General features: G+C 42.1%; 65 protein-coding genes (1 of these 65 only partly in view). 26 read left to right on the forward strand and 39 right to left on the reverse strand.

Translation table 11 applies throughout. From position 1 onward, the window contains the following. Positions 1 to 252: 252 nt before the first annotated feature. Complete coding sequence (locus RSX31_RS18290) at positions 253 to 1119, reverse strand: nucleotidyltransferase-like protein (protein ID WP_148968127.1); 867 nt, start codon at positions 1117 to 1119, stop codon at positions 253 to 255. Between the two features lie 154 nt (positions 1120 to 1273). Between RSX31_RS18290 and RSX31_RS18295 the strand changes: the two genes are divergently transcribed. Next, positions 1274 to 1621, forward strand: coding sequence for a YgzB family protein (locus RSX31_RS18295; protein ID WP_148968126.1), 348 nt, complete (start codon positions 1274 to 1276; stop codon positions 1619 to 1621). An 82-nt stretch (positions 1622 to 1703) separates the two neighbouring features. Here RSX31_RS18295 and perR read toward each other — a convergent pair whose 3' ends face one another. The 8 genes from perR to RSX31_RS18335 form a co-directional block, all read right to left on the reverse strand. Next, complete coding sequence (perR, locus tag RSX31_RS18300; protein WP_397540941.1) at positions 1704 to 2144, reverse strand: peroxide-responsive transcriptional repressor PerR; 441 nt, start codon at positions 2142 to 2144, stop codon at positions 1704 to 1706. 93 nt (positions 2145 to 2237) lie between these two features. Next, on the reverse strand, positions 2238 to 2786 hold the full coding sequence (locus tag RSX31_RS18305; RefSeq protein WP_148968125.1) for a cob(I)yrinic acid a,c-diamide adenosyltransferase: 549 nt from the start codon (positions 2784 to 2786) through the stop codon (positions 2238 to 2240). Position 2787: 1 nt separating this feature from the next. After that, positions 2788 to 3738 (reverse strand): D-2-hydroxyacid dehydrogenase, encoded by a 951-nt coding sequence (locus tag RSX31_RS18310; RefSeq protein WP_148994318.1) that lies wholly within the window; start codon positions 3736 to 3738, stop codon positions 2788 to 2790. Between the two features lie 225 nt (positions 3739 to 3963). Further along, positions 3964 to 4428: a thioredoxin-dependent thiol peroxidase gene (gene bcp / locus RSX31_RS18315; RefSeq protein ID WP_315635609.1), complete on the reverse strand. Its 465-nt coding sequence runs from the start codon at positions 4426 to 4428 to the stop codon at positions 3964 to 3966. Between the two features lie 71 nt (positions 4429 to 4499). Continuing rightward, entirely contained in the window at positions 4500 to 4904 is a 405-nt protein-coding gene (locus RSX31_RS18320) for an ion channel (RefSeq protein ID WP_113970032.1), read from the reverse strand. Positions 4905 to 4965: 61 nt separating this feature from the next. Further along, positions 4966 to 5751: an ABC transporter permease gene (locus RSX31_RS18325; protein ID WP_148994320.1), complete on the reverse strand. Its 786-nt coding sequence runs from the start codon at positions 5749 to 5751 to the stop codon at positions 4966 to 4968. Positions 5752 to 5754: 3 nt separating this feature from the next. Further along, positions 5755 to 6546 carry an ABC transporter permease gene (locus RSX31_RS18330; RefSeq protein WP_315635610.1) on the reverse strand — a complete coding sequence of 264 codons (792 nt, stop codon included), beginning with the start codon at positions 6544 to 6546 and terminating at the stop codon, positions 5755 to 5757. A gap of 51 nt (positions 6547 to 6597) precedes the next feature. Beyond that, entirely contained in the window at positions 6598 to 7608 is a 1011-nt protein-coding gene (locus RSX31_RS18335) for an ABC transporter ATP-binding protein (protein ID WP_148994322.1), read from the reverse strand. A 199-nt stretch (positions 7609 to 7807) separates the two neighbouring features. Between RSX31_RS18335 and RSX31_RS18340 the strand changes: the two genes are divergently transcribed. Together RSX31_RS18340 and RSX31_RS18345 are read left to right on the forward strand one after the other, a co-directional pair. Continuing rightward, positions 7808 to 9094, forward strand: a complete 1287-nt coding sequence (locus RSX31_RS18340) for a glutamate-1-semialdehyde 2,1-aminomutase (RefSeq protein WP_148968118.1) — start codon at positions 7808 to 7810, stop codon at positions 9092 to 9094. A 271-nt stretch (positions 9095 to 9365) separates the two neighbouring features. Then, positions 9366 to 10448, forward strand: a complete 1083-nt coding sequence (locus RSX31_RS18345) for an FUSC family protein (protein ID WP_148968117.1) — start codon at positions 9366 to 9368, stop codon at positions 10446 to 10448. 48 nt (positions 10449 to 10496) lie between these two features. Here RSX31_RS18345 and nikC read toward each other — a convergent pair whose 3' ends face one another. From nikC to fabL, 10 genes are all read right to left on the reverse strand, one after another. Then, the gene (gene nikC / locus RSX31_RS18350) at positions 10497 to 11393 is read right to left on the reverse strand and encodes a nickel transporter permease (RefSeq protein ID WP_044339707.1); all 897 of its coding nucleotides are present in this window, start codon (positions 11391 to 11393) and stop codon (positions 10497 to 10499) included. Between the two features lie 28 nt (positions 11394 to 11421). Further along, complete coding sequence (locus RSX31_RS18355) at positions 11422 to 12426, reverse strand: ABC transporter permease (RefSeq protein WP_148968116.1); 1005 nt, start codon at positions 12424 to 12426, stop codon at positions 11422 to 11424. 284 nt (positions 12427 to 12710) lie between these two features. Then, positions 12711 to 14300, reverse strand: a complete 1590-nt coding sequence (locus tag RSX31_RS18360; RefSeq protein ID WP_315635824.1) for an ABC transporter substrate-binding protein — start codon at positions 14298 to 14300, stop codon at positions 12711 to 12713. Positions 14301 to 14374: 74 nt separating this feature from the next. Continuing rightward, positions 14375 to 15340: an ABC transporter ATP-binding protein gene (locus RSX31_RS18365; RefSeq protein ID WP_148968115.1), complete on the reverse strand. Its 966-nt coding sequence runs from the start codon at positions 15338 to 15340 to the stop codon at positions 14375 to 14377. Next, positions 15315 to 16331 carry an ABC transporter ATP-binding protein gene (locus RSX31_RS18370; RefSeq protein ID WP_148994324.1) on the reverse strand — a complete coding sequence of 339 codons (1017 nt, stop codon included), beginning with the start codon at positions 16329 to 16331 and terminating at the stop codon, positions 15315 to 15317. The genes RSX31_RS18365 and RSX31_RS18370 overlap by 26 nt, the downstream gene beginning before the upstream one ends. A gap of 316 nt (positions 16332 to 16647) precedes the next feature. Next, positions 16648 to 18396: an ABC transporter ATP-binding protein gene (locus RSX31_RS18375; RefSeq protein WP_148994325.1), complete on the reverse strand. Its 1749-nt coding sequence runs from the start codon at positions 18394 to 18396 to the stop codon at positions 16648 to 16650. Between the two features lie 164 nt (positions 18397 to 18560). Then, positions 18561 to 19091, reverse strand: coding sequence for a nucleoside tri-diphosphate phosphatase (gene ntdP / locus RSX31_RS18380; RefSeq protein ID WP_113970149.1), 531 nt, complete (start codon positions 19089 to 19091; stop codon positions 18561 to 18563). A 167-nt stretch (positions 19092 to 19258) separates the two neighbouring features. Then, on the reverse strand, positions 19259 to 19519 hold the full coding sequence (locus tag RSX31_RS18385; RefSeq protein WP_148968224.1) for a YgaB family protein: 261 nt from the start codon (positions 19517 to 19519) through the stop codon (positions 19259 to 19261). A gap of 265 nt (positions 19520 to 19784) precedes the next feature. Further along, entirely contained in the window at positions 19785 to 19994 is a 210-nt protein-coding gene (locus RSX31_RS18390) for a gamma-type small acid-soluble spore protein (protein ID WP_113970044.1), read from the reverse strand. Between the two features lie 76 nt (positions 19995 to 20070). Then, positions 20071 to 20814 carry an enoyl-[acyl-carrier-protein] reductase FabL gene (gene fabL / locus RSX31_RS18395; RefSeq protein ID WP_148994326.1) on the reverse strand — a complete coding sequence of 248 codons (744 nt, stop codon included), beginning with the start codon at positions 20812 to 20814 and terminating at the stop codon, positions 20071 to 20073. A gap of 103 nt (positions 20815 to 20917) precedes the next feature. Here fabL and RSX31_RS18400 point away from each other — a divergent pair, with 103 nt between their 5' ends. Beyond that, positions 20918 to 21142 (forward strand): hypothetical protein, encoded by a 225-nt coding sequence (locus tag RSX31_RS18400; protein ID WP_148968111.1) that lies wholly within the window; start codon positions 20918 to 20920, stop codon positions 21140 to 21142. A 42-nt stretch (positions 21143 to 21184) separates the two neighbouring features. Here RSX31_RS18400 and mutY read toward each other — a convergent pair whose 3' ends face one another. Further along, the gene (mutY, locus tag RSX31_RS18405) at positions 21185 to 22291 is read right to left on the reverse strand and encodes an A/G-specific adenine glycosylase (protein ID WP_315635611.1); all 1107 of its coding nucleotides are present in this window, start codon (positions 22289 to 22291) and stop codon (positions 21185 to 21187) included. A 55-nt stretch (positions 22292 to 22346) separates the two neighbouring features. Beyond that, positions 22347 to 22649: a hypothetical protein gene (locus RSX31_RS18410; protein WP_148968109.1), complete on the reverse strand. Its 303-nt coding sequence runs from the start codon at positions 22647 to 22649 to the stop codon at positions 22347 to 22349. Positions 22650 to 22739: 90 nt separating this feature from the next. On the opposite strand from RSX31_RS18410, the gene RSX31_RS18415 reads away from it, so the two are divergent. Further along, the gene (locus tag RSX31_RS18415; RefSeq protein WP_148994328.1) at positions 22740 to 23726 is read left to right on the forward strand and encodes a metal-dependent hydrolase; all 987 of its coding nucleotides are present in this window, start codon (positions 22740 to 22742) and stop codon (positions 23724 to 23726) included. Between the two features lie 43 nt (positions 23727 to 23769). Here the strand turns inward: RSX31_RS18415 and RSX31_RS18420 are convergent, their stop codons facing one another. After that, positions 23770 to 24045 carry a YfhJ family protein gene (locus RSX31_RS18420; protein ID WP_148994329.1) on the reverse strand — a complete coding sequence of 92 codons (276 nt, stop codon included), beginning with the start codon at positions 24043 to 24045 and terminating at the stop codon, positions 23770 to 23772. Positions 24046 to 24195: 150 nt separating this feature from the next. On the opposite strand from RSX31_RS18420, the gene RSX31_RS18425 reads away from it, so the two are divergent. After that, complete coding sequence (locus RSX31_RS18425) at positions 24196 to 24360, forward strand: small, acid-soluble spore protein K (RefSeq protein ID WP_148994330.1); 165 nt, start codon at positions 24196 to 24198, stop codon at positions 24358 to 24360. Between the two features lie 31 nt (positions 24361 to 24391). After that, positions 24392 to 24550: a YpzG family protein gene (locus tag RSX31_RS18430; RefSeq protein WP_082051311.1), complete on the forward strand. Its 159-nt coding sequence runs from the start codon at positions 24392 to 24394 to the stop codon at positions 24548 to 24550. A gap of 38 nt (positions 24551 to 24588) precedes the next feature. Here RSX31_RS18430 and RSX31_RS18435 read toward each other — a convergent pair whose 3' ends face one another. After that, positions 24589 to 24915 (reverse strand): YfhH family protein, encoded by a 327-nt coding sequence (locus RSX31_RS18435; RefSeq protein WP_148968106.1) that lies wholly within the window; start codon positions 24913 to 24915, stop codon positions 24589 to 24591. Positions 24916 to 25061: 146 nt separating this feature from the next. Here RSX31_RS18435 and RSX31_RS18440 point away from each other — a divergent pair, with 146 nt between their 5' ends. Then, positions 25062 to 25733 (forward strand): SDR family NAD(P)-dependent oxidoreductase, encoded by a 672-nt coding sequence (locus tag RSX31_RS18440; RefSeq protein ID WP_148994331.1) that lies wholly within the window; start codon positions 25062 to 25064, stop codon positions 25731 to 25733. A 43-nt stretch (positions 25734 to 25776) separates the two neighbouring features. Here the strand turns inward: RSX31_RS18440 and RSX31_RS18445 are convergent, their stop codons facing one another. Beyond that, positions 25777 to 26190 carry a hypothetical protein gene (locus RSX31_RS18445; RefSeq protein ID WP_148994332.1) on the reverse strand — a complete coding sequence of 138 codons (414 nt, stop codon included), beginning with the start codon at positions 26188 to 26190 and terminating at the stop codon, positions 25777 to 25779. Between the two features lie 54 nt (positions 26191 to 26244). Continuing rightward, positions 26245 to 27051, reverse strand: coding sequence for a recombination regulator RecX (gene recX / locus RSX31_RS18450; RefSeq protein WP_148994333.1), 807 nt, complete (start codon positions 27049 to 27051; stop codon positions 26245 to 26247). Positions 27052 to 27141: 90 nt separating this feature from the next. Between recX and RSX31_RS18455 the strand changes: the two genes are divergently transcribed. From RSX31_RS18455 to RSX31_RS18465, 3 genes are all read left to right on the forward strand, one after another. Further along, positions 27142 to 28047 (forward strand): TIGR01777 family oxidoreductase, encoded by a 906-nt coding sequence (locus tag RSX31_RS18455; RefSeq protein ID WP_315635612.1) that lies wholly within the window; start codon positions 27142 to 27144, stop codon positions 28045 to 28047. 71 nt (positions 28048 to 28118) lie between these two features. Further along, positions 28119 to 28244 carry a YfhE family protein gene (locus RSX31_RS18460; protein ID WP_315635613.1) on the forward strand — a complete coding sequence of 42 codons (126 nt, stop codon included), beginning with the start codon at positions 28119 to 28121 and terminating at the stop codon, positions 28242 to 28244. A gap of 105 nt (positions 28245 to 28349) precedes the next feature. After that, positions 28350 to 28535 (forward strand): YfhD family protein, encoded by a 186-nt coding sequence (locus RSX31_RS18465; protein ID WP_044339722.1) that lies wholly within the window; start codon positions 28350 to 28352, stop codon positions 28533 to 28535. Between the two features lie 95 nt (positions 28536 to 28630). On the opposite strand, the gene RSX31_RS18470 is transcribed toward RSX31_RS18465, so the two are convergent. Continuing rightward, positions 28631 to 29131 (reverse strand): DoxX family protein, encoded by a 501-nt coding sequence (locus RSX31_RS18470; RefSeq protein WP_315635614.1) that lies wholly within the window; start codon positions 29129 to 29131, stop codon positions 28631 to 28633. Between the two features lie 511 nt (positions 29132 to 29642). On the opposite strand from RSX31_RS18470, the gene RSX31_RS18475 reads away from it, so the two are divergent. Then, the gene (locus RSX31_RS18475; RefSeq protein WP_315635615.1) at positions 29643 to 31265 is read left to right on the forward strand and encodes an ABC1 kinase family protein; all 1623 of its coding nucleotides are present in this window, start codon (positions 29643 to 29645) and stop codon (positions 31263 to 31265) included. Positions 31266 to 31330: 65 nt separating this feature from the next. Further along, positions 31331 to 31513, forward strand: a complete 183-nt coding sequence (locus tag RSX31_RS18480) for a hypothetical protein (protein ID WP_148968099.1) — start codon at positions 31331 to 31333, stop codon at positions 31511 to 31513. A gap of 153 nt (positions 31514 to 31666) precedes the next feature. On the opposite strand, the gene RSX31_RS18485 is transcribed toward RSX31_RS18480, so the two are convergent. Then, a complete protein-coding gene (locus RSX31_RS18485; protein WP_148968098.1) occupies positions 31667 to 31990 on the reverse strand; it encodes an MGMT family protein in 324 nt (107 codons plus the stop codon). After that, a complete protein-coding gene (locus tag RSX31_RS18490; RefSeq protein ID WP_315635616.1) occupies positions 31987 to 33756 on the reverse strand; it encodes an ABC transporter ATP-binding protein in 1770 nt (589 codons plus the stop codon). Before RSX31_RS18490 ends, RSX31_RS18485 begins: the two co-directional genes overlap by 4 nt. 151 nt (positions 33757 to 33907) lie before the next feature. Between RSX31_RS18490 and RSX31_RS18495 the strand changes: the two genes are divergently transcribed. Both RSX31_RS18495 and RSX31_RS18500 read left to right on the forward strand, forming a co-directional pair. Beyond that, a complete protein-coding gene (locus RSX31_RS18495; protein WP_315635617.1) occupies positions 33908 to 34651 on the forward strand; it encodes a Cof-type HAD-IIB family hydrolase in 744 nt (247 codons plus the stop codon). Between the two features lie 115 nt (positions 34652 to 34766). Further along, entirely contained in the window at positions 34767 to 35279 is a 513-nt protein-coding gene (locus RSX31_RS18500; protein WP_148968096.1) for a CBO0543 family protein, read from the forward strand. Between the two features lie 141 nt (positions 35280 to 35420). On the opposite strand, the gene RSX31_RS18505 is transcribed toward RSX31_RS18500, so the two are convergent. Both RSX31_RS18505 and RSX31_RS18510 read right to left on the reverse strand, forming a co-directional pair. Further along, on the reverse strand, positions 35421 to 37550 hold the full coding sequence (locus RSX31_RS18505) for an ATP-dependent Clp protease ATP-binding subunit (RefSeq protein ID WP_315635618.1): 2130 nt from the start codon (positions 37548 to 37550) through the stop codon (positions 35421 to 35423). Between the two features lie 351 nt (positions 37551 to 37901). Continuing rightward, on the reverse strand, positions 37902 to 39953 hold the full coding sequence (locus RSX31_RS18510) for a catalase (RefSeq protein WP_148994339.1): 2052 nt from the start codon (positions 39951 to 39953) through the stop codon (positions 37902 to 37904). Positions 39954 to 40172: 219 nt separating this feature from the next. On the opposite strand from RSX31_RS18510, the gene RSX31_RS18515 reads away from it, so the two are divergent. The 4 genes from RSX31_RS18515 (at position 40173) to RSX31_RS18530 (ending at position 44400) form a co-directional block, all read left to right on the forward strand. Next, complete coding sequence (locus tag RSX31_RS18515; RefSeq protein ID WP_148994340.1) at positions 40173 to 40808, forward strand: DUF4004 family protein; 636 nt, start codon at positions 40173 to 40175, stop codon at positions 40806 to 40808. 25 nt (positions 40809 to 40833) lie between these two features. After that, positions 40834 to 41625 carry a polymer-forming cytoskeletal protein gene (locus RSX31_RS18520; protein WP_315635619.1) on the forward strand — a complete coding sequence of 264 codons (792 nt, stop codon included), beginning with the start codon at positions 40834 to 40836 and terminating at the stop codon, positions 41623 to 41625. Positions 41626 to 41793: 168 nt separating this feature from the next. Next, positions 41794 to 43092 (forward strand): alkaline phosphatase family protein, encoded by a 1299-nt coding sequence (locus RSX31_RS18525; protein ID WP_315635825.1) that lies wholly within the window; start codon positions 41794 to 41796, stop codon positions 43090 to 43092. A gap of 33 nt (positions 43093 to 43125) precedes the next feature. Further along, positions 43126 to 44400, forward strand: a complete 1275-nt coding sequence (locus tag RSX31_RS18530) for an MFS transporter (protein WP_148994343.1) — start codon at positions 43126 to 43128, stop codon at positions 44398 to 44400. Between the two features lie 41 nt (positions 44401 to 44441). Here RSX31_RS18530 and RSX31_RS18535 read toward each other — a convergent pair whose 3' ends face one another. The 4 genes from RSX31_RS18535 to RSX31_RS18550 all read right to left on the reverse strand — a co-directional run bounded on the left by RSX31_RS18535 (position 44442) and on the right by RSX31_RS18550 (position 47065). Next, a complete protein-coding gene (locus RSX31_RS18535; protein WP_148994344.1) occupies positions 44442 to 45077 on the reverse strand; it encodes an FMN-dependent NADH-azoreductase in 636 nt (211 codons plus the stop codon). Between the two features lie 140 nt (positions 45078 to 45217). Then, positions 45218 to 45361: a hypothetical protein gene (locus RSX31_RS18540; protein WP_282137053.1), complete on the reverse strand. Its 144-nt coding sequence runs from the start codon at positions 45359 to 45361 to the stop codon at positions 45218 to 45220. A 114-nt stretch (positions 45362 to 45475) separates the two neighbouring features. After that, positions 45476 to 46015 (reverse strand): DUF3189 family protein, encoded by a 540-nt coding sequence (locus RSX31_RS18545; protein WP_315635620.1) that lies wholly within the window; start codon positions 46013 to 46015, stop codon positions 45476 to 45478. 111 nt (positions 46016 to 46126) lie between these two features. Then, the gene (locus RSX31_RS18550; RefSeq protein ID WP_148968087.1) at positions 46127 to 47065 is read right to left on the reverse strand and encodes a DMT family transporter; all 939 of its coding nucleotides are present in this window, start codon (positions 47063 to 47065) and stop codon (positions 46127 to 46129) included. A gap of 163 nt (positions 47066 to 47228) precedes the next feature. Here RSX31_RS18550 and RSX31_RS18555 point away from each other — a divergent pair, with 163 nt between their 5' ends. Next, positions 47229 to 47567 carry an ASCH domain-containing protein gene (locus RSX31_RS18555; protein WP_148968086.1) on the forward strand — a complete coding sequence of 113 codons (339 nt, stop codon included), beginning with the start codon at positions 47229 to 47231 and terminating at the stop codon, positions 47565 to 47567. 10 nt (positions 47568 to 47577) lie between these two features. Beyond that, positions 47578 to 48024, forward strand: a complete 447-nt coding sequence (locus RSX31_RS18560) for a hypothetical protein (protein WP_148994347.1) — start codon at positions 47578 to 47580, stop codon at positions 48022 to 48024. A gap of 99 nt (positions 48025 to 48123) precedes the next feature. Here the strand turns inward: RSX31_RS18560 and RSX31_RS18565 are convergent, their stop codons facing one another. Beyond that, positions 48124 to 48522 (reverse strand): YbaN family protein, encoded by a 399-nt coding sequence (locus RSX31_RS18565; protein WP_315635621.1) that lies wholly within the window; start codon positions 48520 to 48522, stop codon positions 48124 to 48126. Between the two features lie 117 nt (positions 48523 to 48639). Continuing rightward, on the reverse strand, positions 48640 to 49053 hold the full coding sequence (locus RSX31_RS18570) for a potassium channel family protein (RefSeq protein ID WP_148968084.1): 414 nt from the start codon (positions 49051 to 49053) through the stop codon (positions 48640 to 48642). 156 nt (positions 49054 to 49209) lie between these two features. On the opposite strand from RSX31_RS18570, the gene RSX31_RS18575 reads away from it, so the two are divergent. Both RSX31_RS18575 and RSX31_RS18580 read left to right on the forward strand, forming a co-directional pair. Next, positions 49210 to 50793, forward strand: a complete 1584-nt coding sequence (locus tag RSX31_RS18575; protein WP_315635622.1) for a sensor histidine kinase — start codon at positions 49210 to 49212, stop codon at positions 50791 to 50793. Between the two features lie 12 nt (positions 50794 to 50805). After that, positions 50806 to 51498 (forward strand): response regulator, encoded by a 693-nt coding sequence (locus RSX31_RS18580; RefSeq protein WP_315635623.1) that lies wholly within the window; start codon positions 50806 to 50808, stop codon positions 51496 to 51498. 44 nt (positions 51499 to 51542) lie between these two features. Here the strand turns inward: RSX31_RS18580 and RSX31_RS18585 are convergent, their stop codons facing one another. The 3 genes from RSX31_RS18585 to RSX31_RS18595 are packed head-to-tail and all read right to left on the reverse strand — an operon-like array spanning position 51543 to position 54590. Beyond that, positions 51543 to 53057 carry a tripartite tricarboxylate transporter permease gene (locus RSX31_RS18585; protein ID WP_148968081.1) on the reverse strand — a complete coding sequence of 505 codons (1515 nt, stop codon included), beginning with the start codon at positions 53055 to 53057 and terminating at the stop codon, positions 51543 to 51545. Positions 53058 to 53069: 12 nt separating this feature from the next. Next, a complete protein-coding gene (locus RSX31_RS18590; protein WP_148994350.1) occupies positions 53070 to 53528 on the reverse strand; it encodes a tripartite tricarboxylate transporter TctB family protein in 459 nt (152 codons plus the stop codon). Positions 53529 to 53582: 54 nt separating this feature from the next. After that, the gene (locus RSX31_RS18595; RefSeq protein WP_148995122.1) at positions 53583 to 54590 is read right to left on the reverse strand and encodes a tripartite tricarboxylate transporter substrate binding protein; all 1008 of its coding nucleotides are present in this window, start codon (positions 54588 to 54590) and stop codon (positions 53583 to 53585) included. 232 nt (positions 54591 to 54822) lie between these two features. Here RSX31_RS18595 and RSX31_RS18600 point away from each other — a divergent pair, with 232 nt between their 5' ends. The 3 genes from RSX31_RS18600 to RSX31_RS18610 all read left to right on the forward strand — a co-directional run. Further along, complete coding sequence (locus RSX31_RS18600) at positions 54823 to 55131, forward strand: hypothetical protein (protein WP_148994351.1); 309 nt, start codon at positions 54823 to 54825, stop codon at positions 55129 to 55131. Between the two features lie 206 nt (positions 55132 to 55337). After that, positions 55338 to 56063 (forward strand): TerC family protein, encoded by a 726-nt coding sequence (locus RSX31_RS18605; RefSeq protein ID WP_148968078.1) that lies wholly within the window; start codon positions 55338 to 55340, stop codon positions 56061 to 56063. A 99-nt stretch (positions 56064 to 56162) separates the two neighbouring features. Beyond that, positions 56163 to 56841: the 5' portion of a DUF421 domain-containing protein gene (locus RSX31_RS18610; RefSeq protein WP_148994352.1), read on the forward strand. Its footprint extends 26 nt past the window's final position; only the first 679 of its 705 coding nucleotides appear in the window; the start codon lies at positions 56163 to 56165; its stop codon lies beyond the right edge, outside the window.

Consider the following 56841-nt stretch of genomic DNA (forward strand, 5'->3'; position numbering starts at 1 on the left):
AATAGCTCTTTAAAAATAAATCTAGAATTAACGTTGACGTATTGTCTTGTTTTGTTCAGTTTTCAAGGTTCAATGTGCAATCGCTTCGTTTAAGCGACTTTTTTATCTTACCAAGTTATGGAGTTAATGTCAACAACTTTTTAAGACTTTTAAGTCGCCACTGACCGCTCGTTGTCGTCGTTCAGCAGCGACATTTACTAATATAACAAGGTTTCATATTGAAGTCAACGAATAATTAATATTTCACTATAATTATTTTACTGCTCGATAATAACGGTGATAAATCCCCTGTCCCTTTGTCTCTACATTTACAATTTCAACGAATCCTTTATCTGTCAGATATTCAATGAGCATGCTTAAATCCACTGAATAATGTTTGGCCTCTGAATGATTGAGGAGGTCCTGGAATGTCCAATGTTCTTTCTGGTCCAGTACGCTTAATAGATGTTCCGTTGAAACCTTCGTTCTTGAGTGAATGAGAAACTCGCTTGCCAGAAACAGCAGTTCAAGTCGTTTATCGATCTCTTCATCACTTGTAACGAGTTCTTCATACAACTTGTAGATTTCAGGCTCTATTTGTTTTACCTGGTTCCATACTGTAACCTCAGGATGAAATCCGTTTTCGATAACTGCAAGCCTGGCGAGATGGTGTAAGGAATGGACGATGTGATTATAGGCATCTAAATAATGCTTACTTTCAAAGAACTCTTTACCGTCCATGTAACGACGAATCAGCTTGGCAAATTCCATCCCCATCTTTATCTTTCTACCATAGAACGGGAAATCTCTTAACTCTGTTTTAAGATTATGAATATATTCGTTGCGATCGAACAGTACCTTGCCATTAAATAGCCAATCGATCACTTTGCGGTTGGACCCGAGTAATATCCACTCATTCAACTTAGCTTCCGTTACGATATGTAAGGCTGCCTTCTGTTCTTTATAAGAATAGTGTTTAATGAATACTGGCTCTTCAGCTTCTTTCACCACTAGAAAAAGGACAATATCAAAAGTATCCGTCAACGGACTGGATTTCTTGCTTTGTTCTATTAAAAGCGCTCCTAAAGTATTGGGGTGACTTGTACGCTCTTGGTATAACGGTCGTAAAATGTCTTCCATTTCATACTCCTCCACATCACTCATTGGTTGGTTACTATTTCGACATTCAAAGGCGATTTCCTTCTCTGAATATAGTCATTTTTCGACAAAACGGTTTCGTATCCCTCTTCTTACAACAATTATGGTATAGTATTTTTTTAGGAGGGACAAACAAATGGCTAAGTATTCGAGTAAAATTAATAAAATCCGTACGTTTGCCTTAAGTTTGGTTTTCATCGGATTTATCATTATGTACGTAGGTATATATTTTAGAGAACATCCATGGGTTATGACAACATTCATGCTGCTGGGTTTTCTGGCGATCATTGGAAGCACGGTTGTCTATTTCTGGATCGGGATGCTATCCACTAAGGCTGTTCAAGTCACATGTCCTAATTGCGGGAAGGTCACAAAAGTCCTTGGACGGGTAGATATGTGTATGTATTGTAATGAACCATTGACTCTTGATCCGAATTTGGAAGGCGAAGAGTTTGATGAGGACTATAATAAAAAGAAAAGATAACCCAAACGAGAAAAGACCTTCTACTGAAGGTCTTTTTTTAGCATCAAAAATAGGATGGCCCTGATATTAGGACCATCCTTACCTAGTGGGTTTCCTTTATTGAGCAGTCAGAACATGTTCCGTAGATTTCCATTCGGTGGTTATTCACCTTGAAACCTGTCACATGGGAAGCCAATTGTTCAACTTCATCCAATCCAGGATAATGGAAGTCAACGATTTTCCCGCAGCCATCACAGATGACATGGTAATGATCGGTTGTCACAAAATCGAAGCGACTGGAAGCATCACCGTAGGTCAACTCTTTCACTAAGCCTACTTCACGGAATACACGTAAGTTGTTATAAACAGTAGCTACACTCATGTTCGGGAATTTTCCTTCGAGTGCTTTATATATGTCATCAGCAGTTGGATGAGCCATTGAATCAATGAGATACTCTAATATCGCATGACGTTGAGGAGTAATACGGACTCCCGTTTCCTTCAATGTCGAAATCGCTTCCTTTAATTGTCCTTCTTCAGACATCGTCATGCACCTCTTTTCATAAGAATTATTATTTTATAATCTTTATAAATAGTGTACTAATCTACGGTCCCTTTTGTCAATCTTTCTCCCTAGTTACTCATGTAAGTTTTTCTCTTGTTCCCCGAGCTGCTGGTTTATATAGCGTCCTGCCACGAATAGATAGTCAGAAAGTCTGTTCAGATAAGAAAGGACCATCGGATTAATGTCTTCATCAATTCCAACCGCTTCTCTTTCGGCTCTTCTCACGATTGTTCTTGCCGTATGCAGTGCAGCTCCAGCAGGCTGACCTCCTGGAAGGATGAAATTGCTAAGGGGCGTAAGGGCACCATCAAGAAAGTCAATTTGCTCTTCCAGTTCTTTGATATGTGATTGTTCAAGCTTCCACTTCACTTCTTTTCCTGCAGGCGTAGCCAGTTCCGCTCCAACATGAAAGAGAATCGTTTGCACCTTATGAAAGAACTCCTCAAACTTTTCTTTTCCATCAAAGTATTCTGATTTAATGTAGCTTAGACCTAAACCAATCATCGAATTCGCTTCATCGCATGTCCCGTATGCCTCAACCCGCTGATCTTTTTTTGACACTCTCGTTCCATATACCAATGACGTTGTTCCCTTATCTCCGGTTTTCGTATAAATTTTCATCCTAATATCCCCTCTCTGCATCGATTACGTTGATATAGTTTTCACTATTCTTACGATATGTAGTTAAATTCTTTTTAAATATTTCAAGTGCTCTTGGCATGTATTTTTTTGTGATACTTGAAAGATGAGGCGTCACCGTTATGCCTTCATTCTTCCAGAACGGGTGATCTTCTGGTAATGGTTCCTTTTCAAATACATCAAGGTACATATGTTGAATTAACTTCTTGTCACTTACTTCAAGGAGAACGGATTCCTCCACGAGATCCCCACGACCAATATTGATGAAAACAGCCGTGTCCTTCATTTGTTCAAAGTGCTCAACCTGCAGGAGATGCTTCGTTTTCTCAGTACTGGGCAGAACGGATAGAATGTAATCGGCATTTGCCAGCTCCTTCTGAAATGTCTTCAGGGTGAAAATGCTGTCAAAATGTTCTACTGGAGACCCGGAAGAGTTCACACCCGTCACTTTCATGTGAAACGCTTTAGCCAATCGTGCGATTTCTCCTCCAATGGCTCCTGCCCCCAGAATAAGGAGTGAGGCTTCATGGAGTTCTGAGGTTGGAAGTCTTCTGCTCCACACGCTATCCTCTTCCTGCTTCCATACTGCTTGAAGCTGTTTTGCATGCTGAAGCATCAATCCGATTGTAAACTCAGCCATAGGAATTCTATGGATTCCCCTTGCATTGGTCACCAGGATGCCTCTTTTTTTGATAGCTTTAAATGGCATCTTCTCAAGGCCTGCCGAGGTGACCATGATCCATTTGCATTTCGTACTCTTTTCAATGTGATAGTCGGTTAAATCTTCCCCCATGGTGACAATCACTTCTGCTTCTGGAAGTTCATTTTCCGCTTCTTTGATTTTTTTATAAAAAAGAAATTCAACCTCATGGAAGCTATTCTTTAAATCTGAGACAAACTCTTCCTTCGGTTGAAATGTGAAGATAATTTTCATGTAGCTGCCTCCCATCCCTATTGCCCACTATTTTACCATATTTGTACCGCTTCACCCTATATTCAGCATCATTAAAAGCATAAAAAAAGAGGATCGACCTGGTCGATCCTTAAACGGATGAGACTGACTTATTTGAGGAGGTTGCCCTACTCTTACTATATGTCTTTACCTCTCTTGTGAATGGACAAAAGCCTCAAGCTTCTTAAAATAGGCTTAAAAATAGGTTCAGGTAAGGTTCTCTTTAATGTATTGCAGAGCTTCCTCCACATGTCCCTTCACTTTCACCTTTCTCCATTCCTTTGACAGGTTTCCTTCTTTATCGATAATAAAGGTAGAACGTTCAATGCCCATGTATTCTTTCCCGAAGTTCTTCTTCAGCTTCCACACGCCGTATTCCTCTGCCACCTTATGATCTTCATCCACCAGCAGAAGGAACGGAAGTCCATGCTTGTCTACAAACTTTTCATGCTTATCAACGGGATCCGGACTCACCCCTAAGATAACGGCATCGAGATTCTCAAAGTTTTCATGCTGATCCCTGAAATCACATGCTTCTGTCGTACAACCTGGAGTCATGTCCTTTGGATAGAAATAAAGAACCACGTTTTTCCCCTGGTAATCTGAAATCTTCACCTTTTCTCCATTACTTGCAAGTAATTCAAATTCAGGTGCTTTTTGACCCACTGTCATATTTGTTCCCCTCCATTGAATATTTTCTAACTTTAGCGTACCCAATAGGAGGGAAAAACTCAAACCATATACTACTTGTTTTCGTAGTTTAAGAATGATTTCACGACAAAGGCGGCAGGTATGGTGTAACCGAGCCATGACTCAATGAGGGCAATTCCCCTCCCAATACCAACAGGGGTTACATCCCCGTATCCTACTGAGAAAAGGGTGATGCCGCTGAAATACATCGTGGTAAAAAAATGATCGAGGAAGTCTCCCGTTAAGGGTTTTCCTCCTTCAACGAGAATCGGAACCCCTTCAAGCTCAAGGAGAGCAAACAGAAGACCGAATCCAACCATGATCGTGATATAACTCATTCCTAAAAAGAGAAAATGATGAAGTGAAACGTGATGCTCTTTCCACCTTGAAGGATAAAATAAGGCCCGTAAACTCATCACCATGCAGAACAAAATGAAAAACCCTATGATATAAAGCATGTACATACCCTCTTTTTTCTGCTTGTCTTCCTATATGTACGCTTAATACTTCAGATTCATTCTAGTTACCTGCACCTCTGTATCGTTTCACTCCTTCATTCCATAACACGATCGAGAAGATGAAAAATCCGATGCCCACAAATGGAGTCAGAAACGAGTATGGATACCATTCCGTCTTTTCCAGGAAAAAGGCAGATGGATAAACTCCAACAAAAGCGAATGGAAGAATCCACGTTAACACGAAACGAATCACATTATTATAGATATCCACGGGGTATCTTCCATAGTTTCCGATATTGTACATCATCGGCATGATCGACGTTTTCGCATCCGACCAGAATCCGATACTTGCAAGAGCGATGAAGATTCCTGCATACACTAGAGCTCCCCCGATTACAAAGAGGATAAATAAAACGGGTTCGTACCATTCAAAGGTAATATCCAGTCTTCCCCCGGCGTAGAACATAACCGAGAGACCCGTTATCACTCCGAAAAGCGACTCCAGTTCCATTCGCTCTAAGATAATTTGAAACAAGCTGTGTATGGGACGGGTCAGGATCCGGTCGAACTCACCTTTCACCACATACCGGTCGTTAAAGTCCCAAATGTTGAAGAACGAACTGAATAGTGCAAACGGGACCAGGAAGAAACCATATATGAAAATAATTTCGTCTCTTGTCCATCCGCTCAGAAGCTGAGTATGGCCAAACACGACCAGGATAAATACGAGGTTAACAGCCTGAAACAGTAAATCAGAAAGAATCTCTACTACCAGGTCGGCCCTGTATTGCAGCCTGATTTTCATATATTGGGCGACATATTGGAAAAACATCTTTACATAAAACATCCGTCACCCTCCTTGAATAATCATTTGTTTTTTTGCCATGACCCAGAGTATCTTAATTGGTATGAGAAGAATCAATGACCATACTCCCTGCATAAGAATTGCGTTGAATGATTCAGAAGTCGTAAAGCCATTGGTAAAAATCATGCTGGGAACATAACTTATACTCTGGAACGGTAAGTATCCCATCACATTTTGCGCCCAAATGGGAAAAAAATGAATCGGCAGCAATAAGCCGGAAAACAAATCAATGACCACCCGTTTCGCCCGGATGAGGCCATCATTATTAAATAAGAAAAAGGTCGTGATACCCGTCAGTAAATTGATTTGTGTATTGATAATGAAGCTAAACACGATTGAAATCGCAAATAAGCCCAATGTATCAAACCCTGTCCCGAATTGCAGCGGGAAGATGAGGCTGACAATAATCATTCCCGGGAACGAGAAAAACAACAGTCTGAAGACTCCCTCTCCGAGTCCCTGCATCGTCTTCATCCCCAGATAGTTATAGGGTCTGATAAACTCAACCGCCACTTTCCCCTCCTTGATTTCCTGAGCGATTTCACGGTCGATATTATTAAAGTAAAATGCCCTCGCCATCCATGAAACGGCCACATAGGTCGTCATTTGAATGATCGATAATCCTTCAATATCACTTTTTCCTCCGTAGATGGCCTGCCATAAGAAATAGTAAGCTCCAATATTGATACTGTATATTAATATTCCACTATAATAATTAGTTCGGTACGCCAGCATCATGAGGAAGCGGATGCGAATCATTTCTATATACTTAGCCATGATACCCTCCCAGACACACTGGAGCTGAACCGGTAGCTTCTAATCCCACACTCATCTCGTCACAGCCCCTTTTTCATAGATGTTCCGTATGATTTCCTCCGTAGTCGTTTCTTCAATCTTCATGTCTTTCACTTTGAAACTCGCAACGATTTTCGTTATCAGTTGTGAGATGACTTCATCATCCGCTTCAATTAATGCTGAATAGCTCTGCTTTTTCTCATCAAAGGACCAGGAGATGTTTTGATTCTTAGTAATTTCGGATAAAGCGGACATAGACGTTTCGTCCAGAAATTGAAACACGACTTCCTTTTGATCTCCCCAATTTTCCTTGAGCTGACTCAGAGCCCCGTCATAAATGATTTTCCCTTCATCCAACATCACGACCCGTTCACAAAGAGCTTCGATGTCGGTTAAATCATGGGTGGTTAGAAGAATCGTAGTATTGTACTTCTCGTTTATTTCTTTTAAAAATTGGCGGATTTTCAGTTTCACCAGAACATCCAATCCAATTGTCGGTTCATCCAAGAACAGTAAAGGCGGATTATGGACAAGAGCCGCTGCCAATTCACATCTCATTCGCTGCCCCAATGATAATTTACGGACCGGCTTGTCCAGTAGCGGCGCGATATCCAGTGTTTCAATCACATGATCCATATGTGCTTTATATTGTTGATCGGGGACTTTGTACACTTTCTTTAAGAGCTGGAAGGATTCCTGAACCGCGATGTCCCACCAGAGCTGGGAGCGCTGTCCAAACACGACCCCGATCGTCTGAACGAATTTTTCCCGATCACGATGAGGATTCATTCCATTGACGTGCAACTCTCCCCCGGTCGGTGTCAAGATCCCCGTCAGCATCTTGATGGTAGTGGATTTTCCGGCTCCATTTTCACCGATGTACCCGACCATCTCACCCTGCTTCACATTGAATGAAATATCGTTCACCGCAGGAACGATTTTATAATTACGCGTAAACAAATCCCTGAATGCCCCTTTTAATCCGGAACGACTGGAAAAAGCCTTGAATTCCTTACGCAAGTGATGTACTTCGATTGCATTCATATTGCGTCCTCCTAATTTCAAAAAAGTTTCGGTCCCTCTTTTACAAACAAAGAATAGTGTACCACAGAGATCTGTTTCCCTTAGAACAGTCTGCTTGAAAATTAGTGTGCCCAATGATTCCCTATTTGCTAAAGTGGAAATGACCGTACTACAATAGAAGAGTAGTAGATAGCTAAATACACATATATAGGAGGAAAACATGAAATATACAGAATCAGAAACTTTACATACAGAAGCATTGGAACATATCGTAGGAGGAGTGAATAGCCCGTCACGTTCATACAAAGCAGTGGGCGGAGGCTCCCCGGTTGCAATGGAAAGAGGTCAAGGCGCATACTTCTGGGATGTAGACGGAAATAAATACATCGATTATCTGGCAGCATATGGACCTATCATTACCGGTCACGCCCACCCACATATTACAGAAGCGATCAAAACAGCGGCGGAGAACGGGGTCCTTTACGGAACCCCTACCCGTCATGAAGTGAAGTTTGCCAAAATGATCAAAGAAGCAATGCCTTACATGGACAAGGTTCGATTTGTAAACTCCGGTACTGAAGCGGTTATGACAACGATTCGTGTTGCAAGAGCTTACACTGGGAAAGACAAAGTCATTAAATTCGCAGGCTGCTATCACGGTCACTCAGATCTGGTCCTGGTTGCAGCTGGATCTGGACCATCTACTTTAGGAACTCCTGATTCAGCCGGTGTTCCTAAAAGTATCGCCCAGGAAGTCATCACGGTTCCATTCAACGACATCGAGCCCTTTAAAGCAGCAATGGAAAAATGGGGAGATCAAATTGCAGCAGTCCTCGTGGAACCTATCGTAGGGAACTTCGGAATTGTAGAACCTAAAGAAGGGTTTCTTGAGCAAGTGAATGAGATAGCTCATAATGCCGATTCCCTTGTTATTTATGATGAAGTCATCACGGCATTCCGATTCATGTACGGCGGGGCTCAGGATATGCTAAAGGTAAAGCCTGACTTAACGGCGCTGGGGAAAATCATCGGCGGCGGTCTTCCAATCGGAGCTTACGGCGGCAAGAAAGAAATCATGGAACAGGTAGCCCCGTTAGGACCTGCCTATCAAGCAGGTACAATGGCAGGAAATCCCGCTTCCATCCTTTCAGGAATTGCCTGCCTTGAAGTATTAAAAGAAGAAGGCGTATATGAGAAGCTTGATAAACTCGGTGAAATGCTTGAAAAAGGGATCCTTACTGCAGCTGAAAAACATAACACACCGATCTCCATTAACAGATTGAAAGGAGCTCTCACTCTTTACTTCACTACAGAAAAAGTGGAGAACTATGATCAAGCGGAAGCAACAGATGGGGAAATGTTTGCCAGGTTCTTTAAGCTGATGCTGAATCAAGGAATCAATCTTGCTCCTTCTAAATATGAGGCATGGTTCCTTACAACTGCGCATACTGAACAAGATATACAGGAAACGATCGAAGCTGTCGATCGTGCATTTGCACAATTATAATCGAATAAGAATCAGTCAAAGACTGCTCCACCGGAATTTCACCATGGCGGAGCAGTCTTTTTGGTTCACTTGGTATGAATAACTCTTCCTTTCCTGGCATATCTATTCATTTGGCAGAGGAATTCCGTTTCCCTATCTGTTTATTCCCTTCATCAAAAAGGTACATATTTTGTAGAAACATATTTAAATTTCCCTATTGATATTGCTTGTAAGTACATGTATAGTACAGTATTGTTTATAAAAAAGTTACACAAGAAAGGATCCTAATTCCATGAAACTTGGTGCTCGCATCCTTAAAACGGGAATTGCGATTGTATTAGCTTTACTTGTATCTCAGCTATTGAATATACCGTCTCCAGTGTTTGCTGGAATCGCGGCAGTGTTTGCCGTCCAGCCCACCATTTATCGGTCTTATCTATCGATTATCGAACAAATTCAAGCGAACCTCATAGGTGCCGGGATTGCCGTTATTTTTGTTCTTTTATTCGGCAGCAATCCTCTTATTGTGGGTCTCGCTGCTGTCATAGCGATTGCCATCATTCTTAAATTAAAGCTGCAAAACACGATCGGCCTTGCCCTCGTAACGTTGATCGCGATTATGGAAGTGACGGATCAGGATTTTATTCAATTTGCATTTATACGTTTCTCAACCATCATGATCGGAGTATTTTCATCGTTCATTATTAACTTGATCTTCCTGCCGCCAAAATACGAAACGAAGCTTTACCATAAAATATCTGATTCTACAGAAGAAATCTTAAAGTGGATTCGATTAAGTTCAAGGCACGCAACAGAGTTCCACCTCTTGAAAAAAGACTTGGAGCGCATTAAAGAAAAGCTTATAAAGGTCGACCAATTGTATCTTCTTTATAAAGAAGAACGGGATTATTTCAAGAAAAATTCAATTGTCAAAAGTCGTAAGCTTGTCATTTTCCGTCAAATGATTTCATCAACGAATCGAAGCTTTGACATCTTGAAGCGATTGAACCGGTATGAAAATGAAATTTTCCAGTTACCTGATGAATTACGTGGAGTCATCAAGGGACAGCTTGATTGTCTCCTTACTTACCACGAACAGCTTCTATTGAAGTTCCTGGGTAAGATGCATCCCCATACTGAGTCAGAAGCCCAGCAGGATGTGTGCATGCATCGAAAAGAACTGATGAATATCATGATCCAGGAAGTAAAACAGCACAGTAAAGATGATAATATTCATAATTTCCATCTGCTGCATATTTTCTCGGCTATCTTTGAATACGATGAGCATTTAGAGCATCTGGAAAAACTCATCACAAGCTTCCAATCGTATCATAAAGAAGACAATGAAGTGATGATCGGGGAAGAAGAGGAATAAAAACGGACCAAAGGATGTGATTTCCTTTGCTCCGTTTTTTTGTTCTATTTAGTTTTTCATTTTAGGATCAAGGGCATCCCGAAGTCCGTCCCCCATCAAGTTGAATCCCAGTACCGTCAGCATGATGGCAAGTCCCGGGAAGATCATTGTCCACGGGGCTTGCAGCATGAACGTACGTGCATCAGCCAGCATTTTCCCCCATTCGGGTTGCGGGGCTTGTGCTCCTAAACCAAGGAAGCCAAGTGCCGCAGCTTCGATTATAGCAGTCGCAATGGCAAGTGTTCCTTGTACAATGATCGGCGCCATACTGTTAGGAAGGATATGACTCAATAGAATACGGCTATCTTTCATCCCAATGGCTTTCGCAGCCATCACATACTCTTCCTGCTTAACACTCAACACCCGTGACCGAATGAGTCGCCCAAAGTTAGGGATATTGATAATTGCAATGGCAATTAAAGCATTTCTCAGGGATGGTCCAAGAGCAGCTACAACAGCTATCGCTAACAGGATACTCGGAAATGCAAGCATGATATCAAAGATTCGCGAGATAATCGTATCCACCCATCTTCCATAATAACCTGCCACGATTCCCAGAAGACTTCCTACTACTGCTGAACCGATTACTGCAAAGAAACCTACCCATAATGAAATTCGAGCCCCATAAATAATTCTGGACAATATATCCCGTCCAAAGTCATCTGTCCCGAGCCAATGTTCAGAAGATGGAGCCTGCAGTCTTTTAGATAAATCTTGTTCATTGATGCCTTGTGGGGCAATGACTGGTGCGGCGATGGCTAAGACGACAAAGAATAGCACGATAAAAAATCCAACTAAAGCGATTTTGTTTTTTCGAAAGCTTTTCCACGCTTCCTTCCAGGGAGAAACCGTTTCCTCCTGCAGGGAAGGATGAAGCTCCTTTTGCGGTTCTGCTAATTCTGCCATGAGAGTTCACCTCTTTCTTCTATTGATGTTAGTTGTATTTAATGCGCGGATCGACAGCAGCATATAGTAAATCGACGATTAAGTTGATTGTGACAAAGATAGTGGCCACTACGAGAATGCCTGACTGTACAACAGGATAATCACGGAAGCCGATCGCTTCATAAATATAGCGACCAATTCCAGGCCATCCAAAAATCGTCTCTGTCAATATCGCTCCACCCAATAGGAGCCCCATTTGCAAACCGATTACCGTCAATACTGGAATGATGGCATTTTTAAGAGAATGCTTGTACACAACCCAGAACATTTTCAGACCCTTCGCACGAGCAGTTCGAATGTAATCCGAACGCATGACCTCAAGCATACTTGAACGAGTCATTCGGGCAATGATCGCCATAGGAATCGTGGCAAGTGCAATACCCGGAAGGATCAGATGCCTCATCACTTCACCTAATTGATCGAAACGTCCTTGTATGATGGTATCTATAATATAGAGATTCGTAATGGCATCGATCGGATTACGAATGTTTTCCCTTCCTGTGGTTGGAAGCCAGTCAAGTTGAATACCAAAGATCCACTGCTCCATCAAACCAAGCCAGAAGATCGGCATAGACACCCCGACCAAAGCCAGTATCATGGCCGTATAATCAAACCATGAGTTCTGGAACCAGGCACTGATGATGCCCGCATTCACCCCAATGACCACGGCAATGATGATAGCTACAATCGCCAATTCGGCTGTTGCAGCCAAGTATGGCCATATTTCACTTGAAACTTCTGTTTTTGTACGAATAGAGCTGCCTAAATCACCAGTTAAAAGGCCTTTTAGGTACTCGAAATATTGAACATACCAGGCATTATCAAGACCTAACTGTGTTCTTAGCTGTTCAATAGCTTCTTTTGAAGCCTGTTGACCCAGGATCACTTGGGCAGGGTCTCCAGGTATCGCCCGAATGATAAAGAATACAATAAAGGTCATCCCTAATAATACGGGTATTAATTGAAGTAATCTTCGAATGGTGTATTGAAACATTTTGTTCACCTCTCTGAAAGGAGATTCTAGTATTCATGGAAGCTTGCTTAAATCATTTTCATATTACATGCTTGTCGCCTCTGACCAAGCCGCCTCCGCTTTTCTTCTTGTCCAGCTGCGGTGGCTAGAGGCTCGAGGTCATTTCAGATCGATCAGCTGAAGGCAAAGTACGCCTTCTTCTGATCGTCCTGAAATGCTTGTCGCCTCTGACCAAGCCGCCTCCGCTTTTCTATGTACAAAGGGGAGACTTAAAGTCATCTCCCCTAGGTTGAATCTTATTAGGACTATTCCATGTCTACTGCACCTAAGAAGTCAGATCCTGTTGGATGCGGTTGGAAGTTCTTCACAGCCGCACTACCAGCTAATAATGGTGTGGAGTGAGCCAAAGGTACCCAAGGAGCATCTTCATGGATGATTTCCTGAGCCTGTTTGTACATCTCTTCACGTTTTGCTTGATCTGTTTCAGATTGAGCAGCAATTAATAAATCATGAAGCTCGTCATTGCTGTAGTACGTGTAGTTATTACTTCCGATATTGTCTTTATCAAGTAATACATATAGGAAGTTATCTGCATCACCGTTGTCACCAGTCCATCCAAGTAAGAACGCATCCGCTTCTCCGTTACGGGCTTTCTCTAGGTAGGTTGCCCATTCGTAAGACACGATTTTAGCTTTTACCCCTACTTCTTCAAGGTCCGCCTGAATCGCTTCAGCTACTTTTTGACCATCCGGCATGTACGGACGTGGAACAGGCATTGCCCATAATTCCATTTCAAATCCATCTTCAAGTCCTGCTTCAGCAAGAAGTTCTTTTGCTTTTTCAGGATTGTATTCATATCCTTCAAGTGCATCATTGTAGCCGCCAATAACTGGAGGCATTGGGTTTTTCGCTACTTCTGCTCTTCCTTCGAAGAATGCATCAATGATTTCCTGCTTGTTGATTGCATAGTTAATTGCCTGGCGTACTTTTGGATTATCAAAAGGTTTACGAGTCGAAGTTAACCCTAAGTATCCAACGTTCATAGAAGGACGTTCGAATAATTGTAATTGGTCGTTCCCTTCAACTTGTGCAGCATCACTTGGATTGATACCATCTGCAAGATCGATTTCACCAGAAACCAGCGCGTTAAGGCGTGCAGAGTTTTCAGGAATTGATTTGAAGACAACTTGATCTAATTTCGGTAGATCTTTATTCCAGTAGTCTTCATTCTTAACTAAAACGATTTTGTCATTACGCTTCCATTCTTTGAACTTGAAAGGACCTGTACCTGCATCAGTCGGTGCTTCGCCTAACTTATCACCTAACTCATCAAGAGCTTTAGGACTTACAATCGCAAAAGGACTCATCGCAATGTTCTTTAAGAACGGAGCTTGAGGGCGCTTAAGAACGAACTCAACTGTATTCTCATCAACCGCTTTTACTTCATTGATAACGTGACCTTCATCACCTTTAAATCCACCAAACATAGATTTATAGTAGTAGAATGCTTCTTCATTACCATTCATCCAACGCTCGAAGTTCTTCACTACTGCGTCAGCATTGAAATCTGTACCATCTTGGAATTTAACACCTTCACGAAGTGTGAACGTATACGTTAAACCGTCTTCAGATACCTTCCACTCTTCAGCTAATCCTGGATTTGGTTCTGTATCCTGTTCACCAAATTCAACTAAAGTTTCGAAGATATTCTTTGTTACTTTAAATGATTCTCCATCTGTAACCGCAGCAGGATCAAGTGCTACCGAGTCCCCCCCGCGACCAAAGATCAATACTTTTGGATCGCCACTATCTTTACTGTCGCTGCCTTCGCCTGAAGAGCTTTCATTCCCTCCACATCCGTAAAGAACAGATGATACGAGTAGGATGATCAGCATTAAAATTGACCAGCTTTTTTTTCTCAACTAAATCCCCTCCTGAATAATGTTTATATACTTATGAGACTTGTCTTCTAGTAAAGATGACAAGCTACATAATGCCCTGGTTGGTGTTCCTTGAATTCCGGTACTTTCTGTTTGCAGATCTCCGTTGCATGTGGACATCTGGTGTGAAATGTACAGCCACTTGGCGGGTTGGACGGACTGGGAATGTCACCTTGCAAGAGAATCGTTTCCCTTTTGAAATCCGGATCCGGTACCGGTACCGCTGATAGAAGTGCCTGGGTGTATGGATGAAGCGGTTTTTCATAGAGTGTTTCACTATTACTCAGCTCTACCATTTTTCCGAGGTACATCACGCCTACCCGGTCACTTATATGTCTAACTACACCTAAATCATGCGCAATGAAGATATAGGTGAGTCCGAACTCTTTTTGCAAATCCTGCATCAGGTTCAGGACCTGGGATTGAATGGATACGTCAAGAGCTGAAACAGGCTCATCGGCTATGATAAGCTTCGGCTTCGTCATGAGAGCCCTTGCAATCCCGATACGTTGTCTTTGTCCACCGCTGAATTGATGTGGATAACGTTTCGCATGATAGCTGCTCAATCCGACAATATTAAGTAGTTCATGAACCCTCTTTTTTCTTTCCTTTGCTGAACCCATTCCATGGACCTTCAATGGTTCTTCGAGAATCTGTTCAACAGTATGCCTTGGATTTAAGGAAGCAAAAGGATCCTGAAAGACCATTTGCATCTCCCGGCGAATCTTCCTCATTTCTGAGTTTGATAGACTCGTAAGCTCTCGATCTTCGAATGTCACTTTTCCTTCGGATGGATCGATGAGTCTCATAAGCATTCTGCCAGTCGTAGATTTGCCACATCCACTTTCACCTACGATTCCCAGGGTCTCTCCTTTATTCACTGTAAAAGATACCCCGTCTACTGCTTTTACCGAACTGACGGGTCGTCCAAGAATTCCTCCTGTAATTGGAAAGTGTTTCTTAAGATTCTCAACCTTTAGCAACGGTTCCGTCATAAACTCCCTCCTCCACTTCATCGAACAGGAAGCATCGTGTGCAATGTCCTTGTGATGTTTCATATAATTCCGGTGTTTCGACTAAACAGCGATCGAAGGCATATTCACAGCGGGCTGCAAATCGGCATCCTGTCTTAATGGACCCCGGTTTCGGGACATTCCCCTGAATCGAGTGCAGTCGCTGCTGCTTGATTCTCATATCCGGTACGGATTGAATCAGGCCTTTCGTGTAAGGATGCTGAGGGTTTTTAAAGATTTCTTCTACTTTCCCCTCTTCCACCACTTTACCTGAGTACATAACGACCACCCGTTCACATGTTTCAGCAACTACTCCTAAATCATGAGTAATCAAGAGGACCGCTGTATTCAATTCTTTATTTAATCGTTTCATCAATTTTAAAATTTGGGCCTGAATCGTCACATCAAGAGCGGTTGTCGGCTCGTCTGCTATCAACACACGTGGATCACAAACCATGGCCATGGCAATCATGACCCTTTGTCTCATACCGCCTGATAGCTGATGGGGGTATTCCTTGATAAGCTCTTCAGACCTCGGTAAACCGACCATCCTCATAATTTCAATCGCTTTATCCCTTGCTTGTTTCTTTCCAACCTTCGTATGTATTCTTATTGCTTCCGTTAATTGGTCACCTATAGTAAAAACAGGGTTTAAAGATGTCATTGGCTCTTGGAAGATCATCGCTATATCATTGCCCCGGATATCTCTCATTCGCTTTTCAGATGCTTGTGTCAGATCTTCATCTTTATACAGAATCTTTCCACCTACTATTTTCCCCGGTGGTTTCGGTACCAGGCCCATTATGGATAGGGATGTAACACTTTTACCACAACCACTCTCCCCAACGATCCCGAGCACCTCCCCTTCATTTACATGAAAGCTAACTCCATCGACTGCAGGAACTTCTCCGTCATCAGTAAAAAAGGAGGTCCTCAAATCTTCCACTTTTAGTAAAGGACGCGCTTCGCTCATTCAAATCCTCCTCTTGAAACTTTCTCTCTTTTCTTAATAGTCCTTATTTTCTAAATTTTATATGTTTCTTATTATACAAGATGTTACAAATGTTGCAATCTATTTTCAGAATTTTTCTACACAAAACCCATTTACTCTTTCATTCCTAATTCAATTCAATATATGTCCAATTATTCTTTTCATTCCTTCCAGATAAAGTTATTTAGCCCTACTTCTTTCACCGAACACCTGAAATAAGTTTGATATTTTTTTTAGGAAAACAAAAAAAGTCATGACTTTTATCACGTATATCGTGATAAGTCATGACTTTCTTAGTTTATTGATCGAGCTGCTGTACTTGGAAGAGTTTATAGTAATGACCCTGTTTTGCCATCAGCTCTTCATGTGTGCCCATTTCGACAACTTCTCCGTGCTCCATATGAATGATTCTATCAGCATGAGTGATCGTTGATAATCGATGAGCCACTATGAAGGTCGTTCGATCTTTTGCCAGGATTTCAAGAGATTCCTGGATCAGGTGTTCGCTTTCCAGATCAAGGGCTGACGTTGCTTCATCCAGTATGAGAATCGGTGGATTTTTAAGGAACACCCTGGCAATCGCGACACGCTGCTTCTGTCCTCCGGATAGTTTCACACCTCTTTCTCCTACTTTGGTGTCATAGCCTTGAGGTAATTTCATGATGAAATCATGTGCATTTGCCGCCTTGGCAGCTTCTATTACTTCTTCATCCGTTGCATCAGGATTACCGAATTTAATATTCATCTTGACCGATTCACTAAAGAGAATATTATCCTGAAGCACCATTCCGATATTGTCCCGCAAAGACCTTACCTGAAATCTTCTGATGTCTGTTCCATCTAAAAGAATTTCACCAGCTGTGACATCATAAAAACGGGGAATAAGACTGACGAAGGATGATTTTCCTCCACCGCTCATGCCGACCAGAGCGACGGTTTCACCCGTTTTAATATCAAGGTTGAGTTTACGCAGAACGTCTTCCTCTTCAGATTCATAACGAAAGGAAACATTTTTAAAATGAATATCTCCGCGTACATTTTCACAAGGAATCGCCCCTCGCTCATCATCAATATCATACTTCTCATCCATGAACTCAAATACACGGTCCATGGAAGCGATCGATTGAGTCAAGGTTGTAGAAGAATTCACCAGTCGTCTAAGCGGACCATAGAGACGATCGATATATGCGATAAAGGCAGCCATTGTCCCAATGGTCAGATCTCCATTAATAACTTGCAGCCCCGCATATCCGATGATGATTAACGGAGATATATCCGTAATGGTATTCACAACAGCGAACGCTTTCGCATTCCAGCTTGTTTGCTTTAAGGCTTTCGTTAAGAAATTGCTATTTTGATCTTGAAACTGTTTTTGTTCATAGTCTTCTACGGCAAAACTCTTGATGACAGCCATCCCTTGAACTCTCTCGTGCAAATGGCTTTGTACCTCCGCGAGTGCCTGAGAACGGTCTCTAGTCAACCCTCTAAGTCTGCCAAAGAAATAACGGACAGAAAAAGCATAGAAAGGAAATGCTATTAAAGAAACAAGTGTTAATGAAACATCCATCGTAAACATGATGGATAGAGCAATGACAATGGTAGCGGCATCCAGCCAGAGGTTCATCAGACCGGTGATTACGAAATTCTTCGTTTGTTCTACATCATTGATGACCCTGGAAATGACTTCCCCTGCTCTTGTATTCGAGTAATATTTAAAGCTGAGTCGTTGTATATGTGAAAACAAATGGTCCCTTAAGTCATACAAGATCTTGTTTCCCGTCCACTGAGCAAAGTACTGTCGATAATACTCTACAGGTGGTCTTACCAGTAAGAATAGGCCAAGCATGATCCCCATGATCATCAGTAATTGATTTGTCTTTTCTTCCGAAGACAGGCCAGAAGCCCCTACTATATCATCAATGACATACTTGATTAAAATCGGGATTAATAAGGGAATCGTAAATTTAATAATACCTATAATTAATGTACCAATAATTTGCCACCGATAAGGTTTTACAAATTGAAGGTAGCGTTTGATACTATCCAAGTGATTACTCCTTTCTAAGATGTGAGTATTTATTTTGCCCCCAATAAAAAGGGATGACCCTGTATGGAACGCAGCAATGTTCCTCTTCAAGTCCTTTCAGGAAATGAAAAGGGTTGCTCCTTACTGGGTCAGCCCTTTAATGCCTATACAGTTTTCCAGCTGTGTTACCCCCTGTGAGTAAGATAACGCTCGTACCAAATGTCAATAAAGTCAGGAGCAAATGGCCCTTTTCTTTGTCGGATCCAGCGAACAAGCTTGTCGACATTTCGCTTCAGGATGTGGTCGATCACATCCGGGTAACCATACAGCTTGCGATGAGCTTCATACTCATCCTCATCCAGCAATGTATATGTCATATCAGGAAACACTTTAATATCCAAGTCGTAATCAATATACTTGATCGCTTCATGGTCATATACAAATGGTGAGCTTAAATTACAATAATAATAAATACCGTCCTCACGAATCATACAAATAATGTTAAACCATAGCTCTGAATGAAAATAGCATATTGCCGGTTCACGGGTCATCCACGTTCTTCCGTCTGATTCCGTCACCATCGTTCGATCATTTCCACCGATTATCTGATTGCTTGTTCCTTTAAGAACCGTCGTCTCATTCCATATCCGGTGAATGTTGCCATCATGCTTAAAGCTATGTATTTGTACTGATTTTCCTTCAGTGGGAACCGCCATCGTATCCCCTTCTTTCATTTCAAAATTACCCTTATATATACTTATCTATTCTATCATTATAACGTTTCCTCAGAAAATTTAAAACAAAAGGGCTATCCTTAAAAAAAAAAATCCTTTAAGAATCGCCCGGTTTCTTTTCAAAAATGGGATTTATCATTCATATCTTTTTATGTTGTAACGCTGTTTTGTTCCTTTTGATAGGAGCGAATCACTTCATCGGTTTGTTTTTGAAACATGTTTTGAATCTCTTTAAGTTCCATCTTTTTTGAAGCAATCTCTCTCTTTATAGACTCAACCTTCGTCATCTCTTGAAGCTGAAGCAGCTCCTCTTCAAGCTCTTGACAACGTTCGATCTCAGACTGAAGATATAACAACTTATCCATGGTCTCCAACTGCTCTGTTACCAACTCATTAAACCGTTGCTGCATCACTTCCACCACTCCCCTAAACAAGCTCTCCTAAACATTCTCCTTTCACCCTCCAAACCCTTTGACAACTTCTGTCACAATCCCACCAGTTTTGTCGATGGAGGGACGGACCTCCATTTTTCAAAGGATGATGATTGATTGGCGTTGACATGATAGGATTCATGGGAGGTCCGTCCCTTTATATGTAGCGATTTGAGAGGTCCGTCCCTCAAAAACGAAAAAGCACCCAAGTTAATGGGTGCTTTTTCCGTCAAGAACAATTCAATTATTGTTGTTGTTGACCGTATTTACCAGAAGCTTTCGCTTTGTTAGCTTCTGCTTGTTGGTTTTGTTGCTTCACGTGTTGTGCTGCTGTTGTTTCTGAAGCGAACTCAGTACCGTATTGTTGTTGTTGAGCTTGACCAGCTTGAGCGTTTTGTTGTTTCACATGTTGAACGCTTGTACCAGCTTGAGTTTTGTTTGGTTGTTTTGCCATTGTAATCACCTCCACGCTTATTAAGATAACCAAGCGTGGATTTCACTATTCGATATTTTTCAGGAAATACATTCCACTAAACGAGTAGAGAGCGACCGCCATCGACGATGATCGTTTGACCTCTGATCATGGAAGAATCGTCTGAAACGAGGAACATCACTGACTTTACAAGATCATCAATTTCCACCATCCGTCCTGCAGGTGTTTTACTGCGTGCATCTTCCAGGAGCTCTTCACGATTAGGGAAATGCTTGAGTGCATCTGTATCGATCGCACCACCGGAAACTGCATTTACGATTATGTCACGCGGTGCAAGCTCAACTGCAAGATAACGCGTTAATGCTTCAACTGCAGCTTTGGATACTCCCACAGTTGTATAATTGTCTAAATAACGGATGGATCCCAATGAGCTTATGCTTACAATGCGTCCGCCTTTATCCATTAATTTTGCCGCTTCCTGGGCACAGAATAGTAGTGCCTTGCTGTTAATGTTCATCGTCCAATCCCAATGAGATTCCTCAAGTTCCATGACCGGGCGAAGAACCCCGGATGCTGCGTTACTTACCAACACATCCAAGCGGCCGAACTCTTCTTTGATCTGTTCGAACATCGATTTGATTTTATCGACGTCTCCTACATTTGCCCTTACGACAAATGCTTTTCGTCCCAACTTTTCGACCTGTTCAGCCGTTTCGAGTGCACCTTTTTTGCTTCGTGCGTAATTAATGACGATATCGTATCCTTTTTCTGCTAGTTGAATCGCAATTTCCCGCCCAAGTCCGCGGCTGCTCCCTGTGACTAATGCTACTTTTTGACTCATGTTGATCATCCTTTCAATTTCATTTTCCATTCGGTGTAAAGCATAATCAGGCCTTGAACATGCACACTAATAAGAGCACGTCAGTTGAATGGAGGAATGAGTTATGTATGTAGGTAGAGATATGACAGAGCTTTCAATGATTCCTAAAAATGAATGGGAGAAAAGCGAGCTTGCCTTCTTTCATCATTCACTACAACAAATAGTACCCTATTTGAACGCAGAAGGACAATCGATTCACAGAGAAATTGTTGAAGAAATTGAAAACCGAGGCGGATTGAAGCGAGGCGAAGCCGATTATACACATGGCACAAAGGTTAGTTACGATTGAAATGGCAATAGACAAAGAGCAACCTTCCCGGCTGCTCTTTTTTTATTTCTGTAGTATCCCTTCACCTGTCTCCTTCCAGATTTTCTGGTGGGAAACAGGAAAGGCATACTTCTCTAATTCTTCAGTCGTTACGGCAATCAGACCGCTGGCATCAAGAGTAGTACTGTCGATAGAACCAACATATACTTCAATATCCCAAACAATGTGTGAGAATATATGCTGGATTTTCGTGACAACCCCTGCTTTCAATGAGCAATCTACCTTGTATTCTTCCTCCATTTGATCAAGCAATTGCTTTCGTCCGCCGCTTTTACTTCCCACTTCAAAATTAGGGAATTCCCATAAGTTAGCAAGCAGTCCTTTACTCGGGCGTTTGTGGATAACCACTCGATCATCTTCCGTAAACAGAACGGCTGCCGCCATATTCAGCTTACGTGCAGATTTCTTTTTCGATTTAATTGGAAGTTCTGTTTGCACTCCTTCTTCAAATGCCTGACAGTGCTCCCGGACAGGACATAGTAAGCAGGATGGTGATGTCGGTGTGCAAATCAGTGCCCCAAGCTCCATCAATGCTTGATTGAAATACGATGGATTCTCTTCAGAAATCAAATTTCTGACTGCTTGTTCAAATACCTTGCGTGAAGCAGGTTTGGCAATATCCAGCCAGATAGAGAGGATCCTTGAAAATACCCGCATGACATTTCCGTCGACAGCAGGCTCCGGTTTGCTGTAGGCAATACTCAAAATCGCCCCCGCAGTGTATGGTCCCACACCTTTTAATGACGATATTTCTTTCGGTGTATCCGGGACGATTCCTTCATACTTTTCACTCACTTGTTTTACAGCAGATTGAAGGTTTCTGACTCTCGAATAGTAGCCGAGACCTTCCCATGCTTTCAGCACATCTTCTTCGTCTGCTGTAGCAAGAGCATCTATGGTAGGAAATTTCTCGATGAATCGGTTAAAATAAGGTATGACCGTATCCACTCTTGTTTGTTGAAGCATGATTTCTGATACCCACACTTTATATGGATCTTGATCCTTCCTCCATGGAAGATCGCGCTGTTCCCTTGAAAACCATGATAGTAAATCTTTCTGAAATTCCTCACGGTTGATGGTTTGTAAATGTTTCAAAGATTCTTCAGTCAATTTTGTACCTCCAGGATGTTAAATGTTACATTGAATAGGGAATAAATAATTAAGGCTATGTTTTTAAGCCAACAAGGTTTATTTCTTTTAACCCTCCACAAATACATTCGTCCAATAATCCAAATAATAAATGACGACGGGAAGTTCGTAAACGTTTCAAAACATGGAAATGGGATTCTGTTGGCACAATAAACCGTTCGATGTAACGATTAGAGCCGGCATCAGACTTTTCCCATTGGATATTACAGGCGTCGTATTGTGGTAATGTCTCGACGATGTTATTCATAATCTGCTTATATTGAGGTTTGAAGTTTTGTTTTATTTCATATTCTAAGTAAATGTGTAAAGTGTTTTTCATTGAAATAAACTCCTTTTAACCATATCATGTTCAAAAATGAATACAAGTCATAAAGAAAACAAAGAAATGCGAGCCAAGGGAGGACTTTTTTTGGATACAGGCACTCATATCGTCATGGGTTTCGCTCTTGGGGGCTTAGCCACCCTGGATCCCGTTGTTGCTGAAAGTGCAGCCACTTCTCAAAGTGTGCTCGTTGCAGCAGTCATCGGCTCTCAAATACCAGACATTGATACCGTTTTGAAATTACGCAATAATGCCGTTTATATACGTCATCACCGAGGCATCACCCACAGCATTCCAGCTTTATTTCTGTGGCCGCTTTTAATTGTCGCTTGTCTTTATCCTTTTTTCCCGGGGGCAGATTTGCTTCATTTATGGATTTGGACATTTGTGGCCGTATTCCTCCATGTATTTGTCGACATTTTCAACGCCTATGGGACACAAGCCATCAGGCCGATCTCGTCGAAATGGGTCGCTTTAGGGGTCATTAACACGTTTGACCCGATTATTTTCGGGATTCATATTGGAGGATTGATTCTTTGGGGCATCGGATTACCGCCCGGAAAAACCTTTTTGGTCATGTACATTGTGATTTTTGCTTATTATGTATTAAGATTCCAGGTTCAAAAAGCCGTAAAAAATGCTGTTAAGCGAAGAATCCCTAAAGCGGAGAAAATAATCGTTTCTCCGACGATCCGGTTTTTCCAATGGCGACTTGCGATCGTAACCAAGGAGCATTACTATGTCGCCCGGGCATTCAGACGGTCGATTACGATTTTTGATAAATTTGAACGGATACCGATACCAGAGAATTCAGTAATCAATGCCGCTAAAAAAGATAAAAATCTGGCCGCTTTTCTTTCCTTTTCGCCTGTTTTCCGCTGGGAAGTGGATGAATACGAAGATCATTTTGAAGTTCGCTTCATCGATCTTCGCTACAGAAATAACGGACACTATCCATTTGTCGCCCTGGTACAGCTCGACAAAGATCTGACCATCGTCAGCTCCTACACAGGATGGGTCTTCAGCGAAGAAAAACTCCGCTCAAAAGTCGACATCGACATTTTAATCGATTAAAGCAGTGAGGGACGGACCTTTTCAAGGTCCGTCCCTCATCACTTTAATGCACTAAATCATCACCTTCTGTATCGTCGATCAGGTGTTTGTATTTAGGGTTTTGTGCAGCAAATTCGTGGATTTGTTCTCCGTATGTATTTACCCATTGGCGAACGACTTTTTCCGTTACTGCTTTCCCTTTATAATCGTAACCTGCTTTTGCATATGTAGCTTCGAAATCCTCCCATACAAGTTCGATCCAGGTTCTCGCTTTTTCATACGAAAGTTTATTGTTTTTTTCAATTAACAATTGTGTTAATTCGTGGAATGTTGACTCCATTTTGTCTCCTCCTTTTCCATATATTTAGTTCCCGCTTTTATGATAATGTACACCATTTCACCCATACTATTAGTACGTGGTTAAGCTTAGTTGTGAATCTTTGCTTCTTCACGGTATGAGTCAGAAAATTCACCTTTTAGGAGGCACTTTATGCGAAATAAATCGACAGGGTTCCCTAACATGAATAACAATAAATTCGAAGGTGAACCAAGAGCTAAAGCGGAATTTGCATCTAAAAGGGCTAACGGCACCATCAATACCCATCCTCAAGAACGTATGAAAGCTTCTGGAGAAAGAGATCACGACTCACTTTAATGAAGTGAAATTTGTTTAGGGGGTAGTTACGATGGCAAACATGAAAAACAACTTCTACCGAAATAAGTACAGTAGTCCATTTAACAAGGCATTCTACAATCCAAAGCATGCCCATTCCCAAGCTAATGGACAAACCACACAAACTCAAGACTTAATCATTCTAGAGAACCAGACACGCAAGCGTTCCTAGACTGTTTCCGAGGTCCGTCCCCATGACGGACCTCTTCATTATTTCTTTTCCCCTGCTAACAGCGAAATCGGCAGTGCTTCTTCTTTTCCGTCTCCTCCCAGGCGATATCCCCAGGCAAATACCCCGTTTAGATAGTCCACTTTGAAATATGTACCGGGATCCCCTTCTATCGCGTAGATGCCACCTGGCTTGTAGCTATCGGGATCCATTAAATAAGCCTGTGCCATAAGAGCCTTCCGCTCCAAAACGGCGAACTCATTCACAATCCCCAACTGTTCAGCTTTTCTTGCCTTTTCTTTCAACGAAGCAATTTCCTGCTTCAACTCATGCTCCGTCATCTCACTATATCTTCTCTCTTGTTCCATTCTTCATCACCTCTACTAATAGTAGTATAGAGAAAATGATACAATAAGAAAAGCGGAAGCGGCTTGGTCAGCCCCGACAAGCATAAGACGGCCCCTTATTCCAAGACAATCATCTAACCAAATTCACCAGAAAGGATGACACCATCATGAAAACAGCCATCATCACAGGCGGAGGCTCCGGCCTTGGAAAAGAATTAGGAAAACTGCTTAGCCAGCAAGGATATCATATCTTGCTTCTTGGCCGAACGGAAGACCGCTTAAAAGAAGCTGCAACAGAAATTGAAAGCTTAGGCGGACAGGTTTCATTTACCACATTGGATATCCGTTCAACTCATGACATTCAACAATTCGGCAAAAATCATCTACATGATCATACTGTTGAATTACTCATACATAACGCAGGAGTAGGCTATTTCGGTCCCTTCAAGGATTCAGGCGATGAGGAATTAGTAAGCATGTTTGAAACAAATGCACTTGGCCCCATTCGACTTACCAAGGCACTTCTAAATCAACTGGAACAAAATAGCACCATCATTAACATCATTTCAACAGCTGGCCTTAGAGGTAAAATGAACGAATCATTGTATGTAGCGAGCAAGTTTGCCCTCAGAGGATTTGGTGAAAGTTTACAGAAGGAGTACGAGGACTCGAATCTTCGCATCGTGAATGCATATATGGGTGGAATGGATACCCCATTTTGGGAGAACAGTGACCATATCAGTGATCCATCAAGACTTCGCTCTCCTAAAGATGTTGCGGAATTGATTGTGAATGAATACAAAGAAAAAGACGAAATCGTCATTGAATCAAAAAAATAAACCTAAATAGGCAGCCTTCCCTAAAGGAAGACTGCCTTCTCAATTATGGAGCAAACGGGAAGAACATAAAGGCCACCACAAATAATAGAACAGGCACCAAAAATACAGCGAAGGCATCAATAACAACGACAAATGCCATCCACACCCAGCGGATACCGTCTTTTCTTTTGAGAAACTGCTGGATTATCCGGATGTTCACGAGAATGAGGAAAATTGCCACCCCCAAGAGAAAAAATGGCATCACCCATTTCCCCATGGTTTCGGCGTACCCTTGGTTATACCATTCTTGTTTCCCCAGTGTATAGAATCCGGTTTGGACTTTAATGATGATTTCACCAATGATAAATAGTGCTGCCGCCACCACGACAATTCCACCTGTGTAAAGCTTGAATTTTTTTGTCGTACCGATGAGCAGCAGAAGTGTTAAACCAGCAAACAGAAGCGTGAAAATCTCCACACGAACTCCCCCTTGTCATACCCCTATAATTCAATCTATCTTGAAAACATCAAATCATTCTTCATTTTCTTTTAATTCTTCCAAAAGTCTATCGATGTCCTCCATAGAGAAACCTTTTCGATACAAGGTCTGTTTCATTTTCTGGACATACTCGTATCCCTCATACTTTGAACTCAGCTTTCTATGAGCCTTTAACCCTTGGTGATAGACGGCATCCCATTTTTCATCATCATCCCGATCAGATTCTACTGTCTCCCAGACAATTTTCATGACAGAACCCGGATATCCTTTTCGCATCAAATTCTGCTCAATTTTTTGCTTGGCGATCATCTTTGAATCTTTCCGGTATTTTTGAAGAAGTTTTTCGGTGAGACCGACCGCTTTATCGACCTGCTTCTCTTCTGTGAATACAGCAAGAGCCTCTTCGATATAAGGGTCATCCACCCCTTTTCTTCTTAATTCCCCCCGAATCCAGGTCGGCCCCTTATCAGAGGTATTCATGTGAGTCCCGACAAATGCTTGAGCGAATTCTAAATCATTGATGTATTTAATTTCATTTAATTTATGAATCACTTCCTGTATGACGCCATCTTCAGGATCACCTTCTTGTAAATGGTCCCTGATTTCTTTTTCCGTACGCATTCGATAGGCTAAATACTGAATGGCTTTATTGAATGCTTTTTTCACATCGTCTTCGTACTGAAGCTCGGAAATCTCAAGCTCATCGACTTCCAAGCCTTTTCTGAGCTGGAACTTCGCCAATACTGCTTCATCGACACTGAAAGAATATTTTCCATCTATAAATAGATTGTAACGCTCATCGTTCTTTACTTGCTTCGTTATTTTCGTAATCTTACCCATTTTTTCCACCTCATAGTAATCCTAACACATTCAGCATATGTTTTTTATTCTGTAGATAGGTAAAATAATAAGTATATTGGAGGGATGATGATGAAGATCGCTATAACAGGTGGTACGGGTTTTGTCGGTCAGGCTTTGACGGAGGAACTTCTTGAACACCATCACGAAGTAATGATACTTACCCGAAATCCGGATAAATACGACAATCGTTCAGGTGTTACCTATGTAAAATGGCTATCTGACGGTGCGAAACCCGAAGAGGAGCTCGAAGGAATCCAAGCCTTCATTAACCTTGCAGGGGAATCCATCAACAGCGGCCGTTGGACGGATGAGCGTAAGAAACGAATCATCAATAGCCGAATCAACTCAACCCAAGAGGTAATGAATATTATTAAAGCACTGAAAGAAAAACCCGCGTGTCTTATTAGCGCAAGTGCAATCGGCTACTATCCTTCTTCCAAAACGAATACGTATACGGAAGCCTCAACGGAAACGGCGGACAACTTTTTAGGAGAAACCGTTCAAATATGGGAAAAAGAAGCGAGCAAAGCGAATCAGCTGGGCATCCGGGTTTCATATGCACGCTTTGGTATTATTCTCGGGAAAGACGAAGGCGCCCTCCCCCGAATCGCTCTTCCATATAAAATGTTCGTGGGAGGAACGGTTGGATCCGGGGACCAATGGATGTCGTGGGTCCATATAAAAGACATCGCAAGAGCTGTACATTTCATTGCTGAAACAGAATCCATCTCGGGACCGGTAAATGTGACAGCACCTTCTCCCGTTTCCATGAAAGATTTTGGGAAAACCCTCGGGGCCGTGCTTGGCAGGCCACACTGGATCCCTGTCCCATCCCTTGCTTTAAAAGTAGCAATGGGTGAAATGAGCGCATTAGTGCTAGAAGGCCAAAAAGTACTTCCGAGTGTCCTTTCAGAAAACGGTTTTCAATTTGAATACCCTGAATTAAAAAGTGCACTGATTGACATTTATCATTAAATCACAGGTATGCCCCTTTCTTTTCAAGGCAAAAATAGTATTAATCTTGAAAAGAAGGGATGTACATACGAATGGATAATAAGAAAAAGAAAGACAAAAACAAATCGGTTCTATCCAGTGCGCAGGAAGTGACGTATTCACGAGAATTCAAAGCAGCTGATCGTGCAGGCGGCTTCAGTTCCAAACCCCATAGATAGACAATTATTACCTAACTAAAACCCCTTACTTTGAAGAAGAATAAAGGTACAGACTCCTTAGTCTGTACCTTTATTTTTTAACCAACTGAAAAGGGGATGTTCATATTGGGCAGATCACGCGGAAATAGTAAACGAGGAAATAAAAACAGCTTGCCTCAAACACCCGCTCAGCTCAAATCTGACGGTGTTGACGAAGAGTTCTCACGTGAACTTGCCGACCAGGCTGATATGGAAGCACAAGCTCGCGCCAATGCTGCCAACCAGCGTGCACGAGTGAAGAAAAACCAATAGAGCAATCCCGGTAGGTAAAAAAGCTAGGTCAAGAGGAATTCATTAAGAAGCCACCCATGAGAGACCAGCATGGGTGGTTTTAATTATACGTACTATCACACCACGATCGGCTTTTTATGCTGTTTGCCTTTAGGAAGAACCATATGTTTCAGGTATGGTACCACCCAACGGTCAGCTCCCCAACAGAAAGCCCCTCTGCCGGCAAAAAGAAGGATGATGGCAACTGTATAGAGAACGGGATTCGTGCTCACTGTTCCCGCTAATAAGAAGTTTAAGTTCATGAATGCACCTGCGAGTAGTGCCGGTATTGTCATGAATCCGACAATCAAGCCAACTCCCACCAGCACTTCTCCCCAAGGAATCAAGATGTTGAATAAATCTACATTGGGAATAGCGAACCCTTTTAGAAATTCTGCGTACCACCCTTGAACGGCTGGATGATCTCCTGTCGCCTTAGCCAATGCTCCTTGCAAGAAGCCGCTTGCTTCAAAACCATCGTTCACCTTATGCCACCCTGCTTCCAGCCACTGAACGCCCAACCAAATTCTAATCACTGTCCAAACCATGCTCACCTTTTGATTTTCCCACCATCTCATGATGGATCATCTCCTTTTGGATTTATATTGTGAAATATTTCACAATTGTGGTTAAAAAAACAGTTGATCAAGGTTTGTGATGGTTTTGATATGATAGCTGTTTTATTTGTGAAATGTTTCACATGTTCTTTACACTTATAATATACCCCTTCTCCATCCTTATTGCAATAGGCTTTTAAGCAGTTCACAAAGGTGTCAAAAACGGGAAAAAACATTTTATAATTTCATTCACTTCTTTGTGATTTAACTTTTTGGGATGAATTCCTTTCAGCTACTAACTGGTTATTTCTTCAAGATAAATTGTTTTAAATCCCGCTTGTTCTGTGATTCACATCCCTTGGTATCGTTAGAAACTTTTTACTGATATTATTCAATATATTGAATTGTGTATATATTACCATGAAAATCCAGCGGAAAATGAATTTTTTTGATGATAAGGCAGAGAAACTTTCTTCTTCTTTATCCGTATTACATAATAGAACTAGACAGTCCAGTTACGGGGGATGAAACGATGAAATCAGAGAAGAAGCTTTGGAGAATGTGGAAGGTATTATCACTGGCGCTTTCCATCGTGGTGAGAGTCTATTGGTACCGTATCCGCGGTAAGTCCCAATGGGAGAAAGAGAAGCTCTGGGAACGCATTGGAAAAGAGTTTAAAGAAACTTTATTTGAGTTAAATGGCGTTTTGATCAAGGTTGGACAGCTCCTTAGTATACGTGAGGATTTGCTTCCGAGAGGATTTATCAATCAAATACAGGATTTGGTCGATCACGTTCCTCCTTCACCATGGAAGGAGATTGAAAAGGTTCTGGAACGTGAATGGAACAGCTCTGTGACTACCAAGGTACAGGCCATCGACCATGAAGCTGTTGCTTCAGCTTCAATAGGAGAAGTTTACAAAGCGACTCTGTTAGATGGTACCCAAGCGGCTATAAAGGTGCAGCGCCCTGAGATTCCTTCCCTGGTGAAGACGGATTTCCGTTCCCTTTCCATCATTATTTGGTTCGCTCGACGATTCGCTCCAGTTCCCAAAGGGTTCATTGATTTCAAGATGCTTTATCAGGAATTAAAGCAAGTCATCGAACAAGAGCTCGACTTTTCAAAAGAAATGCACACCGCTATTTCGTTCAAACAACGATTCAAGGACCATTCTAACGTGAAGATTCCTGCTATGTATCCTGAACTTTGCACAGATAAAGTATTGGTGATGGAGTGGGTGGATGGCGTTCGATTGAATGACAAAAAAGCATTTGAGTCGTATGGATTGGACGGGCAGAAGCTAGCTCAGGAATTGTTTCGCCTCTTCCTTCCCCAATGGCTCGAGCCGGGAATTTTCCATGCCGACCCACATGCAGGGAATATACTTCTTCAGCCGGATGGTACCTTCGTTCTCCTGGATTACGGAATGATCGGGGAAATTTCCAAGAGAGATTCCACTCACTTTCAAGATCTTCTGGAAGGATTCCTACTAAAGAACTTCCGGAAAGCAGCAGAAGCGCTGGCTCAATTAGGTTTCTTGCTTCCTGATGCAAGTCCGAAAACGATCGAACCCGTGCTGAAGGAATTTGTCACACTCGATATGGAGCAGTTCAAACAGATGGATCTGCTAACCGTGAAGAAAGAAATAAATGATATGGTGAAATCATTACCTGTACAAGTGCCTACCCGTTTCATCTTTTTAGGCCGGTCTTTTGCAACTATAGAAGGACTTGTTCATACATTGAGTCCCGATGAAGAAATCCTCGATGTCGTCAAACCCGCTTTCATGGATTGGGTAAAGGACAGTAACACAAACAAATGGGAGCTCCTTATGAAATGGGTCAGTGCCCAACCACTCTTTCAGACTGTTCAGAAAGTCCGGCAGTTGTTGGATGTACCAGAAAAAGCGCTTGAACAAAAGGACCATCATCAGCAAAATGAGTTTCAGTTCGCAGTATTTGAAAACCAAAAGAAGCAGGCTTTCATCCTTTTGCTCTTCGGTGGCGTTGGTGCCTTCACAGGATTGGGGTTGGATGTGAACCTCATTTGGCAAGGTAGTTTCGTGGTATCTGGATTAAGTCTAGTTGGTTACTTGTTTATCAGCTCCCGACAAAAACGTTGGCTGAAAAGACTTAGGAATGGACAGCTGAATTAATAAAAAAAGGTAACCTTAAATTTAGGTTACCTTTTTTATGGTAAAATATAGAAAGGAGGGATACTATGACAAATCTTAAAAAACCGTTTAATGATGTGACTGACCATATGTCAAAAATCGAAGGAGCCCCCATGAGTAAACCCGAAACTGGGAGTCTGCCATTGGGAATCCGGATCATCGGATACGTGATCATCGGATTCATAGCCCTTACATCTTTATTTGTCATTGTTTTCGGCTTTCTTGATTGAAACCTGGTTAAGATTTAGACATAGAGATCCCATAATGGAATCGGCCGGTACCGTTAACCTGAACCAGTAGAAATTAACTTTTGCTATGCAATTTTGAGCTAAGGAGTAATTTATCAATCATTTTGAAATTATTGGAATTTAACACCATTATCATTAAATGTCCCACTCCGGTTCGGGCTCATACCGAAACTCCTCTAACCTAATCCGATTCTTCCCTATGAAATGAACCCCTTCTGCTTCCAAACATAGCCTTTGGTTCATCGCTTGCTCTTCATCCCCGAATCCAATTTCCCCCTTGCTATTCAAAACCCGGTGCCAGGGAAGTTTATACTTTTCACTCATGGAATGAAGAATCCGTACGACCTGCCTGGCAGCTCTTGGACTGCCTGCAAATGAAGCGATTTGACCGTACGTCATCACTTTTCCAGAAGGGATGCTCTGTATGATTCTCACAACTCGTTCAGTAAAAGGTTTCATGTTAATTCACTTCCCGCATCAGGATGCTCCCCTATCCTTAACTGCTGTCTCGCAAAGTCGCGGTATAAAGCATGGGATGTAAACAATTCCTCATGTGTCCCGACTCCAGTCACCTTTCCTTTTTCTAAAAAGACAATTTGATCGGCATCCACGATGGTGGATAAGCGATGGGCAATCACAAGGGTGGTTCGTCCCTTCATTAAGTTCTTTAGGGCTTCCTGAACGACAATTTCTGATTGACTATCAAGGCTTGAAGTGGCTTCATCCAGCATGAGGATATCAGGGTCCCTCAATAGGGCTCTTGCAATGGCAAGTCGTTGTCGCTGTCCTCCTGAAAGCTTGATTCCTCTTTCTCCTACTTCTGTTTGATAACCGTTAGGGAGTTCCTTAATAAATTCATGGGCATACGCCATTTTTGAAGCGGCAATCATCTTTTCCTCTGATATATCCCCATCGAGCCCGTAAGAGATATTGTCCCCTATCGTGCCTGAATAGATCGGACTCTCCTGGGAGACGTAGCCAAGAAGTTCCCGCCATGATTTTAGCGAGTATGAGCTGATTGTATCTTCTCCCAAGAGAATGGCTCCTTGCTGGGGCTTATAGAACTGCTCTATCAATGAAAAAAGTGTCGTTTTCCCACTTCCACTCGGACCAACGATGGCCGTCACTTTCCCTTTTTCAGCCCTTATCGTCACATCCTTTAACACCTTCTCCCCCTCTTCATACCCAAACGTCACGCCATCAAGGACCAGGGCACGATCTGTTTGAGGGACGGACCTTCCATCCTCAAGGTTTTCTTCCTCTAAATTGAGAATCGATAACACTTTCTCTGTTGCTCCCACAGTTTTCTGGAATTGAGTTACAAACACGATGATCTGGGTGATCGGCATGATAATCTGAAAGAGGTAGATAAAGAAAGCAACAAGCTCCCCGGCCGTCATGGCTCCAGAGGTCACTCGAATACCGCCGAACCCAATGATTAGGACAAGAACGATGATAATTAAAGAAGAAACGACCGGCGACATTAACGCTTGTATGATTCCTTCCTTTAATCCGAGGACATAAAGCTTCTTGATTCCTGTTTGACCTTTTTGAAATTCAATCTCCTCCGCATTGGATGACTTCACCAGACGGATTTCCGAAAGGACTCTCGTTAAGATAGCCGAGAAACTTGCAGTCTCGGTTTGCAATCCCCTTGAGATATCAGCCATCTTTTTGCCAATCGGGATAAGAAATAATAGTGATAGTGGAATGATTGAAAACATCACCAAGGTAAGAGGCCAATCTAAATAAAACAGCACGATGATGGCACCTATTACAGAAATGATCCCTGTAATAAAGCCAGTCAGATGCTCGGTGATCAAGTTTTTGATCACTCCCGTATCACTGGTCATACGGCTGACCGAGTCACCCGTTTCATGCGAATCATAATAAGGAACGGGCAGAACCAGCAATTTTCTCCAAAGCTTCTCTCTCAATGAAGCGATCACGTGCTGCCCGACCCTCGCCAATATGTAAACAGACACTCCTCCCGCAATCGCTTGAACAAAAAAGGCAGCGATCATCCCTATGATGACCCCTTTGCTTAACGAATCTAAACTGAAGTCATCGATCAACTTACTTGTTAATAAAGGTATAGCAAGTCCCGCAATCGTTGTAAGCAGGCTCAAGAATAAAGAAATGCCAAACAGGGTTTTCGGTGGATCGGTTTCCTTTATTAAAGTAATAAGCTGCTTCCACTTACCCTTTTCATGTGTAGACTCCATTGTTCTCTTCCTCTCAAATAGATACTCTTTTCTATTGTAATATGAAGTACAGTACTTAGGAAATAATACCTTCATCAAGTCGGCTTCCTAGAAGATTAGCTCAAATTATATTACACTGGATATGAATGAATAGAAGGACGTGATAGGTATAATGGATATAAGATTAATTGCCTTGGATATGGATGGAACACTGGTCAATCACGAAGGAGAAGTATCTCCTGAAAACGCACAAGCCATTCAGCGTGCAAAGGAGAAAGGTATTCATGTGGTGTTAAGTACTGGCCGCTCTCTTTTCACATGCCGCGACATTTCAGATGAGCTTGGGCGTTCATCTTATCTGGTGACCGTGAATGGCGGGGAAATTTACGATCATGAATACAATCTGGTAGACAGCATCCCACTTGATCTTGATCTTGTGAAACAGCTTTGGAAATTAAAAGAAGAGCATGATGTATACTTCTGGTCTTCCACTTCCCAAGGACTTTTCAATACGAATAAGCCTTTTGATCAGGAAATCGATACCTATAACTGGCTGAAGTTTGGATTCGATATTCAGGATGATGACGTCCGCAAAGTCATGATGGACGAGCTGGTGAAAAATGAAGCACTGGAAATCACAAATTCTTCGCCGACGAATATCGAAATCAATCCTGCAGGGGTCAATAAGGCTGCGGCTTTGGTGAAGGTTTGCAAATGGCTGGACCTGTCCATGGAACAAGTCATGGCGGTCGGGGACAGTATGAATGATATAGCCATGATTCGTGAAGCTGGTTTCGGAGTTGCGATGGGGAACGCACAGGAAGCAGTGAAAGAAGCCGCTGACTGGGTCACTGGCATCAATACAGATCATGGTGTTGCCCAGGCGATTGATAGAGTACTGTCAGAAATGGAATAAATACTTCAATTAAAGTGCCTGATTCAATGTGAATCAGGCACTTTATCTGTCCAGAATGTCTATTCTATTTACGTTACGTCAATACTGAGTAACAAAAACAAGGATTGTACTTAATATGTATCTAATTCTGGTAGTGGTTGTTTATCTGATTTTCGCCAAGCTCTTTATTGATTGGAAACGCTGGAGAGAGTATTATCCAACAGTTCAATATTATATTATTTGCAATCTCTCCTATAACTTGATCTTTTATAACCACACACTTTGGGAATATAAAGCTGTGACAGTAGATTGGCTAAATCATACGTTTATTGATCTCGTTTTCACTTTCTTTATCATTCCTGTCGTCATCATGATCTTTCTTCGTTATTTTCCATATAGAAAAAAGAAATGGCTGTATCTTGCCTGCTGGATTGCTTACTTCACGTTATTGGAATACCTTTTTCATAAAAAAGGACTGTTCCTTTATGAAAATGGCTGGAATTTAGGATGGTCTGCAATTTTCAATGTCATCATGTTTTCAATATTAGGATTGCACCATAAAAGGCCATTACTTGCCATCATATTATCCATTCCAATTATCGCTATCCTTTTATTGATATTCCATCCATCGTACCATGATTTAAAGTGAGGGTGTTTCTATGATTTCTTATTCTACACCTGTTTTTATTGTCTTGGTTTTGGGTGTTTATTTCGCTATGGCAGCATATATCGCTTTTTTAAAGAGGAAAGAATAGAAAAAAGAAGCACCCATCAAAGGATGCTTCTTTTCCTATTTAATAATGATCTCGTCGTTTTCGAGTGAAATGACTACGTTCGTTATGCCGTCTTCATCAAGAAGTAAATCAGCAATTTTATCTTCCACTCTTTCCTGGATCACACGACGTAATGGGCGTGCACCGAATTCAGGATGATATCCCAGTTCAACGAGTTTACTCTTCGCATCTTCGTCGATGGTTACAGTAATCCCCTGTTCTTTAAGTTCAACCTTCAACTCGTCGAGCATAAGGTCAAGAATTTGAAGAAGCTCTCCTTTGTCAAGAGATTCAAATTCAATGATGCTGTCAAAACGGTTCAGGAACTCAGGCTTAAAGTAGGCACCCAGTGATTGAAGAATAGTCGTTTCTTTAATAGCATCTGTGCCACCTGTGTTAAAACCGACCACTGCTTCCTTCTTGTCCGTCTCACCTGCGTTACTTGTCATGATGATCACAGTCTCTTTAAAGCTGACCGTTCTACCTTGACTGTCGGTGAGACGTCCATCTTCAAGAATTTGCAGGAACATATGCTGAACATCCGGATGGGCTTTCTCGATTTCATCCAGGAGAATGATTGAATAAGGGTTTCTTCTTACCTTTTCAGTCAATTGACCGGATTCCTCATGGCCTACATAACCTGGAGGTGAACCGATCAGTTTTGAAACAGAGTGTTTTTCCATATATTCACTCATGTCTAATCGAAGCATCGAATCCTTAGATCCGAATAACTCTTCTGCCAGTGTTTTCGTTAATTCTGTTTTACCTACACCTGTTGGTCCTACAAAGAGGAAAGTGCCGATTGGACGATGCTTCGCTTTCAATCCTGCACGGCTGCGGCGGATCGCTTTCGCTACTTTCTTTACTGCTTCTTCCTGTCCGATTACTTTACCCGCCAGGTTTTCTTCCAGTGCTTTCATTCGCTTACGATCATCGCTTTGCAGCTTCCCGACAGGAATACCCGTTTTCGATTCAACGATCGTCTGGATCAGTTCTCTTTCTACAAGTGCTTTAGAGTCTGACCCACCTTCACTAACTTGTCTTTCTAATTCTGCTTCTTGATCGCGAAGGATGGCAGCTTGTTCATAGTTCTCTTCTTTTGTTGCCAGATCCTTCTTCTCTCTTACATCGTTCAATTTTTTAAGAAGGGCAGTCTTGTCTTTCCCCTCTGACTGCAGATTGACTTTAGAACCTGCTTCATCCATTAAATCAATGGCCTTATCCGGTAAGAATCGATCCTGAATATATCGATGGGATAGTTTTACACAATCCTCAATTGCCTCGTCTGTAAACTCGACTCCATGATAGTTTTCATATTTGTCTTTTAATCCTCTAAGGATCTCAATAGCTTCTTCAGTTGTCGGCTCATTGACCAAGACTGGCTGGAAACGACGCTCAAGTGCTGCGTCTTTTTCAATTTGGCGGTACTCCTTCAATGTCGTAGCCCCGATTACTTGCAAATCACCCCGGGCTAAAGCAGGTTTTAGAATGTTTCCTGCGTCCATGGAGCCTTCTGCGGAACCCGCCCCAACTAATTGATGAATCTCATCAATAAATAACATCACGTTCTTTCTATTCTGAAGTTCGCTGATGATGGCTTTTAAACGTTCTTCAAAAGAACCGCGAACCCCTGTACCGGCAGTTAGTGAAGCAACATCCATTACATACACTTCTTTATTTAATAATTTGGATGGCACATCACCTGCTACGATTTTAAGGGCCAACCCTTCAGCGATAGCCGTTTTACCCACCCCGGGCTCACCGATGAGTACCGGGTTATTCTTATTACGGCGATTTAAAATTTCAATGACGCGGTCCACTTCTTTGTCCCGGCCGATAACAGGATCAATCAATCCAGCTTTGGCTGCCCCTGTCACATTGCGTCCATACTGATCAAGAACGCCATTTCCTCCATTTCCACCTTGGGTTTGTGGAGATGATTGCTGATTGTGGAAGCCATGATTTGAGTTTCCACCCATGCTCATCCCTTTAAACAACTCATCAAGCGGAAATCCTCCATGTATTCCAGAAGGTGTTTGCTGCTTTTGAAAGCAAGCTGAACACATCTTCATACTGGACTTGTGACCATTCACTTGCTTATAGACTTCAACTGTTGCTTGGTTGTGTTGACAAACTTGGCATTTCATTAAACATGACCTCCTGTAGTAGAGTTTCATATAAATTTTTTGATTGTATTGTGGATAAGGTCAATGTGTTTAACATTCGATTAAACTTAGTTTGACTTTCTTTGACCTTATACAGATAGTATACTTTGACCTTTTTTGACTTTCAAGATTTTTGCTTATGGGAATTTTTTCATTTTCAAATGCTGATTTGCCTGTTGATTAAAGAGTATAGTAGGTGCAACGATGAGAATCAAGTGATTGATATTGACGATGAAAAAGTGGGATTTTACTTGAAGTATATATGAAAAAGACCAGACCTGAACAACAGATCTGGTCTTTCTCATATAGAAAAGAGAGTATTACTCATCAATCTTATACTAACTCTCGATCCCAATGACGATGTTCGGCAATGGCTACTGTGAACTCTTTTGCAAATGACTTCATGTCTTCCCCAGTTATCACACCAGAGCCGCTGACACCCGCTTGTTCCAACCAGTGTATCCCTTCATGCGTTGCACCGATCGGTTTGAAGTGAGAATACGCTTCTTTGACAAAATAGGTTGTATCTTGAGAGAATTTATTATCTACATTTTCTCCGCCTACTACGTAAAGGCTATCAAATAATACAGATTCCCCGGTTAAGAAGGTATGGTCCACTTCAAGCTCCGTACCATCATTCCCTTTTCTCATCCCCAGCTTGTCACTGATGATTTCCGGCTGGATGCCATCTTCTTTAAGAGCGGATAGTACCATTTTCACCTCTTCCCCTTTAAAGCCGTTTCCTACGATGACCCCTACTTTACGGGTAGCAGGTTTCTTGATCGTATTTTCCTGGCTTAAGGCTGGAGAGGATTTGGTTACTTTTGAACCTTCTCCGCTAGGAACTTTCGCGCTTATCGCTTCTGCAAAGCCTTTTGCCAGATCCAGACTTACATTGGCAAACATGTCGACTACCTGCTGTTGAACCGATTTGCTCTTCACTTTTCCAAGCTCGAAACTGAAGGCTTGAATGATATGCTCTTTCTCAGGATCACTCATGCTATTCCAGAAAAGAGTAGCCTGTGAGAAGTGATCTTTGAAGCTTTCACTTCTTGCCCGGACTTTACGCCCTTCCATCTTCTCCTGGTAATGAGTGTAGCCTCCTTCTTCCTGACTCGCAGGGGCTGGTGTATTTTTAGCAAGTGAGTTGTTATGGTAGCTCACCTGACCCTTGTTAATCGTTTGACGGCCATATCCATCACGCTGATTATTGTGGAATGGACACACAGGTCGGTTAATAGGAAGCTCGTGGAAGTTTGGCCCACCGAGTCGGATCAATTGTGTATCAGTATAGGAGAATAAGCGTCCTTGTAATAATGGATCATTTGAGAAGTCAATCCCGGGAACAACTGAACCAGGATGGAAAGCTGCTTGCTCCGTTTCTGCAAACACATTGTCCACATTCCGATTAAGGGTCATTTTCCCAACGATTTTCACAGGAACTTCTTCTTCAGGCCATAGCTTGGTAGGATCAAGAACATCAAAGTCAAAGTTAAACTCATCTTCTTCCTTAATGAGCTGAACTCCCAGCTCGTACTCTGGATAATCACCATTTTCGATGGATTCATACAAATCACGGCGGTGGAAATCCGGGTCTTTCCCGTTGATTTTCTGAGCCTCATCCCAAACGAGAGAGTGAGTTCCCAGTACCGGCTTCCAGTGGAACTTCACAAAATGGGCCTTCCCTTCGTCATTCACAAGGCGGAATGTATGGACACCGAAGCCTTCCATCATACGCAGACTGCGTGGAATGGCCCGATCGGACATCGCCCACATGACCATATGAGCGGACTCCTGGTTATTCGCTACAAAGTCCCAGAACGTATCGTGGGCAGAAGCTGCTTGGGGCATTTCATTATGTGGTTCCGGTTTAAGTGCATGAACAAGATCCGGGAATTTAATCGCATCTTGAATGAAAAACACCGGAATATTGTTTCCGACGAGATCATAGTTTCCTTCTTCCGTATAAAATTTCGTAGCAAATCCACGTGCATCACGCACTGTTTCTGCAGAACCTTTGGATCCGGCAACAGTTGAAAAACGTACAAAGACAGGGGTTTTCTTTGAAGTGTCCTGAAGAAATTCAGCCCGGGTGTATTCTTTCATAGAGTCATAAAGTTCGAATTCTCCGTGTGCAGCGAAGCCTCGTGCATGAACAATCCGTTCTGGTATGCGCTCATGGTCGAAGTGAGTCATCTTCTCCCGGAAGTGGAAATCCTCCATTAAGGTAGGTCCACGTTCTCCTGCCTTCAATGAAAACTCATCTTCTGATACCTTCAATCCTTGATTGGTTGTAAGATGCTTACCTTCGTCCTCCACGCGATACTGTTCAAGCTGTTCATCCTTGCTCTTTTCATTCACTTTCGTACGACGATCGTCTCCCATTTTTTCATCCCTCTCAACGGTTATTAATGTTTACTATGTAAAACATTTCTGTTTGTTTTGTACCCTAGATGCTCATAATTAAACATTTATTGGATGGTTTGGAGTGAGATCTTTTTTGAAAATTTTACAAATTCATCTTTACTAACGTAACATTGTTCTGTTAAACTATTCATCAAGTAACGTAACAATGTTTTGTTACAGAGAAGAGGTGATCCCTCATTGGAGGCAGATCTTATATCTAAGAAGGAAGTATTGGAACTGACCGGAATTTCGTATGGCCAGCTTTACCGTTGGAAGCGAAAGAACATTATTCCGGAGAGTTGGTTTATTAAGAAATCCAGCTTCACTGGTCAGGAAACGTTCTTTCCCAGGGAAAAAATGCTCTCACGTATCGATACAATCAAAGAGATGAAAGATGACTATTCACTGGATGAACTATCCGATTTCTTTTCACCAAATCCAACTAAGATTGAAATTAGTGCAGATGAATTACCTTCGTACAACATTCTGTCGGAACATACCTTATCCTTCTGCACAACACTTCTACCGGTAAGAAAGGGATTTGAGTTTCCTGATTTATTAAATATGTTGATCATTGAGAAGGCGAAAAGGATACAGGTCCCAAGTGAAGAACTGCAAACCTTATTTCTTTTTCTTCATGAGAAGTTCACTCCACTAAAAGATTCTTCCCTTGAACTTGTTGGTCTTCGTAAAGAAGAGGAGTATGTATGGATGCTCCTTCCGCTACATTCCGATTTGCTTGTTGACCATTTAACACGGACCGTATTGAGATTCGATCTACAACAGATGATGGAAGAATTGAAAATCACGTTGACGAATACAAAAGGGATCTAACGTCCCTGAATTGGAGGAGAAATGAATGAATACAATGGAAAAGAAAGAACTGCATGATTTGAAGATCAGTGGATCCGGTACGTCCGGTGGAGGAAAATTTGATGCAGTAAAGATAAGTGGAAGCGGAAAAATCGCAGGCGACATCGACTGCCACGAGCTTAAAATTTCAGGTTCCGGGACGATTTCAGGTGACGTAAAAGCTGGATACATTAAAACGAGCGGTTCTTCTACCATTAAAGGTGATACAAAAGCAGAAACGATTACTACAAGTGGAAGCTCCAAGTATGAAGGCTCGGTGATGGCTGCTGAAATGAACACAAGCGGTTCAAGCAAAGTATTGAAAGACCTTATCTTTAAGACTTTCAAGGTGAGCGGTTCATGTAAGGTTGGAGGAAAGATTCAAGGGGGTTCGATTAAAGCAAGCGGCTCTTTAAGAGTTGAAAAGGATTGTGAAGTCGAAACCTTCTCATCTTCCGGCTCGGTTCATATCGAGGGACTGCTCAACGCTGACCGGATTCAAATCGAAATCAATCACGAATCCTCCATTAAAGAAATCGGTGGCGAAACGATTTCGGTGAAACACCATAACTCTAACGGACTGATTAAACAAGTGGTTAACTTCTTTCTCCAAAAGGAAGATTACTTATTTTCATATCTGATCGAAGGTGACGAGGTGTATCTTGAAAACACGAAGGCTAAACTGGTTCGCGGTAAAAATGTTGTAATCGGGGAGAATTGTGACATCGATACGGTTGAATATTCAGGTTGCCTGGATGTGAAGCAAGATAGTCGAATCGGAGAAAAAGTGAAGATATAAATGATAGTTTAACTAAAGGCAGGGAGGTTTTTACCATCTCTGTTTTTTTATGTAAATCTCCGTCTTTACGATTCATTAACAAGCATAATCGAAATTTCATATTTTTATTCTGAATGTTCTGCTATATTAATAGGTATATAGTACAATCCTACGCGAAAGCTGGAGGCCATTATGACTCGTCTTACGGATCACCTGATTGTCATTTCTTTCGATTGCTTGTCTGCTTTGGATTACCCGATTCTAAAAGGTCTTCCCCACTTTCAACAATTACTTTCTTACGGGTCCTTCTGCAAAAATGTCGAGACCATTTACCCTTCTGTGACATACCCTTGTCATGCAACAATCGTCACCGGTAAGTACCCTAATCGCCATGGTGTTGTAAACAATACTCTCCTTCAGCCAGGTCGTGTTTCTCCTGATTGGCATTGGCATCGAAGCGCTATTAAAGGTACCACCTTATATGATGAAGCAAAGAAAGCCCGGATGACCACAGCAGCTCTTCTGTGGCCTGTTACAGCCAAAGGGGATATTGATTATAATATGCCCGAGATTTTCGCCAATCGCTCATGGCATAACCAAATTCTTGTTTCCCTTTTCAATGGCAGTCCTCTCTATCAATTACACATGAACCGTCTCTTTGGTCATATCCGTAATGGTCTTAATCAACCGGAGCTTGATGACTTCGTTCTGGAATCGACGGTAGAAACAATCAAAAAGAAACCCAGCCTATTGCTTGTCCACTTTACCGACCTTGATACACAACGTCATTACCATGGTTTTTCTTCAGAAGAAGCACATGCTGCCATTTGTCGTCATGATGCCCGTTTAGGGAAAATCATCCGGGCATTAAAGGAAAACGGCATCTATGATAAGTCAACCATTGTCGCTCTTGGAGATCATAGTGCACTGGATGAATCGAAGGCTATTCAATTGAACGTCCTTTTCAAGGAAAATGGGTTAATCACAGTGAATGCCAGGGGAAAGGTAACCGACTGGAAAGCATATTGCAAAGGATGTGATGGATCGGCTTACGTGTACACAAAGGATGAGCAAACGATGGAGGTTGTCAGATCCCTTGTTTACGAGCTCCAAAGTAACCCTTCTAACGGAATTGAAGACATACTCACTGGCGAAGAAGCCGGGAGAAAAGGAGCAGATGAACACTGTTCGTTTATGCTTGAAGCACGACACGGTTTTTACTTTAAAGATACGTTAGAAGGATCCTTCATTCACACCATCAACCCGGAGGATGTGAAAGAAAAGCGTTATACGTATGGATCTCATGGATACTCTCCTGAAAAAGAAGACTACTCCACTATCTTCATGGCTTCAGGGAAAGGGATCCGTTCACATGTTGAAATTCCTTTTATGCATTTAGTAGATGAAGGCCCAACACTGGCACGCCTTCTCGGCCTTAGCCTTGGTGCAACAGATGGAAAAGTGATTGATGATTTGCTGGATATATAAAGAAGAGATTTTGTTTCCTTAGGGGGAAAAACAATGAAGCGTTTTTCAAAAGAAGAAAGCAGCTGGATCTTTTATGATTGGGCAAACTCAGCGTATTCCATTATCATTTCGACAGCCGTATTTCCGCTTTTTTATAAGGCTGCCGCTACTAATGCAGGGGTCAGTGCCGCCAATTCAACTGCTTATTTAGGGTACACCATTGCGATTGCCACCTTTATCCTCGCTATGATCGGTCCGATTCTGGGAACGATTGCCGATTATGAAGGCTACAAGAAGAAATTTTTCACCTTCTTCTTTGTCCTCGGTGTTACATTTACTGCCCTGCTTGCTTTCGTTCCAAGTGATCAGTGGCTGCTTCTGTTAATTTTTTATACAGTGGCAGCGGTCGGTTCAGCTGGTTCCAATGTTTTCTATGATGCTTTTTTAACCGACGTATCGACAGAAGAGCGAATGAACAGGGTGTCATCCCGTGGATTTGGATTCGGGTACATCGGGAGCACGATTCCGTTTATCATAAGTATCGCCATCATCATATTATCTCAAAATGGGGTACTCCCTTTCTCCGTTACCATCGCCAGCAAAATCGCGTTCATCATTACTGCTTTATGGTGGGGACTCTTTGCCATCCCCTTAATAAAAAATGTCCATCAGCGCTACTTTATCGAGCGTGAAAAGAACCCCGTTGCCAATAGCTTTAAACGTCTCGGTAAAACGATGAAAGAAATCAGGAAATATCGTGCACTATTTTTGTTTCTTCTTGCTTATTTCTTTTATATCGACGGAGTCGGAACCATCATTACGATGTCCACTGCCTATGGAACGGATCTCGGGATCACACCCACTAATCTCTTGATCATCCTGTTTGTTACTCAGGTGGTGGCTGGACCTTTTGCTATTCTTTACGGGAGGCTGGCAGAGAAATTCACGGGGAAAAAGATGTTGTATGTAGGGATTTTCGTATATATCATCGTTTGCATTTATGCATACTTCTTAGAGACCACAATGGACTTCTGGATCCTTGCTATGCTCGTCGCTTCTTCCCAAGGTGGCATCCAGGCATTGAGCCGGGCATACTTTGCAAAATTAATTCCGAAGAAAAATGCCAATGAATTCTTTGGCTTCTATAATATCTTTGGTAAATTCGCCTCAATCCTCGGACCATTGTTAGTGGCCGTCACAGCTCAAGTGACAGGTGAATCCAATAGCGGCGTATTCAGTCTCGTCGTCCTCTTTATCATAGGACTTGTGATTCTTGCCTTCGTCCCTGAGCCGAAAGGAAATAAGATTGAGAAGCCTACAATTGTATAATAAGAGAGCCTGAACGCATATGTTCAGGCTCTTCCCTTTGTTTAAAATGTATGAGCGGCATCCTTCGCTCTTGCAATGGCATTCTCTTTGATCTCTTGGGCTTTATCAGGCATCGCCGCATGCCCCTCCACAAACACCCCCTCGAAGGAAGGTACGCCGAAAAATTGCATGATGATTTCCAGATAACGATTCCCCATTTCCATACCGGCTGCAGGTCCCTCTGAGTAAATGCCGCCTCGTGCCTGGATATGAATAGCTTTTTTATCTGTCAGTAATCCGACCGGTCCCTGTTCCGTATACTTAAACGATTTACCGGCAACCGCTACAGAGTCAATATACGCTTTCATCACCGGCGGAAAGGAGAAATTCCATAATGGTGTAACGAACACATATTTATCTGCAGAAATAAATTGTTCTGATAACTCATTCAGACGATTCACTTTCGACTTTTCTTCTGATGAAAGCTCCTCAAATCCTTTTCCAGTTTGCAGTTTTCCCCATCCACTAAACACATCAGCATCAATATGGGGAATATGTTCACGGTACAAATCAATGTGAAGCACTTGATCGTCAGGATTCACTTCTTTGTATGTATCCATAAATGCTTTCGCTACCGCCATGCTGTACGATTGAGTATCATCATGGGGATGTGCCGTAATATATAGTACTTTTGCCATTCTTCATCCATCCTTCACTCATATTTTTCACTCTATTATCTTGTGAGAAAAAGAAGGAATTATCCCATGTTTGATCATTTCAAAAAAAAAGAATGCTGTCTGATAGACAACATCCCGTTTTGAGCAGGGCAAGTGATTATTCACTCATCTTCTCCTGCTGCTTCAAAAGGGTTTCCCCCGATATTTTTTCTCATCTCATCTGTTAATTCAAATGGAGTGTTTTCTTGTGCTTCCCCTGTTGCGAAATGGTGACTGCCATCATAGTGAAATGGTTTACCTTCCAATGTCGACACCTCCGTTTTCACTGTAGTATTACCTTTATGTATGATTCTAACCGGTTCGCCCTGAATTTCACCTAGACCAACCTTTTACCTAGTATTATTTACTTATTATACTATTTATTTTTTCCATAATATATTCTTTTTTCCAATTTGATATTGATATTTTTTATTTTCCATCACAACTACCTGCTCATGAGAAGCTTTGGAAACTTGTTTCGTTTCCTCAACGAGATGATAGATGAGATCGTGGCATTGCTGTGCCCCTTTCACGAGAAGGGGAACGCCTATCGAATCAATTCCCAGCTCCCTTGATAGGAATCCCCCGGCTGTCATGAGGGGAGGAACAGTCGGCGAGGTGTTTGAAATGATGACTTTCTCCTTTTCTCCATATCTTCTAAGCAGGATTGTACATAAATCAATTAGTGCAGGAACGACATACTTTGAAGATCTCCTTCCAATCGTATACACGGGATTATTCTCTTCATCCACCCCGCGATAGAGGATTTGTCCCGCTTCTTTTTTTGTTAGCTGGTTGAAATAAGGAACAGAAAGAATGTCATTTTTTGTCAGTTCCGAAAGTTTTAAGAGATGCAGATGATAGGCAGCTGCCAGGGAAGTTGTATGAGTTCCACCAAAGTCATTATAAATATATATCATTGGTAACCACCCTTGAAAATCGTTTATTACAGTATGAGCTTAACAAGCGAAGGATATGCTGAGCATGCGCATTAATTAAGCTGAAAAGATTCACAAAAAAAACAGAGCCATCTACATCAGATGTCTCTGTTTTCCTTCAAGGAATCTCTTTTGCTTTCTTCTAATGACGATTTCTTCAAGTGTACCGGATCCACACACTACTCCAAGCACGATGAACACCAATCCGATCAGGTGATAAAACGTCACGGTTTCATTAAGAAAAATGGCAGCTCCTACGAGGGAGAAAAAGGTATTGAGATTCAGGAAAATCGATGTTTCGGCGGCTCCAATTTTTCCAATTGAATGGTTGTAAATCATGTGCCCTACTGCCGTTGCTAAAATGGCAGAAGCAAAGAATAAAAGCCATATGGAGCTTGGGGCACTCCCCAGTTCTTTTAATGCCCCCGGCTCTGTGACCAGACTGATCGCAAACAAGACAATGGAACCAAACACCAGCATATACCCCGTAAGTAATCGGGGGTCCAACGTTTTGGCTGCCCGGCTGATGATAATGAAGCTTAAGGCCTGTGAAAAAATCGAGATAAAGATAAACAGATCCCCGGTCTTTAGTCCGGCTAATCCCTCTCCGCCTGATAACACAATGATCGCAACCCCGACACTACCAGACAGAAACCCGAGGATTTTAATCACTGTAGGCCGGTTTCGCAGGATAATGGTTGCCATTAAAGCAGTCAACAGCGGACCGGTTCCCAATATGAGACCACCGTTTGTCGATGACGTGCCTGTTAAACCAACCGATAAAAAATAATGATGACTGACTACATTCAACAAGCCACCCGAGATAATGAACAATAACTCTTTAGCCGTTGGTTTTCTTATTTTCCTCATAATACCAAGAATGATAAATACGCTAATCCCTGCAGTGAAGATGCGGAGTGATGTAATCGTTACAGGCTTAAATTCACTCACCAGAACCTTTAGTGCAGGAACATTAAAGCCCCAAATCAACATGATGAACACAAGTATCAAATACGTTTGCCACTTTTTCACTTCTCCCTGAGGCCTTCTTTCTGTATTTAGTATTCACCCATCATAGCACCCCATGAAGTTCCCTGCCAGGAAATAACTTCGAATCGTGAAACAATTTTTGTAATCGACCATCTTCCCCAACCCGGACTATGCTATAGTTAAAGGTCGAAAGGGGTTTTGTAAAATGACAAATCAACAACTACCGCCAAAAACGTGTACGATCGACCGTCTGGTAACTAAAGCTGAGGACGTTGAGAAAGTGATTAAGGGTGAGAAAACGGCGACCCGCAGAAACGGACGATACGCTGATATTGGAGAAATCATGGAGCTTCAAGGAAAGAAATACATAGTAGAAAGCGTCTACTCCCAATCACTTGGTGAGCTGACAGATGATCATGCCAAGCAGGAAGGGTTTAATACTGTTGAGGAATATAAAGAAGCCATCCTCTCTTATCACCCAGGCATGCCATGGCACCCGAGCATGAAAGTCTGGGTGCACGAATTCACATTAGTGAACGAATAGAGTACAACGGATGGAGCATTTATTATACAGAACGCTCATATACCTGCATGTGATCAGCGTCGTGGCTTCCATCGGCCCATTTTTCGTTCTATTGCCGATGATGAAAAAACTACGGACCGCTTCTGATTCCGTGTTACCATCGTACTTGGACACGTTCCGCTTCACGGTCCAACTTTCCAAGCATTCGGGACATGTGCTCGTCGGAACGGGAATCCTCCTGGTGCTACTCGGACCTTGGACGTGGAGTACACCATGGATCATCATGACCCTTGTCATTATGTTCTGCTCCCTGTTCTTTCTCGCAAGAGCGTTCTCACCGACACTACGGAAATTTGGAGAAGATGACGCTGACCGGGAATGGCTGGTGGGGAAATTGAATCGGACCGTTTGGATTTATCTAATCCTTCTACTGGCTATGCTATGGTTTATGGTCGTGAAGCCGAATTTGTGGATGTAATGGAGTTGACTCATAGCGTGTACCAGGTAACAATGGATGTCATTTGTACCTGGTACACGCTATTTTTTGGAAAAAAATTAACTAGTCTCCATGACCACATCACTGACCATCCCCCCGAACTGCTAGAGTCCTTATCATAAAAATAAAATAATAATACTTATACACAATGATTAAACTCAGGATTACTTTCACTATCAGACTATCCGATAAAATCAACGGTATGAGAATCATGATGTCTGAAAAAATCAGCAGCGTAACCTTCTGGCGCAGTGTCATGGATCGGTGACGAATAAAACCTTCTAAATGCTTCTTATATACACTGGTACTTTTAAACCAAACCTCAAATCGTTCGGATCCCCTTACAAAGAAAAAGGATGCTAACAACAAAAGTGGAGTTGTTGGTATTAGAGGCAGTACGATGCCTACAATCCCGATTCCCATAAATAACAAACCTAATAAAATATAAATCATTTTCTTCATTTTCTTTATTACGGCCACTCCTTTTTAACCCTTCATTTCCTCTCTATTCTATTCATGATGAAAGAAGCTGGCAAGGAACAAAAAGAACCTGACATTTGTGAAGTATACGCTCACACCAAAGTCAGATCCTCTCTTCTATTCATTCTCCTTGTTCTCTTTTCCCTTCGACTCCAAAACCTTCATGAAATAGGCTGTCGGAAGCAGCAATCCTATGGCTGCTTCAAGTAGTGCAAAGAATCGTATATGTCCTGTCGGGATATAATCACCGTACCCGACAGACAAGATCGTCACCCCGCTATAATAGAGATAATTGAGAAACGTATGCTCTACCGGCTTGCCACTGGGTGAACTGACACGCAGCATCGGATTCTCAAACGACAGGGCATAATAGAGTACAGCAAATGCGATCATGATACTGAGAAGTACGAAAAACAGCTTATAAAAAAGCGTTGTACTAAAATAACTGTATTTGAAATGCTTATCTTTAAAGAAATAGATTAAGTTTACCAGGATGAAAATGATGGCTCCGATTGTAACGATGCTTGCCAAAACGTTTGAATCCTCCTCTTACATGTACTATGTTTCATATACCACTTGTTATATGTTTAAAACTCAACTACAGTAGATTCTCATCTCCCCTTGTACAAACCCATCAACTCTTTTATTCTAGTAATAATAGAATTTTCCGAAAAGAAGGAACCTGCAATGAAAAAGTTCTCACTTCAATCCAAGATTATCGTTATTGTATTAGCACTTCTTTCATTATTGATTTTATCCTTATCACTCATCTTTTTCAGGATGCTGTCCGATACATTAACGGACTTGAAAGGGAAACAAGCACTGGCAGTGGCACAATCTGTATCCAAGATGCCGGCTGTCATCGAGGCCTTTAATGCAAATCAGCCGGAAGACATCATCCAGCCCCTGGTAGAAGATATTCGAAAAGAAACAGGGGCCACCTTTATTGTTGTCGGCAATAGAGACTCTGTTCGCTACTCTCATCCCATGTCTGAACGGCTCGGGAAAAAGATGGTCGGTGGAGACAACGAAAGAGCGTTAATAAGGGGTGAATCTTATGTTTCTCATGCAAAGGGATCATTAGGACCATCTGTTAGAGGAAAGGTTCCCATAAGAAATTCCAAAAACGAAATCATTGGGGTAGTGTCAGTCGGGTTTCTTGAAGACAGGATCCGTGATATTGTCATTCCCTATCGTACTAAGGTACTGATACTCGTCACCGTCATCCTATTAATTGGAATCATAGGTTCATTTTTCATTGGGAAAGGAATCAAAAAGGCGATCTTCGGTTTGGAACCTGCTGAAATTGCCATGCAGTTCAAGGAAAAGCGGGCCATCATCGAATCAGTCCGGGAAGGAATCATTGCAATCGATCAACATGGATCGATTACGGAAATCAATGCTCAAGCCCACAGTATCCTGGCTCTTGATCATCAATCCTCCAATAGGGGGAGACATATTCTAGAAGTCATTCCCGATACGAAAATGATGGATGTCCTGGAAACTCGAGAAAGCCAGCTCGATGATGAGATTTCATTAAATCATCATGACCTCATCGTCAACAGGCTCCCTATATTTGAAGAGGACGAAATCGTCGGGGTGGTAGCCAGTTTCAGGAGAAAAGATGAAATCGATCAGCTCACTAAAGAACTTTCTCAGGTTCAAGAATATGCAGGCATATTGCGCTCACAGACACATGAATACAGAAACAAACTGAATACGATTGCAGGTCTCATTCAACTTCACCATCATGAAGAGGCATTAGCCCTCATACAGGAGGAATCCTCTGGATATGAAGACTTAATTCAATTTCTATTGAAAGCGGTACCTGACCCTGTCTTGGCAGGCCTGATCATTGGAAAGTATAACCGGTCTCAAGAGTTGAAGGTCTCGTTCTCGATCCATCCTGATAGCTCAATTACAACGCCACTTATAGATGTGCAGCAGGAAAAATTGATTACCATCATTGGGAACATTCTTGATAATGCCTTTGAAGAAGTCTTGTCCCAGCCATTGCATTACAGGCTGGTTCAATTGTTTATGACCGATTTAGGTGATGATTTCATTTTTGAAATAGAAGACAGCGGTGCAGGAATCCAGGATATAGACTCAATATTTGAAAGGGGCTATTCCACAAAAGCCGGCAAAGACAGAGGCATCGGTCTTCACCTGGTGCAACGAAGTGTGGAGCATCTGAACGGTTACATGACAGTGGAAAATAGTGAACTTGGGGGCACATTGTTTACGATTAGTATTCCAAAGCAACATTAGGGGGAGAAAGTATTGCGTAAGTGGAACGTATTCATTATAGAAGATGATATTCAAACAGCTGAGATTAACAGTCAGTACATCGCTCAAATGGAAAGATTTCAGGTTGGCGGGATCGCCACTACCATCGCAGAAGCCAAGAAAGTCTTACCTGTTGTTAATCCTGATTTGATTTTACTTGACGTGTACTTTCCTGATGGCACCGGCAGTGAATTTCTCTGGGAGATCAGAAAGCATTATCGAAGTACAGATGTCATCCTGGTCACAGCAGCAAAGGAAACCGAACATATTTCCAATGCCATCCGTGGCGGGGCATTCGATTATATCCTGAAGCCCATTATCTTTAACCGATTTCAGGATACTCTTCTAAAGTATCAACACTATAAAGAGAGAATGAATGATTCTCAAGTCGAAAATCAACATGAAGTGGACAACCTGTTTACTAGAAAGAAAAGCACGAGTAACATTCAAACCGTTCAACAACCCCCGAAAGGGATCGATACGATTACATTGGATTCCATACTCAAGCGGATAGAAACCGATCACAGCCTGGGTTATACTGCTGAGGAAATGGCAGGGGAAGTCGGCGTTACCCGTACAACGGCCAGGCGCTATCTGGAGTATCTTGTTTCCCAAAAGAAGATTAAAGTGGAGCTTACCTATGGAGGTGTCGGGAGACCTCAGAGAAAATATTTTCTTCAAGCATAATAGAACAGCAGTGAGGCATTGGGGCTTCACTGCTGTTCTATTGATTATGCTTCTTTCTTCAGATCCTGACTTTCCGTGGCCTTCCCTCTTCTCACAAACCCTAAAATAGTAGGGAGAACAAGTGAAAGGAATGAAACGATCAGTAATCCGATGGTGATATTACTTTGAAAAAACACACTGTAAGATCCATTTGAGATCGTCATCGCCTGTCTGAAGGATTGCTCCATCATCCCCCCCAATATAAACGCCAGAATAAATGGCGGCGCAGGGAATTTGAACATTTTCAACAAATAGCCTAACACGCCAAATCCTACAAGCAAGTACAGATGGAACGTGTTGAAGCTGACTGCGTATACCCCTATTAAACAGAATACAATGATCAATGCGATCAACAGCTGCTTCGGAATATATAAGATTTTTGCCAATACAGGAATGAGCGGTAAGTTAAGTATCAATAGAAAAAGATTCCCTATATACATACTTGCGATGACTCCCCAGAAAACGTCCGGGTGATCCTGAAGCATCAATGGCCCCGGCTGCACCCCTACAACAAGTAAGGCACCAAGTAGTACAGCAGTGGTTCCAGACCCTGGTATCCCTAATGTTAACAAGGGAACGAATGCCCCGCTTGTCGCTGCATTATTGGACGTTTCAGGCGCGGCCAGTCCCTTGATATTCCCTTTTCCAAAAGAAGATGGATCTTTGGATAAACGTTTCTCTGAAATATAGGAAAGGAATGAAGCGATTGTTGCTCCTGCTCCAGGCAGGACTCCCAGTATAAAACCAAGGACGGAATGACGACCAATCGGTCCTGCCATCTCCTTCAATTCCTTCTTTTCAAGCTTTAAACTGCCAACAGCCTTCTTCCCTTTCAACGTATTTTCATTCCGTGAGATAATTAACTGACAAACCTCGGATAATGCAAATAATCCTAAAGCAATGATCAGAAAGTCGATCCCCTCTAATAAACCCGGGTTCCCGAATGTGAAACGCTGTGTACCTGTTTGCTGATCAATCCCGACAGTTGCGATGATTAATCCAATCGTCGCCGAAATCAATGCTTTATTGGTGGACCCTTCAGATAAACTCGAAATCGCTGTGAGTCCCAGAAGCATTAGAGCGAAATACTCAGTTGGCCCAAACGTAATGGCAAGCTTAGCCATATAAGGTGCTACCAGCATAAGTGCCACTACACTTATCGTTCCACCTGCAAAAGATGATATGGCCGCAATGGCAAGTGCTTTGCCTGCCTTCCCCTGCTTTGCCATGGGATATCCGTCAAAAGCTGTTGCCACTGTCCCTGAAATACCAGGGGCATTTAATAGAATTGAAGAAGTCGAGCCTCCAAACACGGCACCATAATAAACCCCTGCCATCAGGATCAAGGCGGAAGCCGGAGACATCCCATAACTCAGGGGAATCATGATCGCAATGGCGCTGATCGGACCCAATCCAGGCAGCATCCCGATAATCGTACCAGCCAACACCCCAATAAATGCGAAAAATAAGTTTTCCGGGGTGAATGCTACTTGAAATCCATATAATATACTTTCAATCATGCCCGTCACCTCCTAAAAGGGTAGAATCCCCTGTGGTAATGTAATGTTGAGTAAATAGTTAAATGAATAATACATGATGCCTGAAAATAGAAAAGCCACTAATACCGTTGTGAGTTTCTTTTTGAAGCCCAATACAAACGGGATGACCAACAAAAATAGAACAGTAGATAATAAAAATCCGAGCGGTTCAAGTAAAAAAATATATATGAGCAGTGCTCCTAATACCGATAAAAGAATGATGACATCTTCTTTTTTGACATATCGTCTTTTTTTATCTTCTCCTGTATCATCCTTCGCCTGGAAAAACAAAACAACCGCTAAAATAATGAGCAGGAATCCAAGCCCTTTCGGAAGGACGTCACTATCGATAATGGCGTATGGAAATGCAGGAAGCTGAAAGCTGAGAGCTAAATAGATCCCGGCAAAAACTAGTAAAAGTATTGAGATGATTCGATCTGGTTTTGTTCTCATGTGACTCACTCCTATTCAAAATGGAAGGAGCAGATGTTTCTGCTCCATACCCCATTATTTTTTCAAGCCGATTTCCTCCATTAATGCTTCAATTTCTTTGTACTCTTCATCCAGGAAGGAACTGAACTCTTCTGAAGACATGTAGTTGTCAGTCCAGCCAAACTTATCCCGCATTTCCTTCCACTGATCCGTTTCGATCATGTCTTTAAACGCTTTCTCATAATAAGCAACGGCATCGGGATCCATATCCTTTGGTCCTAAGAATCCACGCCATACAACAAATTCATCATCAATCCCCTGTTCTTTTAACGTCGGGAACTCTGAAATCGTATCTCCTTCCAAACGTTCGGGAGCTGTAATCGCCAGAACCTTCACCTTGCCTGCACGGGCTTGTTCAGAAGCTTCCGCAAGTCCCGTCGAGTACACATCCACTTTTCCCCCGAGGAGCATGCTCATTCCAGATCCGTCTTGAGCCGAAACATATTTCAGCTTTTTAACATCTACCCCTGCTGCCTTAACCGCTTTTACGAACTGCATGTGATCCATGCTTCCCGGTGAAGATACCCCTACAATGGATACTGATGTCGGATCCTTTTTTAATGCATCGACAAGATCATTCATCGTATCGTAAGGTGAATCGGCGTCTACAACAAAGGCTGCATAGTCAGCGATCACCCCCGCTATAGGCGTGAAGTCTTTGTGAGACAATGTCGACTGTCCATTTAGGGGAACAAAGAACATCGGTGGAGACGTGACGAACATCGTGTGGTTATCCCCTTTTTTACTATCAATATATGACCAGCCGACAGAGCCCCCGCCCCCTGGTTTATTGACTACAGCCATACGCTCTTCAATGATTTTCTGTTCTTCCATTACCTTTGAAACGGTCCTGGCCGTCGTATCCCAACCTCCGCCGGCACCAGCTGGAGCAACGACTTCAATTGGTTTAGACGGATTCCATTCCCCATCACTTTCAGAATTACTTGCAGTGTTAGATCCTCCGCATGCCGTGGTGACAACTAGTAAACTTGATAAAATGATAGCCATGATACCTGTTTTCATTTTCATCAACCATTTCCCCCTCTGAATATTATTGATAACGCTTTCATTATAGAAAATTCAGAAACTTAATAAAATAAATCGTAAATAAACGGCAAAAGGAACTTTGTGGGTATATTGTTTATAAAGTTCATGGAATTGACTTATGTCGTATTACCAGCTAAAACTTATTAAACCCTTTTAAACAATCCACATATGATAAAGCAACTTCCTTATAGTGAGAAAGGTGAGAGCGATGTTTGATCAACGATTCAGTATGTACAGACCCATACACGGAGGCGGAGGGCATGCGAGCTGGGGCAATGGACACGTACACGCCACATGGGGACACGGAACAAGTTGGAACCAGGGAGGAAATTGGAATCACGGAGGCAACTGGGGTTATCACGGAGGTGGCTACTATCCTGGATTTGCGGCGGGAACGGTGACTGGCTTAGCTGTGGGGGCTGCAGCTTCACCGGGTCCTTACCCTGTACCGGTTCCAGCTTATCCTTACCCATATCCGTACCCTTACCCATATCCACCTCCCTACCCGCAATCTTAATAAAAGAAAGTGCTCCATCCCCTAGAAAAATGAGATGGAGCTTTTCTTTCATTATAGGTACTTATCCTTCATTGATTAAATAGTACAAGCACAAATTGGAAATATTTATCTTAGAAATAATAACAGTTCAAAATTCCATCAATTGTGATACTATAGATTAGTTAGTGTTTCGTTCATAGATTAGTAGAATCAAGGAGGAACTGAATATGGATTTCTTATTTCCACTTGGACTTGCCATTTCATCGGGAGCCATCATTGCACTATTAAAAATCATTGCAATCGATATCATACTATCCGGGGATAACGCGATTGTCATCGCTATGGCAACGAGAGGATTACCGAAAGAACATCAAAACAGAGCGATTTTCTGGGGAACAGCAGGAGCTGTCATCCTGCGCATTTTCTTTGCTGCCATTATTGTGTACTTATTAAAAATTCCTTATGTTCATCTGATCGGCGGGGTCCTTCTTTTATGGATCGCCTATAAAGTACTGGTTGAAGGTGAAGAAGAAGCCAATATTAAATCTCATACCGGACTTAGACAAGCGATCACGACCATCATTATCGCAGATGCCGTCATGAGCCTTGATAATGTGGTGGCCGTTGCCGGTGCAGCACATGGGCATATCGGTATGATCGCCCTGGGAGTATTCATCTCGATTCCGATTATGATATTTGGATCAAAGGCGATTGTTAGAGTACTTGAAAAATATCGATGGATTGCCTATCTAGGTGCAGGAATTCTAGCATTTACAGCAGGTGAAATGATTGTTAGAGACGAGAAATTCTTACATTTACTTAATATCCATCATGGTCCTGTTACGTATTTGATCACAATCGGTCTTACGGTTGGGGTTTTACTCATCGGATACTTAGTAAATAAGAAATCTGTTTCACCCCACAATAAAAACGTTGAACAATATAATGCTTAAATCCAAAAGATGCTTACATTTGTAGGCATCTTTTTTGTTTTGTGGAGGAATCTTTAGGAGATACTAATTGGCAGTTGATCGAAGTGAGGACGTGTTCGTTTGGATTTCTTTATGAGTCAGGAATCGTTGACTAGCCTGGAATGGATTTTGCGCGCTATTTTCGGCTTCATCTTTCTAATTATCATAGCTAAATTAATGGGACAAAGATCGATTTCACAGTTAAGATTCCTTGATTTTGTTATGGCCCTCCTTATAGGGAACATCATGGCTCACCCATTGTCTGACGAAGGGCTGGGATTGAAAGGCTCTATGCTCACCATGGGCACATTAGTGGCACTCTATCTGATTGGGGTATACCTCAGTCTGCATTCAACTTTCATACGAAAAATACTCGATCCTTCCCCTATCCCATTGATCGATAACGGGGAAATCCTATATCAAAATCTCAAGAAAGCACGTGTACCCATAGACAGCCTTTTGTCTGAATTAAGAAAGCAGCAGACCGAAGAAGTTGAGAATGTGGCATTGGCCCTGTGGGAAACTGGCGGAGAAATCTCCATATTTCTCAAACCACAATACCAGCCTGTGACTCAAAAGGATCTGTCCCTGTCCCCAAAAGGGTTCGATCTCCCCATGCCCGTTATTGAAGATCGGAAAATCAATCAATCTCTGTTAATGAAACTGGGAAAGGATGAACATTGGCTGCATGATCAGCTAAAGACCACCTACAATGTCACCGTGCACGATGTATTACTTGCCACGATCGATAAACAAGAGC

It is taken from the genome of Rossellomorea yichunensis, from assembly GCF_032337515.1.
Taxonomy (GTDB): Bacteria; Bacillota; Bacilli; order Bacillales; family Bacillaceae_B; genus Rossellomorea; species Rossellomorea yichunensis.

Coding starts and splice junctions, on each gene's coding strand:
- RSX31_RS18290 (WP_148968127.1), bottom strand. CDS start 1,119: ATGGAAGACATTTTACGACCGTTATACCAAGAGCGTACAAGTCACCCC.
- RSX31_RS18295 (WP_148968126.1), top strand. CDS start 1,274: ATGGCTAAGTATTCGAGTAAAATTAATAAAATCCGTACGTTTGCCTTA.
- perR (WP_397540941.1), bottom strand. CDS start 2,144: ATGTCTGAAGAAGGACAATTAAAGGAAGCGATTTCGACATTGAAGGAA.
- RSX31_RS18305 (WP_148968125.1), bottom strand. CDS start 2,786: ATGAAAATTTATACGAAAACCGGAGATAAGGGAACAACGTCATTGGTA.
- RSX31_RS18310 (WP_148994318.1), bottom strand. CDS start 3,738: ATGAAAATTATCTTCACATTTCAACCGAAGGAAGAGTTTGTCTCAGAT.
- bcp (WP_315635609.1), bottom strand. CDS start 4,428: ATGACAGTGGGTCAAAAAGCACCTGAATTTGAATTACTTGCAAGTAAT.
- RSX31_RS18320 (WP_113970032.1), bottom strand. CDS start 4,904: ATGCTTTATATCATAGGGTTTTTCATTTTGTTCTGCATGGTGATGAGT.
- RSX31_RS18325 (WP_148994320.1), bottom strand. CDS start 5,751: ATGTTTTATGTAAAGATGTTTTTCCAATATGTCGCCCAATATATGAAA.
- RSX31_RS18330 (WP_315635610.1), bottom strand. CDS start 6,546: ATGGCTAAGTATATAGAAATGATTCGCATCCGCTTCCTCATGATGCTG.
- RSX31_RS18335 (WP_148994322.1), bottom strand. CDS start 7,608: ATGAATGCAATCGAAGTACATCACTTGCGTAAGGAATTCAAGGCTTTT.
- RSX31_RS18340 (WP_148968118.1), top strand. CDS start 7,808: ATGAAATATACAGAATCAGAAACTTTACATACAGAAGCATTGGAACAT.
- RSX31_RS18345 (WP_148968117.1), top strand. CDS start 9,366: ATGAAACTTGGTGCTCGCATCCTTAAAACGGGAATTGCGATTGTATTA.
- nikC (WP_044339707.1), bottom strand. CDS start 11,393: ATGGCAGAATTAGCAGAACCGCAAAAGGAGCTTCATCCTTCCCTGCAG.
- RSX31_RS18355 (WP_148968116.1), bottom strand. CDS start 12,426: ATGTTTCAATACACCATTCGAAGATTACTTCAATTAATACCCGTATTA.
- RSX31_RS18360 (WP_315635824.1), bottom strand. CDS start 14,300: ATGCTGATCATCCTACTCGTATCATCTGTTCTTTACGGATGTGGAGGG.
- RSX31_RS18365 (WP_148968115.1), bottom strand. CDS start 15,340: ATGACGGAACCGTTGCTAAAGGTTGAGAATCTTAAGAAACACTTTCCA.
- RSX31_RS18370 (WP_148994324.1), bottom strand. CDS start 16,331: ATGAGCGAAGCGCGTCCTTTACTAAAAGTGGAAGATTTGAGGACCTCC.
- ntdP (WP_113970149.1), bottom strand. CDS start 19,091: ATGGCGGTTCCCACTGAAGGAAAATCAGTACAAATACATAGCTTTAAG.
- RSX31_RS18385 (WP_148968224.1), bottom strand. CDS start 19,519: ATGCAGCAACGGTTTAATGAGTTGGTAACAGAGCAGTTGGAGACCATG.
- RSX31_RS18390 (WP_113970044.1), bottom strand. CDS start 19,994: ATGGCAAAACAACCAAACAAAACTCAAGCTGGTACAAGCGTTCAACAT.
- fabL (WP_148994326.1), bottom strand. CDS start 20,814: ATGAGTCAAAAAGTAGCATTAGTCACAGGGAGCAGCCGCGGACTTGGG.
- RSX31_RS18400 (WP_148968111.1), top strand. CDS start 20,918: ATGTATGTAGGTAGAGATATGACAGAGCTTTCAATGATTCCTAAAAAT.
- RSX31_RS18410 (WP_148968109.1), bottom strand. CDS start 22,649: ATGAAAAACACTTTACACATTTACTTAGAATATGAAATAAAACAAAAC.
- RSX31_RS18420 (WP_148994329.1), bottom strand. CDS start 24,045: ATGGAGTCAACATTCCACGAATTAACACAATTGTTAATTGAAAAAAAC.
- RSX31_RS18425 (WP_148994330.1), top strand. CDS start 24,196: ATGCGAAATAAATCGACAGGGTTCCCTAACATGAATAACAATAAATTC.
- RSX31_RS18430 (WP_082051311.1), top strand. CDS start 24,392: ATGGCAAACATGAAAAACAACTTCTACCGAAATAAGTACAGTAGTCCA.
- RSX31_RS18435 (WP_148968106.1), bottom strand. CDS start 24,915: ATGGAACAAGAGAGAAGATATAGTGAGATGACGGAGCATGAGTTGAAG.
- RSX31_RS18440 (WP_148994331.1), top strand. CDS start 25,062: ATGAAAACAGCCATCATCACAGGCGGAGGCTCCGGCCTTGGAAAAGAA.
- recX (WP_148994333.1), bottom strand. CDS start 27,051: ATGGGTAAGATTACGAAAATAACGAAGCAAGTAAAGAACGATGAGCGT.
- RSX31_RS18455 (WP_315635612.1), top strand. CDS start 27,142: ATGAAGATCGCTATAACAGGTGGTACGGGTTTTGTCGGTCAGGCTTTG.
- RSX31_RS18460 (WP_315635613.1), top strand. CDS start 28,119: ATGGATAATAAGAAAAAGAAAGACAAAAACAAATCGGTTCTATCCAGT.
- RSX31_RS18470 (WP_315635614.1), bottom strand. CDS start 29,131: ATGAGATGGTGGGAAAATCAAAAGGTGAGCATGGTTTGGACAGTGATT.
- RSX31_RS18475 (WP_315635615.1), top strand. CDS start 29,643: ATGAAATCAGAGAAGAAGCTTTGGAGAATGTGGAAGGTATTATCACTG.
- RSX31_RS18480 (WP_148968099.1), top strand. CDS start 31,331: ATGACAAATCTTAAAAAACCGTTTAATGATGTGACTGACCATATGTCA.
- RSX31_RS18485 (WP_148968098.1), bottom strand. CDS start 31,990: ATGAAACCTTTTACTGAACGAGTTGTGAGAATCATACAGAGCATCCCT.
- RSX31_RS18490 (WP_315635616.1), bottom strand. CDS start 33,756: ATGGAGTCTACACATGAAAAGGGTAAGTGGAAGCAGCTTATTACTTTA.
- RSX31_RS18495 (WP_315635617.1), top strand. CDS start 33,908: ATGGATATAAGATTAATTGCCTTGGATATGGATGGAACACTGGTCAAT.
- RSX31_RS18500 (WP_148968096.1), top strand. CDS start 34,767: ATGTATCTAATTCTGGTAGTGGTTGTTTATCTGATTTTCGCCAAGCTC.
- RSX31_RS18505 (WP_315635618.1), bottom strand. CDS start 37,550: ATGAAATGCCAAGTTTGTCAACACAACCAAGCAACAGTTGAAGTCTAT.
- RSX31_RS18510 (WP_148994339.1), bottom strand. CDS start 39,953: ATGGGAGACGATCGTCGTACGAAAGTGAATGAAAAGAGCAAGGATGAA.
- RSX31_RS18520 (WP_315635619.1), top strand. CDS start 40,834: ATGAATACAATGGAAAAGAAAGAACTGCATGATTTGAAGATCAGTGGA.
- RSX31_RS18530 (WP_148994343.1), top strand. CDS start 43,126: ATGAAGCGTTTTTCAAAAGAAGAAAGCAGCTGGATCTTTTATGATTGG.
- RSX31_RS18535 (WP_148994344.1), bottom strand. CDS start 45,077: ATGGCAAAAGTACTATATATTACGGCACATCCCCATGATGATACTCAA.
- RSX31_RS18545 (WP_315635620.1), bottom strand. CDS start 46,015: ATGATATATATTTATAATGACTTTGGTGGAACTCATACAACTTCCCTG.
- RSX31_RS18555 (WP_148968086.1), top strand. CDS start 47,229: ATGACAAATCAACAACTACCGCCAAAAACGTGTACGATCGACCGTCTG.
- RSX31_RS18560 (WP_148994347.1), top strand. CDS start 47,578: ATGGAGCATTTATTATACAGAACGCTCATATACCTGCATGTGATCAGC.
- RSX31_RS18575 (WP_315635622.1), top strand. CDS start 49,210: ATGAAAAAGTTCTCACTTCAATCCAAGATTATCGTTATTGTATTAGCA.
- RSX31_RS18585 (WP_148968081.1), bottom strand. CDS start 53,057: ATGATTGAAAGTATATTATATGGATTTCAAGTAGCATTCACCCCGGAA.
- RSX31_RS18590 (WP_148994350.1), bottom strand. CDS start 53,528: ATGAGAACAAAACCAGATCGAATCATCTCAATACTTTTACTAGTTTTT.
- RSX31_RS18595 (WP_148995122.1), bottom strand. CDS start 54,590: ATGAAAACAGGTATCATGGCTATCATTTTATCAAGTTTACTAGTTGTC.
- RSX31_RS18600 (WP_148994351.1), top strand. CDS start 54,823: ATGTTTGATCAACGATTCAGTATGTACAGACCCATACACGGAGGCGGA.
- RSX31_RS18605 (WP_148968078.1), top strand. CDS start 55,338: ATGGATTTCTTATTTCCACTTGGACTTGCCATTTCATCGGGAGCCATC.